Origin of the sequence: Achromobacter anxifer (genome assembly GCF_903652925.1) — a bacterium.
Taxonomy (GTDB): domain Bacteria; phylum Pseudomonadota; class Gammaproteobacteria; order Burkholderiales; family Burkholderiaceae_B; genus Achromobacter; species Achromobacter anxifer.
Genome location: NZ_CAHLAR010000004.1, coordinates 613,260 through 668,438 on the forward strand (window position 1 = coordinate 613,260; position 55,179 = coordinate 668,438).

General features: G+C 68.1%; 54 protein-coding genes (2 of these 54 running past the window's edge). 16 read left to right on the forward strand and 38 right to left on the reverse strand.

Features of this window, described 5'->3' with window-relative positions:
* From HWY37_RS15900 to HWY37_RS15920, 5 genes are all read right to left on the reverse strand, one after another.
* Nucleotides 1–131, reverse strand: the beginning of a protein-coding gene (locus HWY37_RS15900; protein ID WP_176089045.1) for an ABC transporter permease. It extends 577 nt beyond the left edge of the window; only the first 131 of its 708 coding nucleotides appear in the window; its start codon is at nt 129–131; the stop codon falls past the left edge of the window.
* Nucleotides 132–253: 122 nt separating this feature from the next.
* Nucleotides 254–1,444 carry an ABC transporter substrate-binding protein gene (locus HWY37_RS15905; protein WP_176089046.1) on the reverse strand — a complete coding sequence of 397 codons (1,191 nt, stop codon included), beginning with the start codon at nt 1,442–1,444 and terminating at the stop codon, nt 254–256.
* 58 nt (nt 1,445–1,502) lie between these two features.
* Nucleotides 1,503–2,300, reverse strand: coding sequence for an ABC transporter ATP-binding protein (locus HWY37_RS15910; protein ID WP_176089047.1), 798 nt, complete (start codon nt 2,298–2,300; stop codon nt 1,503–1,505).
* Entirely contained in the window at nt 2,297–3,409 is a 1,113-nt protein-coding gene (locus HWY37_RS15915; RefSeq protein WP_176089048.1) for an acyl-CoA dehydrogenase family protein, read from the reverse strand. Before HWY37_RS15915 ends, HWY37_RS15910 begins: the two co-directional genes overlap by 4 nt.
* Nucleotides 3,406–3,963, reverse strand: a complete 558-nt coding sequence (locus tag HWY37_RS15920) for a carboxymuconolactone decarboxylase family protein (protein ID WP_176089049.1) — start codon at nt 3,961–3,963, stop codon at nt 3,406–3,408. Before HWY37_RS15920 ends, HWY37_RS15915 begins: the two co-directional genes overlap by 4 nt.
* Before the next feature lie 138 nt (nt 3,964–4,101).
* On the opposite strand from HWY37_RS15920, the gene HWY37_RS15925 reads away from it, so the two are divergent.
* On the forward strand, nt 4,102–5,058 hold the full coding sequence (locus tag HWY37_RS15925) for an AraC family transcriptional regulator (RefSeq protein WP_246302321.1): 957 nt from the start codon (nt 4,102–4,104) through the stop codon (nt 5,056–5,058).
* A 3-nt stretch (nt 5,059–5,061) separates the two neighbouring features.
* On the opposite strand, the gene HWY37_RS15930 is transcribed toward HWY37_RS15925, so the two are convergent.
* From HWY37_RS15930 to HWY37_RS16015, 18 genes are all read right to left on the reverse strand, one after another.
* On the reverse strand, nt 5,062–5,889 hold the full coding sequence (locus HWY37_RS15930) for an alpha/beta fold hydrolase (protein ID WP_246302322.1): 828 nt from the start codon (nt 5,887–5,889) through the stop codon (nt 5,062–5,064).
* A 5-nt stretch (nt 5,890–5,894) separates the two neighbouring features.
* Nucleotides 5,895–7,187 (reverse strand): O-acetylhomoserine aminocarboxypropyltransferase/cysteine synthase family protein, encoded by a 1,293-nt coding sequence (locus HWY37_RS15935; protein WP_175208114.1) that lies wholly within the window; start codon nt 7,185–7,187, stop codon nt 5,895–5,897.
* Nucleotides 7,188–7,306: 119 nt separating this feature from the next.
* Nucleotides 7,307–8,023: an SDR family oxidoreductase gene (locus HWY37_RS15940; protein WP_175208113.1), complete on the reverse strand. Its 717-nt coding sequence runs from the start codon at nt 8,021–8,023 to the stop codon at nt 7,307–7,309.
* 127 nt (nt 8,024–8,150) lie between these two features.
* Complete coding sequence (ubiT, locus tag HWY37_RS15945) at nt 8,151–8,579, reverse strand: ubiquinone anaerobic biosynthesis accessory factor UbiT (protein WP_176089050.1); 429 nt, start codon at nt 8,577–8,579, stop codon at nt 8,151–8,153.
* On the reverse strand, nt 8,576–9,466 hold the full coding sequence (locus HWY37_RS15950; RefSeq protein ID WP_176089106.1) for a U32 family peptidase: 891 nt from the start codon (nt 9,464–9,466) through the stop codon (nt 8,576–8,578). The genes ubiT and HWY37_RS15950 overlap by 4 nt, the downstream gene beginning before the upstream one ends.
* Nucleotides 9,463–10,479, reverse strand: a complete 1,017-nt coding sequence (gene ubiU / locus HWY37_RS15955; RefSeq protein WP_175208111.1) for a ubiquinone anaerobic biosynthesis protein UbiU — start codon at nt 10,477–10,479, stop codon at nt 9,463–9,465. Before ubiU ends, HWY37_RS15950 begins: the two co-directional genes overlap by 4 nt.
* A 78-nt stretch (nt 10,480–10,557) precedes the next feature.
* Nucleotides 10,558–11,229 carry a response regulator gene (locus HWY37_RS15960; protein WP_175208110.1) on the reverse strand — a complete coding sequence of 224 codons (672 nt, stop codon included), beginning with the start codon at nt 11,227–11,229 and terminating at the stop codon, nt 10,558–10,560.
* A gap of 11 nt (nt 11,230–11,240) precedes the next feature.
* On the reverse strand, nt 11,241–13,178 hold the full coding sequence (locus HWY37_RS15965; protein WP_176089051.1) for a type IV pili methyl-accepting chemotaxis transducer N-terminal domain-containing protein: 1,938 nt from the start codon (nt 13,176–13,178) through the stop codon (nt 11,241–11,243).
* Between the two features lie 79 nt (nt 13,179–13,257).
* Nucleotides 13,258–13,755, reverse strand: a complete 498-nt coding sequence (gene mobB, locus HWY37_RS15970; protein WP_176089052.1) for a molybdopterin-guanine dinucleotide biosynthesis protein B — start codon at nt 13,753–13,755, stop codon at nt 13,258–13,260.
* Nucleotides 13,752–14,411, reverse strand: coding sequence for a carbonic anhydrase (locus tag HWY37_RS15975; RefSeq protein WP_175208107.1), 660 nt, complete (start codon nt 14,409–14,411; stop codon nt 13,752–13,754). Before HWY37_RS15975 ends, mobB begins: the two co-directional genes overlap by 4 nt.
* 1 nt (nt 14,412) lies before the next feature.
* A complete protein-coding gene (gene moaA, locus HWY37_RS15980; RefSeq protein WP_175208106.1) occupies nt 14,413–15,411 on the reverse strand; it encodes a GTP 3',8-cyclase MoaA in 999 nt (332 codons plus the stop codon).
* The gene (locus HWY37_RS15985) at nt 15,408–16,169 is read right to left on the reverse strand and encodes a peptidylprolyl isomerase (protein ID WP_175208105.1); all 762 of its coding nucleotides are present in this window, start codon (nt 16,167–16,169) and stop codon (nt 15,408–15,410) included. Before HWY37_RS15985 ends, moaA begins: the two co-directional genes overlap by 4 nt.
* A gap of 22 nt (nt 16,170–16,191) precedes the next feature.
* Nucleotides 16,192–16,875: a respiratory nitrate reductase subunit gamma gene (narI, locus tag HWY37_RS15990; protein ID WP_175208104.1), complete on the reverse strand. Its 684-nt coding sequence runs from the start codon at nt 16,873–16,875 to the stop codon at nt 16,192–16,194.
* An 18-nt stretch (nt 16,876–16,893) separates the two neighbouring features.
* Nucleotides 16,894–17,541 carry a nitrate reductase molybdenum cofactor assembly chaperone gene (narJ, locus tag HWY37_RS15995; RefSeq protein ID WP_175208103.1) on the reverse strand — a complete coding sequence of 216 codons (648 nt, stop codon included), beginning with the start codon at nt 17,539–17,541 and terminating at the stop codon, nt 16,894–16,896.
* 14 nt (nt 17,542–17,555) lie between these two features.
* Nucleotides 17,556–19,121: a nitrate reductase subunit beta gene (narH, locus tag HWY37_RS16000; RefSeq protein WP_175208102.1), complete on the reverse strand. Its 1,566-nt coding sequence runs from the start codon at nt 19,119–19,121 to the stop codon at nt 17,556–17,558.
* On the reverse strand, nt 19,118–22,867 hold the full coding sequence (locus tag HWY37_RS16005) for a nitrate reductase subunit alpha (RefSeq protein WP_176089053.1): 3,750 nt from the start codon (nt 22,865–22,867) through the stop codon (nt 19,118–19,120). The genes narH and HWY37_RS16005 overlap by 4 nt, the downstream gene beginning before the upstream one ends.
* A 153-nt stretch (nt 22,868–23,020) precedes the next feature.
* Nucleotides 23,021–24,409: a NarK family nitrate/nitrite MFS transporter gene (locus tag HWY37_RS16010; RefSeq protein WP_175208100.1), complete on the reverse strand. Its 1,389-nt coding sequence runs from the start codon at nt 24,407–24,409 to the stop codon at nt 23,021–23,023.
* 10 nt (nt 24,410–24,419) lie between these two features.
* Nucleotides 24,420–25,697, reverse strand: coding sequence for an MFS transporter (locus HWY37_RS16015; RefSeq protein ID WP_246302323.1), 1,278 nt, complete (start codon nt 25,695–25,697; stop codon nt 24,420–24,422).
* Nucleotides 25,698–25,931: 234 nt separating this feature from the next.
* On the opposite strand from HWY37_RS16015, the gene HWY37_RS16020 reads away from it, so the two are divergent.
* Nucleotides 25,932–27,182: an NnrS family protein gene (locus tag HWY37_RS16020; protein WP_176089054.1), complete on the forward strand. Its 1,251-nt coding sequence runs from the start codon at nt 25,932–25,934 to the stop codon at nt 27,180–27,182.
* A gap of 21 nt (nt 27,183–27,203) precedes the next feature.
* Here the strand turns inward: HWY37_RS16020 and HWY37_RS16025 are convergent, their stop codons facing one another.
* The 5 genes from HWY37_RS16025 to HWY37_RS16045 form a co-directional block, all read right to left on the reverse strand.
* Nucleotides 27,204–27,986, reverse strand: a complete 783-nt coding sequence (locus HWY37_RS16025; protein WP_246302324.1) for a hypothetical protein — start codon at nt 27,984–27,986, stop codon at nt 27,204–27,206.
* A 130-nt stretch (nt 27,987–28,116) separates the two neighbouring features.
* On the reverse strand, nt 28,117–28,338 hold the full coding sequence (locus HWY37_RS16030) for a hypothetical protein (RefSeq protein WP_176089056.1): 222 nt from the start codon (nt 28,336–28,338) through the stop codon (nt 28,117–28,119).
* Nucleotides 28,339–28,421: 83 nt separating this feature from the next.
* Nucleotides 28,422–28,688: a hypothetical protein gene (locus tag HWY37_RS16035; protein WP_175208096.1), complete on the reverse strand. Its 267-nt coding sequence runs from the start codon at nt 28,686–28,688 to the stop codon at nt 28,422–28,424.
* Between the two features lie 28 nt (nt 28,689–28,716).
* Entirely contained in the window at nt 28,717–29,190 is a 474-nt protein-coding gene (locus HWY37_RS16040; protein ID WP_246302325.1) for a low affinity iron permease family protein, read from the reverse strand.
* 61 nt (nt 29,191–29,251) lie between these two features.
* A complete protein-coding gene (locus tag HWY37_RS16045) occupies nt 29,252–30,475 on the reverse strand; it encodes an FAD-dependent monooxygenase (RefSeq protein WP_175208095.1) in 1,224 nt (407 codons plus the stop codon).
* A 138-nt stretch (nt 30,476–30,613) separates the two neighbouring features.
* Here HWY37_RS16045 and HWY37_RS16050 point away from each other — a divergent pair, with 138 nt between their 5' ends.
* Nucleotides 30,614–31,534, forward strand: a complete 921-nt coding sequence (locus HWY37_RS16050) for a LysR family transcriptional regulator (protein ID WP_176089057.1) — start codon at nt 30,614–30,616, stop codon at nt 31,532–31,534.
* Between the two features lie 92 nt (nt 31,535–31,626).
* Nucleotides 31,627–32,067, forward strand: a complete 441-nt coding sequence (locus HWY37_RS16055) for a hypothetical protein (protein ID WP_176089058.1) — start codon at nt 31,627–31,629, stop codon at nt 32,065–32,067.
* Here the strand turns inward: HWY37_RS16055 and HWY37_RS16060 are convergent.
* From HWY37_RS16060 to HWY37_RS16070, 3 genes are read right to left on the reverse strand one after another with little or no spacing between them, the layout of a single operon-like run.
* Nucleotides 32,060–32,959 (reverse strand): GNAT family N-acetyltransferase, encoded by a 900-nt coding sequence (locus HWY37_RS16060; protein ID WP_175208092.1) that lies wholly within the window; start codon nt 32,957–32,959, stop codon nt 32,060–32,062. The genes HWY37_RS16055 and HWY37_RS16060 overlap by 8 nt on opposite strands.
* A 21-nt stretch (nt 32,960–32,980) precedes the next feature.
* On the reverse strand, nt 32,981–34,345 hold the full coding sequence (locus HWY37_RS16065) for a GAF domain-containing protein (RefSeq protein ID WP_175208091.1): 1,365 nt from the start codon (nt 34,343–34,345) through the stop codon (nt 32,981–32,983).
* A complete protein-coding gene (locus HWY37_RS16070; protein WP_175208090.1) occupies nt 34,342–34,833 on the reverse strand; it encodes a hypothetical protein in 492 nt (163 codons plus the stop codon). Before HWY37_RS16070 ends, HWY37_RS16065 begins: the two co-directional genes overlap by 4 nt.
* A 229-nt stretch (nt 34,834–35,062) precedes the next feature.
* Between HWY37_RS16070 and HWY37_RS16075 the strand changes: the two genes are divergently transcribed.
* The gene (locus HWY37_RS16075) at nt 35,063–35,794 is read left to right on the forward strand and encodes a hemerythrin domain-containing protein (protein WP_175208089.1); all 732 of its coding nucleotides are present in this window, start codon (nt 35,063–35,065) and stop codon (nt 35,792–35,794) included.
* Between the two features lie 17 nt (nt 35,795–35,811).
* Here the strand turns inward: HWY37_RS16075 and HWY37_RS16080 are convergent, their stop codons facing one another.
* Complete coding sequence (locus tag HWY37_RS16080; protein WP_176089059.1) at nt 35,812–36,663, reverse strand: DUF4189 domain-containing protein; 852 nt, start codon at nt 36,661–36,663, stop codon at nt 35,812–35,814.
* A gap of 393 nt (nt 36,664–37,056) precedes the next feature.
* Between HWY37_RS16080 and HWY37_RS16085 the strand changes: the two genes are divergently transcribed.
* Both HWY37_RS16085 and HWY37_RS16090 read left to right on the forward strand, forming a co-directional pair.
* Complete coding sequence (locus HWY37_RS16085) at nt 37,057–37,620, forward strand: hypothetical protein (protein WP_176089060.1); 564 nt, start codon at nt 37,057–37,059, stop codon at nt 37,618–37,620.
* 12 nt (nt 37,621–37,632) lie between these two features.
* Nucleotides 37,633–38,385: a hypothetical protein gene (locus HWY37_RS16090; protein WP_176089061.1), complete on the forward strand. Its 753-nt coding sequence runs from the start codon at nt 37,633–37,635 to the stop codon at nt 38,383–38,385.
* On the opposite strand, the gene HWY37_RS16095 is transcribed toward HWY37_RS16090, so the two are convergent.
* The 4 genes from HWY37_RS16095 to HWY37_RS34660 all read right to left on the reverse strand — a co-directional run bounded on the left by HWY37_RS16095 (nt 38,382) and on the right by HWY37_RS34660 (nt 42,617).
* Complete coding sequence (locus HWY37_RS16095; protein WP_176089062.1) at nt 38,382–39,362, reverse strand: Bug family tripartite tricarboxylate transporter substrate binding protein; 981 nt, start codon at nt 39,360–39,362, stop codon at nt 38,382–38,384. The genes HWY37_RS16090 and HWY37_RS16095 overlap by 4 nt on opposite strands.
* 34 nt (nt 39,363–39,396) lie before the next feature.
* Nucleotides 39,397–40,383: a Bug family tripartite tricarboxylate transporter substrate binding protein gene (locus tag HWY37_RS16100; protein WP_175208084.1), complete on the reverse strand. Its 987-nt coding sequence runs from the start codon at nt 40,381–40,383 to the stop codon at nt 39,397–39,399.
* A gap of 2 nt (nt 40,384–40,385) precedes the next feature.
* Complete coding sequence (locus HWY37_RS34655) at nt 40,386–41,582, reverse strand: CaiB/BaiF CoA transferase family protein (protein WP_246302326.1); 1,197 nt, start codon at nt 41,580–41,582, stop codon at nt 40,386–40,388.
* Between the two features lie 96 nt (nt 41,583–41,678).
* Nucleotides 41,679–42,617: a hydroxymethylglutaryl-CoA lyase gene (locus tag HWY37_RS34660; RefSeq protein ID WP_175208082.1), complete on the reverse strand. Its 939-nt coding sequence runs from the start codon at nt 42,615–42,617 to the stop codon at nt 41,679–41,681.
* 200 nt (nt 42,618–42,817) lie between these two features.
* Here HWY37_RS34660 and HWY37_RS16110 point away from each other — a divergent pair, with 200 nt between their 5' ends.
* Nucleotides 42,818–43,546: an IclR family transcriptional regulator gene (locus tag HWY37_RS16110; protein ID WP_175208081.1), complete on the forward strand. Its 729-nt coding sequence runs from the start codon at nt 42,818–42,820 to the stop codon at nt 43,544–43,546.
* Nucleotides 43,547–44,275: 729 nt separating this feature from the next.
* Here HWY37_RS16110 and HWY37_RS16115 read toward each other — a convergent pair.
* On the reverse strand, nt 44,276–44,986 hold the full coding sequence (locus tag HWY37_RS16115) for a TetR/AcrR family transcriptional regulator (RefSeq protein WP_175208080.1): 711 nt from the start codon (nt 44,984–44,986) through the stop codon (nt 44,276–44,278).
* A 219-nt stretch (nt 44,987–45,205) separates the two neighbouring features.
* Here HWY37_RS16115 and HWY37_RS16120 point away from each other — a divergent pair, with 219 nt between their 5' ends.
* The 6 genes from HWY37_RS16120 (at nt 45,206) to HWY37_RS16145 (ending at nt 51,792) form a co-directional block, all read left to right on the forward strand.
* A complete protein-coding gene (locus HWY37_RS16120; RefSeq protein ID WP_176089063.1) occupies nt 45,206–46,465 on the forward strand; it encodes an alpha/beta fold hydrolase in 1,260 nt (419 codons plus the stop codon).
* A 23-nt stretch (nt 46,466–46,488) separates the two neighbouring features.
* Nucleotides 46,489–47,385: a VOC family protein gene (locus tag HWY37_RS16125; RefSeq protein ID WP_175208078.1), complete on the forward strand. Its 897-nt coding sequence runs from the start codon at nt 46,489–46,491 to the stop codon at nt 47,383–47,385.
* 24 nt (nt 47,386–47,409) lie between these two features.
* On the forward strand, nt 47,410–49,098 hold the full coding sequence (locus tag HWY37_RS16130; protein ID WP_176089064.1) for an AMP-binding protein: 1,689 nt from the start codon (nt 47,410–47,412) through the stop codon (nt 49,096–49,098).
* Nucleotides 49,085–49,561 carry an acyl-CoA thioesterase gene (locus HWY37_RS16135; RefSeq protein WP_176089065.1) on the forward strand — a complete coding sequence of 159 codons (477 nt, stop codon included), beginning with the start codon at nt 49,085–49,087 and terminating at the stop codon, nt 49,559–49,561. Before HWY37_RS16130 ends, HWY37_RS16135 begins: the two co-directional genes overlap by 14 nt.
* On the forward strand, nt 49,558–50,706 hold the full coding sequence (locus tag HWY37_RS16140) for an FAD-dependent monooxygenase (RefSeq protein WP_176089066.1): 1,149 nt from the start codon (nt 49,558–49,560) through the stop codon (nt 50,704–50,706). The genes HWY37_RS16135 and HWY37_RS16140 overlap by 4 nt, the downstream gene beginning before the upstream one ends.
* Nucleotides 50,707–50,817: 111 nt before the next feature.
* A complete protein-coding gene (locus tag HWY37_RS16145) occupies nt 50,818–51,792 on the forward strand; it encodes a Bug family tripartite tricarboxylate transporter substrate binding protein (protein WP_176089067.1) in 975 nt (324 codons plus the stop codon).
* Between the two features lie 22 nt (nt 51,793–51,814).
* Here the strand turns inward: HWY37_RS16145 and HWY37_RS16150 are convergent, their stop codons facing one another.
* Nucleotides 51,815–52,732, reverse strand: a complete 918-nt coding sequence (locus HWY37_RS16150; RefSeq protein ID WP_175208073.1) for a LysR family transcriptional regulator — start codon at nt 52,730–52,732, stop codon at nt 51,815–51,817.
* A 110-nt stretch (nt 52,733–52,842) separates the two neighbouring features.
* Here HWY37_RS16150 and HWY37_RS16155 point away from each other — a divergent pair, with 110 nt between their 5' ends.
* Both HWY37_RS16155 and HWY37_RS16160 read left to right on the forward strand, forming a co-directional pair.
* Complete coding sequence (locus tag HWY37_RS16155; RefSeq protein WP_176089068.1) at nt 52,843–54,258, forward strand: M20 family metallopeptidase; 1,416 nt, start codon at nt 52,843–52,845, stop codon at nt 54,256–54,258.
* A 14-nt stretch (nt 54,259–54,272) separates the two neighbouring features.
* Nucleotides 54,273–55,179 carry the 5' portion of a Bug family tripartite tricarboxylate transporter substrate binding protein gene (locus HWY37_RS16160; protein ID WP_176089069.1) on the forward strand. Its footprint extends 74 nt past the window's final position, so the window shows 907 of its 981 coding nt (coding positions 1–907); it begins with the start codon at nt 54,273–54,275; its stop codon lies off the right edge, out of view.

Genomic DNA, 55,179 nt, shown 5'->3' on the forward strand with positions numbered 1-55,179 from the left:
AAGGGCAAGTCGGACCCCATCAGCAGCGAGGCCAGGCTGCCGAAGGTGGCGCCAGGCGAAAAGCGCCGCGCCATGCTGCCCGCGGGCGACAGCACGTCCGTGCTCAGCCACCATAGCGCCAGCAGCGCCATGAGGCCCCCCGCACCCAACGCGCAGCGCGCCGCCAGGCGCGGGCTGGTGCGCCGGGGGCCGGCGCCTGGTCTCGGGGCAGCCGCCACAACGGCGGGGGCTTCGGCGACAGACTCGGGAGCCGTCACGCCTGCACCGTCTCGATCCGGTTGTACTGGTCGGGAAAACCGAAGCGGCTCAAGCCGCCCGCCGCCTCGATGGCGCGCTTGACGTAGCGGTCGTCCACCAGTTCGGAAGCGGCCCGCGCCGGGTCCAGGTCCGCCAGAAAACCACGGTCCGCTTCGATCAGCGTATCGCGCAAGCGGCGCACCAGTTCCTCGGTGTAGCTGGGAAACGGATAGGGCTGGAAGTCGATACGGCGCTCGTCCCAATCGGCATGCCGGATGGCTCCGCTGGCCAGGTAGTGCTCGCGGTCGGACGGCGGCGGCGCCAGCACTTTGGATAGCGCCGGCAAAGTGTGCGGCGTGTAGCGGTTGATGCCTTCCTTGGACAGCAAGCGCGCGGTCTCGGCCCGGTTGTCGCGGATCCACAGTTGCGCCTGCACGATGGCGTCCACCACCTTTTGCGACCACTGCGGACGCTGTTCCAGGTCGCGCTCATGCATGAAGACCACGCAGCACGCGTGATTGCGCCAGACGTCTCCCGTGAACCGCAGCACCTTGCCCACGCCCAGCGTCTCCGCCACCGCATTGAAGGGCTCGGCCACGATATAGCCCGCGATGCGGTCCTGCGCCAGCGCCGGAGGCATGTCGGCCGGCGCCATCACCACCAGATTCACTTCATTGGGAGCGACCGCCCCATCCCTGCGCGCCACCGGCGCCAAGCCGTTTTCGCGCAGCAGATGCTGCAGCACGACGTTGTGAATGGAATACCAGAATGGAATGGCGACAGTCTTGCCGCCCAGTTGCTTGACATTGTCTATGGAAGGCGCCACCGTCAGTCCCGAACCGCCCACGTGGTTCCAGGCCACCACCTTGGCCGGCACCTTGCTGCCAAAGCGCGCCCAGACGGTCATGGGCGACAGCAGGTGCACCACATTGACCTGGCCGGAAATGAAGGCCTCGATCACCTGGGCCCAACTGCGCAGCAGCGTGGGCTTTTCCGCCTTCACGCCAGCCTGCTCGAACAGGCCGTTGTTATGCGCCACCAGCAACGGCGCCGCGTCCGTGATGGGCAGATAGCCGATGCGCACCGGCGCGTCGGGATCGCTTTGCGCGCGGGCGTTGAACGCCGACAACAAGGATGCCGCGCCGCCCGCAGTCAGCAGGGCCGAGAGTTTCAACCAGTCGCGACGCGACATGTGTTCAAGGCACATCAAAGCACTCCTAGCAGGGTCAGTTCATACATGGAGAGCCACAGGCTGGCTCTCCTGTTCAGGCAGGCGCGGCCATGCCGCGGACAGCCCGCAGCGCGCTGCGCAAGCGGGTAAGAATCTCCAGGCGCAGCGCGCCCATTTCCGGCAACAGATCGGCGCGCGGCTGCGGCAGGTCCACCCGCCACACCCCCAGAATGCGCCCCGGCGCACCGCCCAGCAGCACGATGCGGTCGGCCAGCACCAGCGCCTCGTCGATATCGTGCGTGATCAGCAAGGCGGCCGTATCGAAATCCGCCACCACCTTGCGCAGCAGCGCCTGCATCTCGCTTCGGGTGACCTCGTCCAGCGCGCCGAAGGGCTCGTCGAGCAACAGCACCGCAGGCCGGCGCGCCAGGCAGCGAGCCAGGGCCGCGCGCTGCGCCATGCCGCCCGACAGCTGCGCCGGACGCAAGTGGCGGGCATGCGCCAGGCCCACTTCATCGATGGCCTGGTCCACCCTGGCTCGGCGTTGCGCGTCGCTCAGCGCCGGCTGGTGCTTGAAGTCCAGGCCGAAGGCCACGTTGCGCTCCAGCGACAGCCAAGGCAACAGGCTCGGATCCTGAAACGCCACCGCGACGCGGGGGTGCACGCCCGAGAGCGGCGCGCCCTCCATCAGCAACGACCCCGCGCTGGCGGGCTGCAGGCCGGCCAACACCCGCAGCAGGCTGGATTTGCCCGCGCCGCTGGCTCCCAGCACGGCAACCACCTCGCCCCGCTCCAGCGCCAGGTCCACGTCTTGAAACACCGCGCCGCTGCTCCCTGGATAGCTGAGCGCCAGGCCCCGGGCCTGCAGCACGGCTTGCGGACCCGCCGTCATGCGGCGGCACCTGCGGCCAGTCGCGACTGGCGCTTGGCCAGTTCGGTCTTCAGCTGCACCAGGCTGGGCGTCACGATGGGCAGGAACGCCGCTTCCCGCCAGCGCCGGGCAAAACCCGCGCCCGCAGGCTTGAGGTAGGCCGCGCCGCCGCTAGCCTGCAGCTCCAGCTGCACCGCCTCCTGGGCAGCCTCGGCCAATGCGATGCGGATCTCGAACAGGCGCCAGGGCTCGGCCACGAAGCGTTCGCTGCGCACCCCTGAAATCAGGTGCTCGGCCAATGTTTCCACCTGCGCCCGCAAAGCCTCCAGCGGCTGGCCCAGGATGCCGCGCGACGCCTGTCCCTGGCCCGCTTGTTCCGCCGCCCGCAACGCGCGCCGCGCCAGGCCGATGGACAGGCCGCATTGCAAGCCGGCGAACGCCGGCCTGGCCTGCGGCAAATACTGGCGCGCGTCCGCATGAATAAGCCATTCGGGGCCGATGCGCACACCGCGCACGTCCAGCGCAGCGGTATTGCTCGATTGCAGGGCCAGCAATGACAGGTCCGGGCTGCGAGTCAGTCCGGCGATATCGTGCGGCAGCGCCACCACGGCCGGCGTGCCGTCGGGCGCGGTCACCGCGGCGGCCACCAGGAACCCCTGGACCCGCAGATTCGTCACCCAAGGCATGCGGCCATCCAGCACCCACAGGCCGTCCCCGGCCCGCGCGGAGATCTGCAGCGATTCGATCCCGCTCAGGAACTTCATGGCGTTCGACAACGCGGTCGCGCCCGCCTGCCTGCCTTCGAGCAAGGGCCCCAGCCATGCGTCAGCCAGAGCCGTGTTCGGGCTGCGCAACAGGTATTCGATGAAGACGCGCTGCCCCCACGCCACGAAGGCGCTGGCGACCGACAGTTCGGCCACTTGAGAGACCGCCTCGATGGCATCGCCGATGTCCGTGCCGGCCAGCCCGCCCTGCGCGGCAGGCACGCCATGGCGGAACACGCCGGCCGCGGCCAACCGCGGCAGCACCGTGGCGCCATCCAGGCTGCCGTCGTCCAGCGCGTCCGCATGCTGCTCCAGCCACGCCCTCAGATCGGCGGGCAGCGCCGATGCCGCGGATGCCGCCGTCATTGCGCGCCGCTCCATGCGTAGTCGCGCAGCTGTTCGTTCAGCGGCGTCTGCGCCAGGTTGTTGCCGAAGTTGCAGATGGTGGCCAGCCCCACGCCGACGATGACTTCCAGCGCATTGCCGTCCGTGTAGCCCGCGGCGCGCAAGCCCTGCAAGGCCTCGTCGCTGACGCGGCCCCGCGTCTGGATCACGGCTTCGGTGAAGGCCGCCAGCGCTTGCAGGCGTTCATCGGGCAGGACTCCCTGTGCGCGCAGCGCTTCCACCACTTCAGGCGAGAGCTTGGCCTTGTTGCGCGCCAGCGCGGTATGCCCGGCCACGCAGAACGTGCAGCCGTGGCGCGTGCCCGCTACCAGTTGCACCACCTCGCGCTCTTGCAAGGTCAGGCCGGCGCGCGCATTGATCTGGGAGAGCGTCTGATATGCCTCGAGCGCCACGGGCGCATTCGCCAGCACGCCCAGCAGATTGGAGAGGTAACCTGCGCCCTGCTCGGCGGCCGCCAGCGCGGCGCGCGTCGGTTCGGGAGCGCTTTGCGCGGTGTGGACGGGCAGACGGGACATGAAGATCTCCTTCGGGCTATCGTTGAAGACATGATTGTGCTTGCTCCGGACGGCAAGCGACAATGCGCGAAGATCGCAACTTGATGCTCGATCTTATCGACTTTCAGCTATGCACTTATAACCAGACGTGTACTCCCGATGATGCCCGCAAACTGCACCGGTCCGGCGACCATATCAGCCGTCGACCAAGCCGCTGTCGACGCCCTGCTGTTGTCCAGCCTGGAAGTCCAATCCAGCCTCTACCACCTGGGGCAGTATTGCGGCAATTGGTCTGCCAGCACCAGCGGGCGCGCGCGCGCAAGCTTTCACCTGATTCTGCACGGCCGCTGCCAGGTCGGCGTGCACGGCGGCCACGAAACGTTCACGCTGGACGCGGGCGACGGCATTTTCTTCCTGCGCGACATTGCGCATGCGCTGACGCCGCTGGAACCCGCTGCGCCAGACGCCCGGCAAGCGGCGATGGAGCCCCTGTTGCCCCGGCGCGCCGACAGCACGGGCCTGGCCTGCGGCTTTTTCCAATTCCGGCCTGGACTGGCCGATCTGCTAGCCGACGCCCTGCCCGACTTCCTGGTCCTGCGCGCCGGCGACGAACGCTTTGGCACCGCGCGCGGCGTGTTCCAGCTGATCCTTGGAGAAACGGCCCGCGAGCCGGGCGCATCTTCGGTGGTGCTGGAACGGCTGACCGATCTGCTGATCTTCTTCATGCTGCGCCACCTGGCCATACACGACCGCCAGGCTTGCGGCCTGTTCGTGCTGGCCCGCGACCCCGCCATGGCCGGACTACTGCAAGCCATCCTGGCCGAGCCCGCCAGGAACTGGAGCATGCAGGACATGGCCGAGCACATGCATATGTCCAAGGCCACCTTTCACCGCCGCTTCACGCTGCAAAGCGGCACCACGCCCGCGCAGCTGCTGCAATTGCTGCGCATGCGGGTGGCCAGGCGGCACCTGGAGCGCGGCATGGGCATCCAGGATGCCGCCGAACGGGTCGGCTACCAGTCGCAGGCAGCCTTCAGCCGCGCGTTCCAGCGCACCGAAGGCGTCGCGCCGTCCACCTTGCGCCGCCGCCTGGGCGCCCATGGCGGCGGCGCATAGCGCTCAGCCCAGACGCAGCAACAGGTCGGCCAGCAAGGCCGGATGCGTGATGTGCGCTTCGTGCGGCGCGGCGATGTCCATCCAGTTCCAGCCGGATTGCGACTGCACCAGCCTGCGCGAATCCTCCAGCACCGCCAGCTCGGGCTCGGTGCAGTGGATGTATGTGCGCTCAACGCCATTGCCGATGGGATGTTTCAGCGTGAGCGGCGTGGTGTAGCTGGCCAATGGATGCGCGGTCAGGCGCCGCCTGACCCACTCGTAATCCGCGCTGCCCGGCGTAAACCCCCAGGGCGCGGGCAAGGGATCGGGAACCGGCACGGCCAATCCGCCGGTGGCCTTGGAGGCCGCGGCAATGCGCGCATCGGCGTCCGCCTTCGGATAGACCGAAAACGCGTTCTGGCCGCTTTGCAGCACGATGGCGTCAAAGTAGACCAGGTGCGCCAGCCGTTGCGGAATGCGGTCAGCCACTCCCGTGATCGGAATGCCGCCAAAGCTGTGGCCCACCAGGATCACATCCTTGAGTTCCTCGGCCTCGATGACCTGAATCAGGTCCTCGACGAAGGTATCGATGCCAATGCTCTTGCTCAGCAGGTGGGCCCGGTCGCCCATGCCGGTATAGCTGGGCGCGTACACCCGGTGGCCGGCGGCTTGCAGCCGGTCCGCCACCGGGCGCCAGCACCAGCCGCCATGCCAGGAACCGTGGGCCAGGACGTAATTGCGGGCCTTGGCGGCCGGGGCAGCCGGAGCTGCCGCCCCGGCCGCTCCCGCGGCTGCCAGCGCGGGCAAGCCCGCGGCAAGCTTCAACAAGGTTCTGCGGGGAAGCATCGTCATGCCGCTTACACCTGCGCCAATGCCTGGTCCAGATCGGCCAGCAGGTCGTCGATGTGCTCGATGCCGATGGACAGGCGCACGGTTTCCTCGCGCACGCCGGCCTTTTGCAGCTCTTCGGGATTGAGCTGGCGGTGCGTGGTGGATGCGGGATGCGTGGCCAGCGACTTGGAATCGCCGATATTGACCAGGCGCGTAAACAGCTGCAGCGCGTCCTGGAAGCGCGCGCCGGCTTCGCGGCCGCCCTTCACGCCGAACGTGAACAGACCGGGGGCCTTGCCGCCCAGGTACTTCTGCGCCAGCGCGTGGTCGGGATGATCCGGCAGGCCGGCATAGTTGACCCATTCGACCTTCGGGTGCTCGCGCAGGTAGTTGGCGATCTTCACGGTGTTCTCGACGATGCGGTCCACGCGCAGCGCCAGGGTCTCGATGCCCTGCAGGATCTGGAACGAGTTGAAGGGCGAGATCGCCGCGCCGGTATTGCGCAGCGGCACCACGCGGGCGCGGCCGATGTAGGCGGCCGGGCCGAAGGCTTCGGTGTAGACCACGCCGTGGTAGCTCACGTCCGGCGTATTCAGGCGCTTGAAGCGTTCTTTGTGTTCCGCCCACGGGAACTTGCCCGAATCGATGATGGCGCCGCCCAGACTGGTGCCATGGCCGCCCAGGTACTTGGTCAGCGACTGCACCACGATGTCGGCGCCGTGCTCGATGGGGCGCAGCAGGTACGGCGAAGGCACGGTGTTGTCGACGATCAGCGGCAGGCCGTGGCGATGCGCCAGTTCGGCCAGCGCGGCGATGTCGGTGATGTTGCCCAGCGGGTTGCCGACCGACTCCGCGAAGATGGCCTTGGTGCGGTCGTCGATCTGCGCCTCGAACGCGGCCAGGTCGGAAGGATTGGCGAAGCGCGTGCTGATGCCGTACTGCGGCAGCGTATGCGCGAACAGGTTGTAGGTGCCGCCATACAGCGTGCTGGACGAAACGATGTTGTCGCCCGCTTCGGCGATGGTCAGGATGGCGTAGGTCACCGCGGCCTGGCCCGAGGCCAGCGCCAACGCGGCGATGCCGCCTTCCAGGGCCGCCACGCGCTGCTCCAGCACGTCCGTGGTCGGGTTCATGATGCGGGTATAGATGTTGCCCGGCACCTTGAGGTCGAACAGGTCGGCGCCATGCTGCGTGTCGTCGAACGCGTAGGCCACGGTCTGGTAGATGGGCACGGCCACGGCGCGCGTGGTGGGATCGGGGCGATAGCCGCCATGCACGGCGATGGTCTCAAGCCGCCAAGGCTTGTTCGATTGGCTCATGGGTGTCTCCTTGTTGATTGCCGGTAGCTTTGTATGCGGTCCAGGCCGGATTGTAGTTATGCGAACGGGATATGGATACCGCTACGCTCACATAACCATATGCCATATGGCGCCGCCGCTCAGAAGCGCTGGTCCATCAGCGCCGGCATCACGAGTTCCCGCACGAACGACGCATCGGACAGGTGCAGCAGCGCGCGCGTCATCGCCACCACGTCATGCACGGGGATCAGGCCGCCCTCTCCGCGCTGGCTGGCCGTGTCCCGCGGCACGTCCATTCCGTCTTCCGTATTCAGGTAGCCCAGTTGCAGGCAGGTCACCGCCAGCCGGCGGTCCCTGAAGCTCTCGCGCAGGGCGTCGGCGATGCCGCGCAGCGCGAACTTGGAGGCCGCGAACGTCACTTCGGGGCGACCGCTGCCGGGCAGCGCCGAAGTCGAACCGGTCAGGATTACCTGCGGCTTGCGCGAACCCAGCACGCGCGGAATCAGGCATTGCAGCAACAGGATGGTCGCGGTGACGTTGATGTCGACCATGCGCGCGAGTTCCTGCGGGGAATCGGTCAGGAAGTCATAGCCTTCGCTGAATGCGCGCTCCTCCCACACGCCCAGGTTGTAGAGGATGACGTCGAGGTCATTCGGCGCCTGCGCGGCGATCTGATCGACGGCGGCCTGCGGCTGCGACAGATCCGCCTCGATCCAGCGCAGCTCGCAGCCAGGCGCCGAGCGGACGTCCGCGGGCGCGCGGCGCGCCACGCCGGCGATCAAGCTTGCGTCCTGGCTCAAGCCCTCCACGAATGCCCTGCCCAGCCCCTTGCTCGCGCCCACCACCATGACCCGCATATCCGTCTCCGTTCAACTACGCCGGGATGCGCGGCCAGGCGCGCCCTTGCGGCAACGACGCCGGTATAGCATGGTCCGCTCCGGATTCCCGCAAAGCCCGCAGGCCGCGGCGGGCCTTGAGCGGGCCTCAGCGCACCGGCCCCGCGCCTTGCAGCCACGCCGGCCTGGGCGCGGCATCCAGCCAGTTCTTGACGATCAGTCCCAGCTCGGTATCGCCCGAAATGCGCAGCCTGCGCTGGAAGAACAAGGTATCGGCGTCCGTCTCCGAACGCATCAGCGCCAGCAGGTCGGCCAGCTTCGCGCCCAGCTCCAGTTCGGCGGCCGCGCCGTTCCATAGCGGCCGGAAGGCGCCCTGCCGCAGCGCGAAGCTGCTGCGCAAGCCCAGGTCCTCGACCGTGATGGCGAAGCTGCGGCCTTCCAGCTCCGAGGGCGGTGACAGCCACTTCAGCCGTCGCGCCAGCTCCAGCCCGGCCGTGAAATGCAGGGAGACGAACGGCCCGGGCAGACGCCGGCCCAGCCTGGCGAACAGGCCAGGCACCTGGATAGCCGCGCTCATGCCACCTCCAACAGGTCGATGCCGGGTTTGCCGTGGAAATAGCCGTTGCAGCGGGCCATGCCCGCCGGCGGCTGCGCGTCCACCGGCGCGAGGCCGCGCCGCGTGGCATCCAGCGCGGCGATCGCCTCCAGCGTGCCGGCCGATTGCGGACTCACCCGCAGGACCTCCACCCCCATGGCCGCCAGTTCCGACGCTTGCAACAGCAGGTCCAGACAGGCCCCGGACTGCACCTGGATGCCGTTGATCGCCAGGAAATCGCTCGATTCCCGAGTGCGCATGTCCAGCCCGTCCGGATGCTCGATGCAGCGAAAGCCGCAGTCGTCCTTCTTCAGGCGGAAGTGCCGCGCGGTGAAGCAGCGCGCGGAGAACGCCAGCGCCATGCGGCCCCACACCATGACTTCCGCCTCCAGGCCGGCGGGCCTCTCGGCCATCAAGAGGGCCAAGGTCTGGCCATCCATTTCCAGCGGCGCGACGAAACGCGCGGCCCCGCGTCGGGCCAGCCATTCCAGGGTGCCGCCGTGATAGGCGTTGACGTGGGGCCCCGCCACGAAGGCGCGGCCGTTCAGGTGCCGCACCGCGCCCAGCTCGCCCGCCTCGACCATGAAGTCGTCCTGGCCGCAGAGCTTTTTCAGCGCGCTGGCCTCGGCCCCGGTTTCGATCAGCGTGCGGCCCGACAGCACCACCTGCTTGCCCGCGGCGCGCAGGTCGCGCGCCAACTCCATCCAGTCCTCGGCGCGCAGCTCGTGGCGGCGGCTACAGACGGTTTCGCCCACATAGATGATGTCGGCGGGACTGTCGGCCAGCGCCGCATAGAAGTCCAGCGTGTGCTGGCGCGGCCAGTAGTATTGCAGCGGCCCGACTGATATCTGGTATGCGCTCGGATTCATTTCCATGGACGTTCGAATGCGCCTTGGGTGACTTGGGAACCTTCGGAATGGCGCGCCAGCATGGCGTTCCATTCAGGACGAGGAGAAAAGCGGGAAGCGTCGGCATGCGCGCCGTCCAGGGCCGCGCGCAGGGTCGACACCACCTGGGTGACATAGGCCGGGCTGCGCTGCCGGCCTTCGATCTTGATGGCGGACACGCCCATTTCCGCCAGGCGCGGCAACAGGCCGATGGCATTCAGGCTGGTGGGCTCTTCAAGCGCATGGTCCGACTGTCCGTCGACCTCGAAGCGGCCCTTGCACAAGGTGGGATAGGCGGCGGGCTCGCCGGGTTCGTAGCGGTCGATCAGGATGCCGTTCAGGCGCGCGTCCATGCGGCCGTTCTCTTCCGACCAGCGCACCGCGTGCGCCGGCGAACAGACGCCCTTGTTGTTCGGGGAATCACCGGTGGCATAGGACGACAGCAGGCAGCGCCCTTCGGCCATGACGCACAGGCTGCCAAAGCCGAACACTTCGACTTCGACGCTGACGTTGGCACAGATGCGTCCGATCTCGGCCACGGTCAGCACGCGCGGCAGCACCACGCGGCGGATGCCGAACTGTTCCTTCATCAGTTCGATGGCGTCGGTGTGGGTGGCGGAACCCTGCACCGACAGGTGCAGGCGCAGATCGGGATAGCGGTCGCTGGCGTAGGCCAGCAGGCCCGCGTCGGCCATGATGACGGCGTCCGCGCCCAGCCCGTGCGCGGCGTCGACCGCGGCGCGCCACTCGGGCGCCCTGCCCGCCTGCACGAAGGTGTTGATGGCGAACAACACCTGCCGCCCGCGGCTGTGCGCCAGTTCCACGCCTGCGCGGATGTCGCTTTCGGTGAAGTTGAGCCCGGCGAAATTGCGGGCATTGGTGGCGTTCTTGAGCCCGAGGTAGACAGTGTCGGCGCCGGCATCGATGGCGGCCTTCAGCGCGGCCAGGCTGCCGGCGGGGGCCACGAGCTCCATGGGAGAGGTTCGAGTTTCCATGCCGGCCAGTCTATGGGGCCGCCGCTCCCCGGGCCTTGTCGCAGATCAAGACGGCGCATGCCGAACGCCGCGCACAGCCTATTCTTCCGTGTACAGCCCGTGTTCCACGGCGTAGACGGCGACCTGCACGCGGCTGGTCAGGTTGAGTTTTTTCAACACGTTCTGCACGTGGATCTTGACCGTGCTTTCGCTCACGTCCAGCTCGCGCGCAATGACCTTGTTGCTGGCGCCGCGCGCCAGCCATTGCACGATCTGAGTTTCGCGTGCGGTAAGGCGATGGCGCTCGGCGCCGCCGGCCGTCTGCGGCGCCTGCGCCGCAAGGCTGGCCTGGCCGCGGAACTGCTCGACCAGCTTGGCCGTCATGCTGTCGGCGATGACCGGCTCGCCGCCCGCCGCCCGGCGGATGGCCGCGGTCAGCGCGTCGGCGTCGATGTTCTTGACCAGGTAGCCGCGGGCGCCGTCGCGCAGCGCCTGCCCCAGCTCGTCGGCCTCTTCGGAAACCGTCAGGATGATGACCGCGCAGGAAGGCAGCTCCTGCGTCAGCAGCTGCAGCGTTTCCAGCCCGGACAGGCCCGGCAGGTTCAGGTCCAGCAGGACCACGTCGGGCTTGAGCTCCTTGGCGCGCTTCAGGCCCTCGACGCCGTCACCGGCCTCGGCCACGACCTCGAAATCGGGCTGGCGTTGCAGCAGCAGGCGCACGCCCGAACGGAACAGGGTGTGGTCGTCGACGAGGAGGATGCGGATGGGCATGGTCGTAATATTCAAGCGGCCTGGCGTTCGCTGCCAGGCAGGGTCAGCGCGACGCGGGTGCCGGCGCCGGGCTGCGATTCGAGTTTTATCATGGCGCGCATGCGGGCGGCGCGCTCGCGCATGATATGTAGGCCCACATGGGATTCGCCGCGCTCGGCGACCTCGGCCGGATCGTAGCCCTGGCCGTCGTCCGCGATGAGCAAGCTGAAGTCGCGGTCATTGGCGACCTCGACGCGCACGTGGCTGGCCTCGGAATGCTTGCGCACGTTGGACAACGCCTCTTGCAGGACGAACAGCACCTGCAATTGCTCGTCGGGCGGCAGCGGCGCGCCCTGGCCCGGCGCAAAGCGCAATTCGGTCTCGATGCCGGTCTGGCGCCGGAAGCGCGCCACGGTGTCTTCGATGGCGGCTTGCAAGTCGCCCTGCGACAGCTTGGTGCGGAAGTTGGTCAGCAGCTCGCGCACGTCCTGGTAGCTTTCGTCCACGCCGGTTCGCAGCAGCGGCAGGATCTCTTCGATCTCCGCCTCGTCGCCGCGCTTGACCGCGGCGTCCAGCATCTGCAATTGCAGGTTCAGGAAATTCAGGCCCTGCGCCAGGCTGTCGTGCAGTCCCTGCGCCACCAGCCCGCGTTCCCGCTCCACCGCCAGCTGACGCGTCTGGGCGCTCAGGCGCCGGTTGTCCAGGGCCACGCCCAGATGCTGGCCCAGCGTTTCCAGCAGCTGCGACTCCGCCGGCGCCAGCTTGCGCTGCTGGCGGAAATGCAGCGAATACGAGCCCAGCACCTCGTCGCGCGTGACGATGCGGAACACCGCCACGCTGGCGAAACCCTCGCGCTGGCAGTTCAGCTCCGGCGCCGGCGGCGACTGGCGGAAATCCTGGATGACGATGACGCCGGCCTGGCGCGTGGCGACGCCGCAATAGCAGTCGTCCACCCGCATGCAATGCTCGGCCTCCACCAGCTCGTCGGACAAACCCACCGACACCATCAGGTTGAGCTTTTCGTTGTTGGGATCGAGCGCGCGGATGCTGCCGCCTTCCGCGTCGAACTGCAGCATCACCCGGCGCAGGAAGCCGTCGCACAGGGCCTCGATCTCGTTGGGCTGGTTGAGGAAGGCAGCCATGTCGTAGAGCGCGCCGATATCGCGGTTCTGCGCGGCCAGCTGCGCGGTCTTCTCTTCCACCCGGCGTTCCAGGCCGGTGTACAGGTCCTGCAATTCGTCGGCCATGCGGTTGTAGCCGCGCGCCAGCACGCCGAACTCGTCCTTGCTTTCCACCGGCAGGCGGGTGCTGAATTCGCGGGACGCCATGCGTTGCAGGCCGTCGCGCAGGCGCAGCACCGGCGAAATGATCCACAGATACAGCAGGTAGATCATTGCCAGCGTGCCGGCGCTGGCAATCGCCGCCAGCACTCCCTGCGACAGGCGCAGCGAGGTGGTCTTGCCGGCATTGTCCTGTTCGATCATGCGCACCAGCGAGTCGGCCCGGGACACGAATTCCGGCAAGGTCTCCAGGTAGGCGGCGGAATCCGGCTGCGCCAGGGCGCGCCGGGCGGCGGGCTTCATGATGTCGTACCAGTACGCGGCCACGTCCTGCCACTGCTTGCGGATGGCTGCGTCGTTCGGGATGAACAGCGGCCGCGCCGGATTGCCGCGCGCCAGCCGCGCGATGGTGTCGTCCATGAGCTGGATCTGCTCGTTGGTGCGGAACTCCCGTCCCGCCTGCGGCCGCATCAGTTCCACCGCCACCCGGTTCGCCCGCATGCGCAGGCTGCCGGTGTCGTTGATGGCGGCGCCCGCGCCTTCCAGCTGCCACGACAGCCACAGCGTCCAGCTGACCATGGACAGGACCACCACCAGCGCCACCAGCGAGCTGATGATGATGCGCGTGGACAGGCGATGCCGGGGCGAAGGCAGGCCGTCGGACTCGGCGGCGGTATCGGTGGGCTTCATGGCTTTCAACGCGGTCTTGCTCGGGTAATGCGGCGGCTTCCAGTGTAGCCGCTGCGCCTCTCGTTACAGCGGCGGCCCCTCACCCCAGTCCGAGGGTGCGGCAGATGAAGTCCGCGACCCGGGCCGGCTCGTTCAGAGGCAGGCAGGGCAAGCCCGCCGCCAGCGGCGCGTCGGTGACCACCGCCAGGAAGCTGCCGTCGTCCGCGTGCAGGGGCGGCTTGCCCAGGGCTGGCCGGTATACCTCGATGCGCGGGATCGCGGCCTGCTTGAAGCCCTCGACCAGCACCAGGTCGGCCGGCGCCAGGCGCTCCAGCTGTTCTTCCAGCGTCGGCTCGGGCGCGTCCCGCAGTTCATGGACGATGGCGTAGCGGTACGGCGAGGCCACCATCACCTCCAGCGCGCCCGCCTGCCGGAAGCGGGCGCTGTCCTTGCCGGGCGGCTCCATCTCGAAATCGTGGTGGCTGTGCTTGATGACGCTGACCTTCAGGCCGCGCGCGCCCAGCAGCGGCAGCATGGCCTCGATCAGGGTGGTCTTGCCGCTGCCGGAACGGCCGGCGATGCCGAAAACTGGGGTCATGCAAGCTCCGTGAACAATGGGCAGACGATGGGCAGGAATGCGTCCGCCCGCGCCGAGTATGCCAGCAAAGCGCCCGCCACCAGGTCGAAATACCAGCCGTGCAGGGTTAGGCCGCCCGCGTCGACCGCGCGGCGGACGAACGGCAGTTCCTCCAGGTTGCGCAGCGAAATCAGGATGGACGCCTGCTCGCAGGCGCGCCGGCGCTCGGCGGCCGAGGCCTGCGGCATCTGCTGCAGCACCTGCCTGCGCGCCGGTTCGGCAATGTCCATCCAGCGTTCCAGGTAGTCGGTCTCGCCGTCGCCGCGGGTGCGCCGGTCCATCAGCGCGCGGATGCCGCCGCAATGGGCGTGGCCCAGCACGATGATGCGGCTGACCTGCAGCTGCTCCACCGCGAACTGTATCGCGGCCAGCACGCCCTGCAAGCCCCGGTCCGTGCTCGCCGGCGGCACCAGGTTGGCCACGTTGCGCACGGTGAAGATGTCGCCCGGATCGCAGCCCAGCAGCATGGCCGGATCGACCCGCGAATCGCAGCAGCCCACCAGCAGCGTGCTGGGGTGTTGGCCTTCGCACAGATTGCGGTACAGCGTTGGCGCGTCCTCGTAATACTGTTGCTGGAAGCGCTGGAAGCCGTCGACCAGCCTTTCGATGTCGCGCATGTCAGCCTCCCGTCTGCGCCATGAAGCGCACGATGCGTTCCGGACGCGCCAGGAAGTCGTGGCGCTCCGGCTTGACGGCGATGCCGGCCTGGATCGCGCGAACCAGTTCGGCATCGCTTGCGCCCTGCCGTAGCAGACGCCCCAACGGCACCTGGTCTTCCTGGCCCAGGCACAGGTACAGGGTGCCGTCCACGCCCAGGCGGACGCGGTTGCAGCTGGCGCAGAAATGGCGCGACATGGGGGTGATCACGCCCAGCACGGGCGCGCCATGGCCCGTGGTCCAGTAGCGCGCCGGACCCGCGCCCGTCCCGCCCAGGGCCGGCACCAGGCCGGCCTCCACGGCCAGCCGCGAGCCCATGGCGTTCAGGTCGGTATGCGCAAAGCCCTGGCCGCAGCTGCCCATGGGCATGGGCTCGATCAGGCGCAGCACGAAACCCTGCGCCACGGCGTAATCCAGCAGCCTGCGCACCTCGGCCTCGGGCGTGGCCGCGTGCACCACGCTGTTGAGCTTGATGGGCGCAAAGCCCGCGTCCCTGGCCGCGGCCAGCCCCGCCAGCACCGCATCCAGGCAATCCCGGCCGGTGATCTGGCTGAAGGCGGCGGCATCCAGCGTGTCCAGGCTGATGTTCAGGCGGTCGACCCCGGCCGCGCGCAAATCCTGCGCATGGCGGGCCAATTGGGTGCCGTTGGTCGATACGGAAAGATCCTTCAGCCCGGGCATGGCGGCGATGGCGCCCGCTAGTCCCGCCAGGCCGCGGCGCAACAGGGGCTCGCCGCCGGTCAACCGGACCTTGCTCACGCCCAGCCCGACGAACAACTCCACCAGCCGCGCCATCTCCTCGTGGCGCAGCCAATTGGCGGGGGTTTCAAAGCCCTTGAAGTCCTTGGGCAGGCAGTAGCTGCAACGCAGGTCGCAGCGGTCCGTGACGGATACGCGCAGATAATCGATGCGGCGGCCGTGGCCGTCCACCAGGGGTCCCGCAGCCGGCTCTTCCATCATGCAGCGCTCCCGCCGTAGACGCGCTCCGGCTCTTCGCCCTGCAGGTCTATGCCCTGGATATCGGCGCGCTCGACCAGCAGCCGGGTGTACTGGCGCCAGGCGGTGTCGCGGCTCGTGGCCGACAGCGCGGCGGCGATCTGCCCCGCCACGTGCTCGTAGGGCTGCATGCGGCCCTCGATGCGCCGCGTCACCCGCACGATGTGCAGGCCGTGGCGGGTTTCCAGCAGTTGCGGCAGCAGGCCGCCCGCGGGCAGCGCGAAGACCGCGCGCTCGAATTCCGGCACCGTGTCGCCCCGCCCCAATTGCCCCAGGCTGCCGCCCAGGGCGGCGGACGGGCAATTGGATTGCTCCCGCGCCACCTCGGCGAAGCGCGAGGGATCCTCCAGCAGCTCGGCCAGCACCACGTTGGCGTGCGCCCGCAGCATGTCCAGGTTCACGCCCGGCGTGACCTGGAACAGGATGTGGTCGGCCTCGACCAGTTCGCCCACCATGAAGCGTTGCGGATGCATCTGGTAGTAGCGGCGGCAGGCAGCCTCGTCGGCTTCGGGCGCGGCCGCCTCGCGGGCCAGCAAGGCGTCGATGATGCCCTCCTCGTCGGCAGCGTCCACCCCCAGCCGGCCGGCCTCGTCCAGCAGCACGCGGCGCAGCACCAGGGTGGTGATCGCGTCACGCATGGGGTTGCCGGCTTCGGCATGCAGCGGCAGTTCGCGTTCCAGGTCCGCGTCGTTCAGTTCGACGCCATTGACGATGACAGGCATGGTCTGCTCCCAGGAATGGCGATCAACGCGGACGGACCAGCTGCCAGGCGCGGCCCAGATAGGTCACCGAGGCAAAGCCGCTCCAGACGTGGACCAGGCGGGTGAACGGGAAGATCACGAACAGCGTGAGGCCCATGAACAGGTGCGCCTTGAACAGCAGCGGCACGTCGGCGATATGGCTGGCGGCGTCACCCTGGAAGGTGACGATGTGCTGCGCCCAGGTCATCAGGCGCACCATCATCTCGCCGTCCATGTGACCGGCCGACAGCGCGATGGTCGACAGGCCCAGCAGCAAGGTGACCAGGATCCACAGCAGCAACAGCTTGTCGCCGGGCCGCGTGGTGGCGCGGATGCGCGGGTCGCTCAGGCGGCGGTGGATCAGGATCAGCAGGCCGATCAGGCACAGCCCGCCCATGACGCCGCCGGCCACCATGGCCACGGTCTGTTTGAGCGTGTGCGACACGCCCAGCGTGTCCCACACCACCACGGGCGTCAACAGGCCCGCCAGGTGCCCGAAGAACAGGCCCAGGATGCCGACGTGGAACAGGATATTGCCCAGGCGCAATTGGCCGCGGTGCAGCAGCTGCGAGCTGTCCGACTTCCAGGTGTACTGCTCGCGCTCGAAGCGCGCCAGGCTGCCCAGCAGAAAGATCGTCAGCGCGATGTAGGGGTAGATGCCGAAGAAGAACTGATTCAGGGAGTTCATGATGCGTCGTCCTGAAGATTAATGAGCCGCGGGCGCGCGGGGATAGAAGCGCACGGTCTGCGCGCCCTCGCCCGAGAACGGCCGCAGCAGCGGTTCCACGCCGTCCGGCCCGATGCCGAACGTTTCCATCGCATCATCCATGTCGCGCACGGGCGCTTCGGTCTGCTCGCGCGGAATCACGCGGGACTGGGCGCGCAGCACGGCGAAGATGCCGGCGTAGGGGCTGTCGCCCTTGGCCAGGCGCGCGCCGATAGCGGCCAGCACGTGGATGGCGTCGTCCAGCAGGTCCTGGGCCTGGGCGGGATCGATCACGCCCAGGAACTCCAGGAACAGCGGCACGTGGTCCGGCAGCTCGGACACCACCGGTTCGAAGCCATGCTCGCGGTAGGTGTCCAGCAGGTCCACCATGGCCTGGCCGCGGTCGCGGCTTTCGCCGTGCACGTGCTCGAACAGGTGCAGCGAATGCGAGCGGTTGCGGTCAAAGGTGGCGACGTAGTTCTCTTGCAGCGCGATCAGGTCGTTGGTGGCCAGGTAGCCGATCAAGGGTTGCAGGGCTTCCTCGGCGTCGGGATGGTCGGACAAGGCGGTTTCGACCTCGCCCAACGCGTCCAGCAGCTCGGGCTCGGGATAGCACAGCAAGGCGGAAAGCAGGCGGTACAGACTCATGGTTTTCTCCTTTCCTAGGCCGCGGCGGCCTTCTTGCGGGATTTCGGCATCTCGATGAAGATCTCGCTGCCCTGGGGCTTGCGTCCGAACAAGGTGCCTTCCGACACCCCGCCCGAGCAGCCGTTGCCGAAGGTGAAGCCGCAGCTGCCCTTCTCGTTGAAGCTGTCCTCGACCACTTCCTTGTGGCTGCTGGGCACCACGAAGCGGTCTTCGTAGTCGGCGATGGCCATGATCTTGTACATGTCCTGCACGGTCGCCTCGCTCAGGCCGACCTGCTCCAGCAGCGCCGTGTCGCGTTCGCCGTGCACGGTCTCGGAGCGCTTGTAGGCGCGCATGGCCAGCATGCGTTCCAGCGCCTGCAACACCGGCGCTTCCTTGCCCGCCGTCAGCAGGTTGGCCAGGTAGCGCACGGGAATGCGCAGGCTGGACACGTCAGGAATCATGGCGTTCTTGCCCACCGTGCGGCTCGGCATCTGGCCGGACTCGGCCGCCGTCTGGATCGGCGACAGCGGCGGGATGTACCAGACCATGGGCAAGGTGCGGTATTCCGGATGCAGCGGGAAGGCGACGCGCCATTGCACCGCCATCTTGTAGACCGGCGACTTGCGCGCGGCTTCCAGCCAGGATTCCGGAATGCCCTGCTCGCGCGCCGCGGCGATCACCTCGGGCGAATGCGGGTCCAGGAACAGGTCGAGCTGCGACTGGTACAGGTCCTGCTCGCTGGCGGTGGACGCGGCCTGCTCGATCTGGTCGGCGTCATACAGCATCACGCCCAGGTAGCGGATGCGGCCCACGCAGGTTTCCGAGCACACCGTGGGCTGGCCGGCCTCGATGCGCGGATAGCAGAAGGTGCACTTCTCGGCCTTGCCGCTGCTCCAGTTGTAGTAGATCTTCTTGTATGGGCAGCCGGAGATGCACATGCGCCAGCCGCGGCACTTGTCCTGGTCCACCAGCACGATGCCGTCATCTTCACGCTTGTAGATCGAGCCGGACGGGCAGCTGGCGACACAGGCCGGGTTCAGGCAGTGTTCGCACAGGCGCGGCAGGTACATCATGAAGGTGTTCTCGAAGGTCGAGTACATCTCCTTCTGCACGCCCTCGAACAGCGCGTCGCGGCTGCGCGCGCTGAATTCTCCGCCCAGGTCGTCCTCCCAGTTCGGGCCCCAATGGATCTTGTCCATCTTCTTGCCGGTCAGCACCGACACCGGACGCGCGGTGGGCGGGGTCTGCGACAGCGGCGCCTTCTGCAGGTGCTCGTAATCGAAGGTGAACGGCTCGTAGTAGTCGTCGATCTGCGGCAGGTTCGGGTTGGCGAAGAGATTGGCCAGGATGCGCAGCTTGCCCCCCTGGCGCGGCTCCAGCTTGCCGGCGGCGGTGCGCTTCCAGCCGCCCTTCCATTTGTCCTGATTCTCCCATTCCTTGGGATAGCCGATGCCGGGCTTGGTTTCCACGTTGTTGAACCAGGCGTACTCGACGCCGTCGCGGCTGGTCCAGACGTTCTTGCAGGTGACCGAGCAAGTGTGGCAGCCGATGCACTTGTCCAGGTTCAGCACCATGCCGATTTGGGCGCGTATCCTCATGATTGCTTCTCTTCTTGTTGCGTGTTGGCGTCTTCGACCAGCGGGCCTTCCAGCCAGTCCACCTTCTTCATCTTGCGCAGCACCACGAACTCGTCGCGGTTGGCGCCGACCGTGCCGTAGTAGTTGAAACCGTAGGCCTGCTGGGCGTAGCCGCCGATCATGTGCGTGGGCTTGAGCACCGTGCGCGTGACCGAGTTGTGGATGCCGCCGCGCTTGCCGCTGGTTTCCGCGCCAGGCACGTTCACAATCTTTTCCTGCGCGTGGTACATCAGGCACATGCCCGCCGGCACGCGCTGGCTGACGACGACGCGCGCGGTCAAGGTGCCGTTGACGTTGAAGACCTCGACCCAGTCGTTGTCGACGAGGCCGGCCTGCTTGGCCTCGGTTTCCGAAATCCACACATGGGGGCCGCCGCGGCTCAGGGTGAGCATGCGCAGGTTGTCCGAATACGTGCTGTGGATGCCCCACTTCTGGTGCGGAGTCAGCCAGTTCAGGACCAGTTCCTTCTCGCCGTTCGGATAGCGGCCCAGCATGGGCGCGACCGTCTTGGTGTCGATGGCCGGCTTGTACACGCAGGAGCCTTCGCCGAAGTCGAGCATCCAGCGGTGGTCCTGGTAGAACTGCTGGCGGCCGGTCAGCGTGCGCCATGGAATCAGCTCGTGCACGTTGGTGTAGCCGGCGTTGTAGCTGACTTCTTCGCTTTCCAGGCCCGACCAGGTGGGCGCGGAAATGATCTTGCGCGGCTGGGCCTGGATGTCGCGGAAGCGGATCTTGTCGTGCTCGCGCCCGACCGCCAGGTGCGTGTGGTCGCGTCCGGTGATCTTGCCCAGCGCCTCCCAGGCCTTGACCGACACGTGGCCGTTGGTCTCGGGCGCGAAGGTAAGGATCATCTCGGCCGCGTCGATGGCGGTGTCCAGCCGCGGCCGGCCCTGGCTCACGCCCGGTTCGGCCACGCTTTCGTTGATGCCGGCCAGCTCGTGCACCTCGTGCTCGGTGTTCCAGTTGATGCCCTTGCCGCCGTTGCCCAGCTTGTCCAGCAGCGGCCCCACCGAGGTGAACTTGCGGTAGATGTCGTTGTAGTCGCGTTCGACCACGGTCATGTTGGGCGCGGTCTTGCCGGGGATCAGCTCGCATTCGCCCAGCTTCCAGTCCTTGGGCTCGAACGCCTGGCCCAGCTCTCCCGGGGTGTCGTGCATCAGCGGGGTCAGCACCACGTCGCGGCGCTTGCCCAGGTAGGGGCCGCCGATCTCGCTGAACTTCTTGGCCAGCAGCTTGTAGATCTCCCAGTCGGTCTTGCTTTCCCACAGGGGCTGCACGGCTTCGCTCAGCGGGTGGATGAACGGGTGCATGTCCGAGGTGTTGAGGTCGTCCTTTTCGTACCAGGTGGCCGTGGGCAGCACGATGTCGCCGTACAGGCAGGTGGTGCTCATGCGGAAGTCCAGCACCGTCAGCAGGTCCAGCTTGCCTTCGGCCGCGTCTTCCTGATAGGTCACTTCAGTAGGCTTGATGGCTTCGGCCTCGTCGCCGAACACCGCGTTCTGCGTGCCCAGCAGGTACTTCAGGAAGTATTCGTGGCCCTTGCCGCTGGAGCCCAGGATGTTGGAGCGCCACACGAACATATTGCGCGGGAAGTTGGCCGGATCGTCCGGGTTCTCGCAGGACATGCGCAATTCGCCCGACTTCAGCTGTTCGGCCACGTAAGCCACCGGGTCCTTGCCCTGGCTTTCCGCCTGCGCCACCACGTCCAGCGGATTGGTGCGCAGCTGCGGCGCCGACGGCAGCCAGCCCATGCGTTCGGCGCGGGCGTTCAGGTCGATCATGCTGAGATCGCCGTAGCGGCCGCGGTCGGCGGTGGGGCCCAGGACTTCCTGGACGTTGAGCTTTTCATGGCGCCACTGGCTGGTGTGTGCGTAGAAGAAGGACGTGCCGTTCATCTGGCGCGGAGGACGGACCCAGTCCGCGGCGAACGCCAGCGGGGCCCAGCCGAACTGCGGGCGCAGCTTTTCCTGGCCCACGTAGTGCGCCCAGCCGCCGCCGCTCTTGCCCACGCAGCCGCACATCATCAGCATGTTGATGATGCCGCGGTAGATCATGTCCATGTGGTACCAGTGGTTCAGGCCGGCGCCGACGATGACCATGGACTTGCCTTCGGTGTCGTGGGCGTTCTGCGCGAACTCGCGCGCCACCTGGATCACCTGCGCGCGCGGCACGCCGGTGTGCTTTTCCTGCCAGGCGGGCGTGTAAGGCACGTCGTCGTCATAGGAGCTGGCGACATTGCCGCCGCCCAGGCCGCGGTCCAGGCCGTAGTTGGCCATCTGCAGGTCGTACACCGTGGCCACCAGGGCCTCGCTGCCGTCGGCCAGGCGGATGCGGCGCGCAGGCACGTTGCGCACCTGCAGCTCGCCATGCTCGCTGCCGAAGTACGGGAAGCCCACGCCGACCACGGCGTCGGACTGGTCCAGCAGGCTCAGCGCGGGCTCGATCTCGCGGCCACTGCCGCCGTCCCTGGATTCCAGGTTCCAGCGGCCGACCTTCTCGCCGCCGTTGACCGCGCCCTCGCCCCAGCGGAAACCAATGCTGCCATTGGGCGCGACCAGGTCGCCGGTCTTGGCGTCCAGAACCAGCGTCTTCCAGTCGGGGTTGTTCTGCTCGCCCAGCGCGCCATCCAGGTGCGAGGCACGCAGGAAGTGATCCGGCGCGTAGAAGCCGTCGCGCTCCTTCAGCAGCACCAGCATGGGCATGTCGGTGTAGCGCCGCACGTAGTCGCGGAAGTAGTCCGAAGCGCCGGACAGGTGGAATTCCTTCAGGATCACATGGCCCATGGCCATGGCCAGGGCGGCATCGGTGCCTTGCTTGGGCGCCAGCCAGATGTCGCCGAACTTGACCATTTCGCCGAAGTCGCTGGACACGGCCACGGTCTTGGTGCCCTTGTAGCGGACCTCGGTGTAGAAGTGCGCATCGGGCGTACGGGTCTGGGGCACGTTGGAGCCCCACACCATCAGATAGGTCGAGTTGTACCAGTCGGCCGATTCCGGCACGTCGGTCTGTTCGCCCCAGATCTGCGGGCTGGCGGGCGGCAGGTCGCAGTACCAGTCATAGAAGCTCAGGCAGGCGCCGCCCAGCAGGCTCAGGTAGCGCGCGCCTGCGGCGTAGCTGACCATGGACATGGCCGGAATCGGCGAGAAGCCGATCAGGCGGTCAGGGCCGAACTTCTTGATGGTGAAGGCGTTGGCGGCGGCGACGATCTCCATCGCCGTGTCCCAGTCGGCGCGCACGAAGCCGCCCAGGCCGCGCACGGCCTTGTAGCGCTTGGCGCGCGCCGGGTCCTGGCTGATCCATTCCCAGGCCGCTATCGGGTCCATGGTCTTGCGGGCCTCGCGCCACATTTCCATGAGGCGGCCGCGGATCATCGGATACTTCACGCGCTGCGCCGAATAGACGTACCAGCTGTAGGAAGCGCCTCGCGGACAGCCGCGGGGCTCATGGTTGGGCAGGTCGGGCCGCGTGCGCGGATAGTCCGTCTGCTGCGTCTCCCAGGTGATCAGGCCGTTCTTGACGTAGACCTTCCACGAGCAGGAGCCCGTGCAGTTCACGCCGTGGGTCGAGCGCACGACCTTGTCGTGCTGCCAGCGGGCGCGGTAGGCGTTTTCCCACTTGCGGTCCTCGTTGACCGTCTCGCCGTGGCCGTCCGCGAAGGTGGACTTCACCCGCGACATGAACTTCAAGCGGTCCAGGAAATGGCTCATTCTCTATTCTCCAAAGGCGCCGGTCCGGCCGGCGCGTACTGCAATCGATGCTGTTGAAACCATTGTGGGCGCGGCCCGCCTTGCCGACCATTCGCCGGTGGCACAGGCCGGGCGCGGCAGAATGACTAGTCACTCCGGCCGCCGCCCGACGCCTCAGCAAGGCACGGGCGCATTGCGGCGGGCGTAGTACCACCAAGTGATCAGCATGCAGGTGGCGTAGAAGCCGATGAAGCAATACAGGGCGGCCTGCACGCTGCCCGTCATCTCCAGCGAAGTGCCGAAGCTGCGCGGGATGAAGAAGCCGCCGTAGGCGCCGATCGCGCCCGAGAAGCCCAGCACCGCGGCCGACTCCTTGGCCGCGTCCGCCTGGGCCTGCTTCTGCGCTGCGGCGCCCTTCCCTTCAGCCGCCTGCGTGCGTTCACGCAGGAAGATCACGGGAATCATGCGGAAGGTCGAACCGTTGCCCACGCCCGTCAGCGCGAACAGCACGATGAACATGGCCAGGAACCCGTTGAAGTTGCCCGCCTGCCCGGCGACCGGCAGGAACGTCACCACGCCCAGCACCGCCGCGATCATGCCGGCGAAGGTGAACAGCGTGACCCGCGCGCCGCCGAGCTTGTCCGACACCCAGCCGCCGAAAGGCCGAGTCAGCGAGCCCACCAGCGGCCCCAGGAAGGCATAGGCCATGGGATCGACCTGCGGGAACAGCGTCTTGGTCAGCATGGCGAAGCCGGCCGAAAACCCGATGAAGGAGCCGAACGTGCCTACGTACAGCCAGCACATCAGCCAGTTGTGCTTGCGCTTGAAGATCACGGCCTGGTCCGCGAACGAGGCGCGGGCATCAGCGATGTCGTTCATGCCGAACCAGGCGGCGATCGACGCCAGCGCAATCGGAATCACCCAGATGAAGCCGGCGTTCTGCAGCCACAGGTTCTGCTGCGCGCCATTGGCGTTGATGACCTGGGGCTCGCCGCCTGCCACGCCGAACACGCCGATGGAAATGACCACGGGCACCACGAACTGCACCAGGGACACGCCCAGGTTGCCGATGCCGGCGTTCAGCCCGGTGGCCAGGCCCTTCTTCTCCTTGGGGAAGAAGAAGCTGATGTTGGCCATGCTGGAGCTGAAGTTGCCGCCGCCCAGACCGCACAGCAGCGCCAGGATCAGCAGGGTCGGAAACGAGGTGGTCGGATCGCGCAGGGCGAAACCCATGCCCAGCGCCGGGATCAGCAACGAGGCCGTGGAGATGGCCGTCCACTTGCGCCCGCCAAATACGGGCACCAGGAAGGAATAGAAGATGCGCAGGGTCGCGCCCGACAGCGCGGGCAGCGCCGTCAGCCAGAACATCTGGTTCTTGGACAGCATGAAGCCGGCGCGGTCCAGGTTGACCACCACCACGCTCCACAGCATCCAGATGCTGAACGCCAGCATCAGCGCCGGAATGGAGATCCAGAGGTTGCGGTTGGCGACGCGGGCGCCGGTCTGCTTCCAGAAGCCGGGATTATCCGGCTCCCAGCGCGCAAGGACTTGAGTGGAAGACATAGGGATACTCTCAGGAGGTGGTGGAAGGAGCCGCAGCGTGTTGCCGGGCGATGGCCGCGCTTTCCGGCCGGAAACTGAAGTGCATGAAGATGAGCGAGACGCAGACGGTGCCGTACAGCAGCATGAAGGCGCTGGAGCGGATGCCCGTGAGGTCCAGCAGGATCCCGAACATGATCGGCAGCACGAAGCCGCCCAGGCCGCCGGCCAGGCCGACGATGCCGGACACGGCGCCGATGTTTTCGCCGAACTCGTCCGAGATGAACTTGAAGACCGAGGCCTTGCCGATGGCCATGGCGATGCCGACCACGAACAGCAGGACCGTGAAGGTGACCGGACCGAGCGCGATGCCGAAGGTGCGCGGGCCGTTGGCCGTCGTGATGGTGAATTCCGTCTGCGGGTAGCTCAGCAGGAAGAACGCCACCCAGCACACCCACATCACCCACCAGGTGGTCTTGTAGGCGCCGTAGCGGTCCGAGATCCAGCCGCCCACCGCGCGCAGCACGCCGCCCGGCAGGGAAAAGCACGCCGCCAGCAGCGCGGCCAGCTTCATGTCGAAGCCGTATTCGCCGATGTAGTACTTGGTCATCCACAGCGCCAGCGCCACGTAGCCGCCGAACACCACCGAGTAGTACTGGCAATAGCGCCAGACGCGCGGGTCCTTCAGCATGGCCATCTGCGCCGACAGGCTGGCGCCGCTCTTCACGCGATGAGCGGGGTTTGAAGAGGAGAACAGCCAGAACAGGATGGCGGTGACCAGCAGCGCCACGGCGTAGACCTGGGGCACGATGACCCAGGCGCCGCCCGCCGCCGCGATCAGGGCGGGAGCGACGAACTTGGTGATGGCCGAACCCGAGTTGCCGGCGCCGAACACCCCCATCGCCAGACCCTGCTTGTTGCGCGGGAACCAGCGCGCCACATAGGGCGTGCCCACCGAGAACGAGCCGCCCGTCAGGCCAACGAACAGCGCAAGCACCAGGAACTGCCAGTACTCGGTGGCATAGGACAGCAGCCAGATCGGCACCACCGCCAACAGCATCAGGATGAAGAACACCGGCCGGCCGCCGTAGCGGTCGGTCCAGATGCCCAGGGGCACGCGCACCAGGGAACCGGTCAGCACCGGCATGGCGGCCAAGAGGCCGAATTCGGTTTCGGACAGGCCCAGCTGCTGCTTGATGGGGATGCCCAGCACCGCGAAGATCATCCACACCGCGAAACAGATGGTGAAGGCGAATGTGCTTGAAATCAGGACCCGCATCGGCGCGCCGGCGGAAGGTTGACTTGCTGCCATGGTTACTCTCGCTTTACTCACGAAGACATGTGGCTAGCCTAGGGATCGCGGGCATTCCGGACCATTCGCCAGCCGACCAGAAGCCCCTTGCCGATGTGACTAGTCACCCCCTTCTTGGCGGCCCGGCTTGCGCTGGATCAAATTGCCGCGCTGGCGGGCAGGCCGCCAACGCATTAATATGCATTTCAAATACACCTTTAAACGCGAGGCCGAAACGGCGCCGCGCAGACCCTCATGAGCACGCTGCTTAGCATCGAAGAACCGGCCGCAGCCCCGCGCCGCGCAAGGCCCCAATGGAGCGCCTTCACCGAAATGGGCTTCCGGCCGCTGTACCTGGCCGGCTGCTTCTGGGCGCTGGCGTCCGTGCTGCTGTGGGTGCATGCGCCGGCGCGCCTGACCGGCGTGCTCAACGGCATGCCCTGGCATGCGCACGAGATGCTGTGGGGCTTCGTCGCCACCATCGCCGTGGGCTTCCTGCTGACGGCAGGCGCCAACTGGACCGGCAAGAATCCCTTGCGCGGCACGCCGCTGGCCATCTTGTGCGCGGTGTGGATCGTGGCGCGCGCGGGCTATCTGCTGCCGGGACGGCCGGCCTTCGTGATTGCCGCCGCGGCGGACCTGCTGTTTTTCGTCTGGGCCGCCGGCGCGCTGGGCCGCGCCGTCGCCGTCACGCGCAATCAGCGCAACTACGGCGTTCCCTTCCTGCTGCTGGGCCTGGCCGCCACCAATGCGCTCTACCTCTGGGCCTCGGTCCAGGGCGACTATTTCGCGTTGATGCGCTACTTCAACGCCGGCCTGCTGTGCATGGCGGTGCTGACGCTGCTGATCGCGCGCCGCGTCATCCCCTTCTTCGCCAAGCGCGCCGTGGCCGGGCTGGACATACCCCCTCACACCCGCAGCGGCCACTGGCAGCTGGGCACGGGCATCGCCGCCATCGCCTGCCTGCTGGCGGGCCAGCCGCAGGCCGCCGCGCTGGCCTTGGCCGCGACCGGGCTGATCGCCCTGGCGCAATGGATCTCCTGGAAGCCCTGGGCCGTGCGCAAGGTGCCGCTGCTATGGATTCTGTACGCGGGCTACGGCGGCCTGGGCATAGGCCTGCTGGTCGGCGCGGCGCAGCTGGCCGGCTACGTGCTGCGGCTGGCCTGGCCCGCGCACGTGATCGGCGTGGCCGGCTTTTCGGTGCTGATCCTGGGCATGGTCACGCGCACCGCGCTCGGCCACCTGGGCCGGCCGCTGCAGACCGACCGCAGCATGGTACTGAGCTATGCGCTGATGATCCTGGCGGCCCTGCTGCGCCTGGCCGCCCTGCTCCCGACCGCCGCCACCTTGGGTTTCCTGCATGCCTCGGCCACCGCCTGGGCCCTGGCCTTCGGCCTGTACCTGTGGCGCTTCTTCCCGCTGATGATCCGGCCGCGGGCGGATGCGGGCAAGAGCGCCGCGCCGGTGATGAAGGTCGTGCAGGCGGCGCGGCGTCCGGCCTCCTGAGCGCCGGACTGCCTGGCGCGTTCAGCCGCGCCGCTTCGGCGCAGCCAGCTGCTTTTTCATGGCCTTGAGCCAGGCCTTGACCTGCTGCATGTCCACGAACTGCGACAGCTCGAACTCCAGCTCGCCGATGTATTCCTGGGCGTCCTCGATCTCGGCGTCCAGGTCCTCCATCAGGTCGGACGGGTCTATGGATTGCGCGGGATCGAAGTGGTAGCGGGCCTTGAAGGCATCCTCCACCGCCACGAGCTGCGCCGCCACGGCCGCGATCAGACTCTCCAGCGCCTGGTTATATTGCGTGTAGCGGTCCTCGCCGACCTTGGCCTGCTGGTCCGCGCCCGCGGCCGCCAGCGCCTCGATTTCCGCTGCCAGCTCCGGCGCTACTGCGACCGCGTCCGCAGCCACGGTGGGCGCCGCGGCCTCGCCGGCCTCGTCCTCTTCGTCCTCCAGCTCGGCGTCGTAATCCGAACCGCCGTGCTTCAGGTACAGCGCCTTCAACCGGTCCGCATCGCATTCCGCCGGCGTGCCGTCCAGCACGATGGCATCCAGCGTCTCCTGCGCCAGCTGCGCCGCGATCTCCGAGGCCAGCGCGCGCTCGGCCTTGGTCAGCTCCTTCTGCTTGCAAGCGTGGTCGAAGCAGAACACCAGCTTGGCCTTCAGCTCGACCTCGACCGTTTCCAACGGAGCCAGCACGTCCTCGTACTTCTTCTGGTATTGCGGCTCCACCGTCTGCCACAGGCGCAGCCGGGCACGCTCCTGCTCCAGCGTGCGCGCGAGCGATTCGAATTTCTGGCGTTGCGTGGGCATTCCGGATGCCGGCTGCGCGGCGGGCGTGTTTTCTTGCATGGGGGCCTGGGAGAGCGGCGCGATGCGCGCCGCGAAATGATCGGAGCGCCATTTTAGACGCGCTTGATCGCGCCGCCCGCAGCCCAGGCGCTCAGCCGCGCTTTCCCGGCGAGTGCGCCCCGCCCCCGTCCTCATCTTCCTCCGCGGTCGTATCCGCGGGTTCGATGTCCTCGTCGGGCACTTCGTCGCCCAGCGCGCTGTCGCCGGCGTCGTCCGGGTTGACCGGCGGCGGGCGGTGGTCCGCGGGTCCCGGCTGCGGTGGGGACGTCATCGAGGCCGGGCGCGGAATCGAATCGGAATGGATCTCGGGCATGGCTGCACCTGTACGGAAGCACGGCGAAGGCCGCCGCGGCGTGTTTCCAGCAAATGCCATGCCCGGGCCGGGCGCAAGGCCCGTCAGAACCGCGGGTTTTTGCCGAACGGGACCTCCTCGTCCGTCGGCTTTTCAAACGACGCCGTATCGCCGTTCAGGTCCGCGACCTGGATCTGGGCAAGCCGCGTCGCTTCGTCGATGGCGACCTGGGCCGAAGCGAACCGCTCCTCGACGGCTACCCGTTCATCAGGCACTCCCGCCACCAGCGAAACCAGCACGTATCCTATGCTCCAGCTGCCCTGGTCCTCGACCGGGCGCTCAAGCTGGAAATCCCATTTGGCGTTTTCCATAAGGCCTCCTGTAGATCGAACTTACATGCTACTGCGACCCGGCCGCGCGCGAGCGCCGGCGGCGGCGTTCCCGCCTGACGCGAGCCGTGCAGGCCGCGGCCAGCGCAAGCAGCTTGTCCTCGTCCAGGCGCTCGGCGTCGACCAGCCCTTCGTCCGCCCCCTTGAGCGCGATAAGCAGCTCATCCAGCTTCAAATGCAGCGCCTCGCTGTCCTTGTTCTGGCTCTGCTGGATCAGGAACACCATCAGGAAGGTCACGATCGTGGTCCCGGTATTGATCACCAGCTGCCAAATCTCGGAATACCCGAAAGCCGGGCCGGACGCCGCCCACACGATCACCGCAATCAGCGCCAGCCCGAATGCGATCGGCGAGCCTACCCACCGTGTCACATGCGCGGCGAAGTGGTCGAAGAATCTCGATATCGGATTGGCGTGACCGGCGTTTGCGGCGCGGTGAGACCGCTTGCGGGGTGGCTGCCGCCTTGGAACGCTAATGCTCGGCATGGTGATGCTTCCAGTCCAACCGGGAGATCAGCCTCAGCAAGTCGCGTGCCCGCTGCCAGGCTCAGGCGCGGAACAAGCTGCCAAAGCCTGCCTGGCCGGCGCTGTCCGCGTCCGCCTGGCCGGGCATGGGCAGTCCCTGCGACCAGCCAGCCGCCAGGGCCTGCACATCACGCAGGGGATCGGCGTCCTTGGCGCGCTGATTGCGGATGCGGCAGGCTTCGGGATCGGTGGCGAAGAGGCCGCGCGCGAAGAACCGGGCTTGCTCTATCAGCTGCGAGGTCTTGGGCACGCGCAGTTCCGTGAAGCGCGGCAAGGCGGCGTCCAGGCATCCGTCCGCGTCCTCCAGGCAGCGGGCCAGATGCCAGGCGTCTTCCAGCGCTTGGCAGGCGCCCTGTCCCGACGTGGGCAAGGGCGCGTGCGCGGCATCCCCGACCAGCAGCACATTGGCCCGGCTCCACGTGCGCAGCGGTTCCAGATCGTGCACCTCGATCAGCCGCAGCGCGTGCACCGGGGTGGCCTGGATGATGCGGGCCACCGGATCGGGCCATCCACCGAACAACCGTTCCACTTCCCTGCGCGGATCCGCCGCCGGCCCGGCGCCGGCCAAGGGCCGCGCCTGCGCCGCCGCCCAATACACCAGGCCGGGCTGCACCGGCACCAGGCCAAAGCGCTCGCCCGCGCCCCAAAAGTCCTGGATGGCGATGTCGCCGACCAGCGCATCATCGGCCTGCGCCACTCCGATCCAGTTCACGAAGCCTTGATAGACCGGCGCGTTGTCGCCCGCGACGAAGCGGCGCGCCACGGAATCCATGCGGCCGTCGGCGCCGATCAGCAGGTCGGGACGGATGCAGAGGCCGTTCTCGAAGCGCGCCACGGCCCGGCCGTCCGCATCCAGTTCGAGCGCCACCGCGCGGTGGCCGTACACGACTTCGATCCCGGCGCGCACCGCGTGGTCCAGCAATACCGCCAGCAGATCGCGCCGCAGAATCGTATGGGTCGGGTAGCCCATCGTCCGGTCCAGCAAACCGATATCAAGCCCTCCCAGCGGATTGCCCGCCGCGTCCTGGCGCCGCATGGCCGCCGGCCGCCCGCCCACGGCCGCCACATCCAGCAGCAGTCCCATTTCCTTCAGCACGAAGCCGGCATTGGGCCAGAGCGTCACGCCCGCGCCCATGGTCGTCGCGGCGGCGCCGCGCTCATACACCCGGGGCCGGTGCCCCAGCTTGCGCAAGGCCAGCGCCACGCTCAGGCCCGCAATGCCGCCGCCCAATATTCCAATTTCCATGCTGAAGCTCTCCCGTGCAGATCGTCCCCGGACGCCGCCGTACGCAGCACCCTGGACGCTGCGGGCATCTTATATTCCGCCATTCAGGAGAACTAGTATGTAAAAATGGTTAGGTTTCATACCTTAATCGGGATAATCATGCGCGATGCGCTCGACCTGAACACCGTCCGCGTCTACGCGGCGGTCGTCGATGAACAGAGCTTCGCAGGGGCGGCCCGGCTGCTGGCCCTGCCCTCATCCAATGTCAGCCGCCACGTCGCCACGCTGGAGCGCAGGCTGGGCGTGCGCCTGCTGGAACGCAGCACCCGCCACCTGCACATGACGGAAGCGGGCCGGCTGCTGTACGAACGCGCCAAGCCGCTGCTCGACGCCCTGCTCGCCACCGAGGAAGAGCTGGGCGCGGTACGGCGCGAGCTGCGCGGCCCCTTGAGAATGTGCATGCCCGGCGAAGCGCCGCGCCTGCTTGCCCCCATACTCGCCGAGTTCTGCAGCCTGCATCCCGGCGTCGAACTGGAATGCGATACGCGCATGACCGGCCTGGAATCGCTGCGGGAGGAAGACATGGACCTCGCCATCGTGTTCCATCGCGGCCGGCAGGACGACAGCGCCTTCATCACCCGCGAACTGGCCACGCTGCCCAGCATCGTGGTCGCGGCGCCCTCCCTGCTGGCCAAAACCGGCACGCCGCGCCACGCGCGCGAACTCAAGTCCCTGCCCTGCATCACCACGCTGAGCGCGCTGAAAGGCCAACCCTGGCAATTCCTGGACGCGGCCGGCGAGATCGTCAAGGTGCCGGTCCGCAGCCGCTACCGCGTCAACAGCGGCGAACTGGCGGGGGCTGGCGCGCTGCAAGGCATAGGTTTCGCGATATTGGCGGCCTTTGCCTGCCAGGAGGATCTGGCCGCGGGACGCCTGGTGGAAGTGCCGCTGGACCTGCGGCCGGCGCCGCTGCAATTGCTGGGCGCCTACAGCCACCGGCATTCGGTGACGGCGCGGGTGCGGGCCTTGCTGGAGTTGATGCAAGTGCGGTTGGCTGTGGCGGGGAATGCTGGTAGCTAAACGTATACTCGCGCCTTGCCACCCGCCTCGCGAGCAGCCCTTGAAAGCGCGGCCTCCTCCACCTGCTGCAGGGCTGCGCCGCCCTGCCCCTGTTGACCGGATGCGACACGCTGGCCCTGGCCCTGTCGGACAGCGGCCCGAAGACCGAACGGCTTGAGCGCTATGACTTCAGCGGATACGCGCTGCAGGTGGCCCCCGAGACGAGCTACACCAGCAACGGCGCGAGAAGCGGCTACGAACTCACGCTGAGGCATGGCCGTAGCAAGGACCCCGACCGCGACCTGCTGCAAGGCGCGTACCTGCAAAGGCAGGCAAGCTTCCTCTACCTGGAGCAGGCCGGCACGCTTGTGCTTTTCTATCGCGGCCTCAGCAATTACAGCGGATATCTGGTCGCGGCCATCGATACCCGCCAGGCGCGCTTCAATTTGACTCCCGTCAGAGGCACGGCGCTCTTGTCGCGCGACGCCCTGCCTACGGATCGAGTCGTCGCAACGGCAGCCCTGATTTGCGCCGCCGGCCGCGGTCCTACATGAAGCCAGGATTGCGCGGGAGATACCGCCGCCAGTCGCCGAAATCATGTTCGGACATCAGCACCATGGGCAGCGCGAAGCGCAAGCCCAGCCGGGCCGCGGCCGCCAAGGCCTCGCTGGTTCCCGGCACGAACACGGAAACCTGTTCGCCCTCTCCCGCCGCGGCCAGGGTCAGCGCCGCGTGGAATGCGGCGGGCATGGCCTGCGCATGCACGACGGCCAGCGGACCGATATGGCCCGTGGGCGCGACGTACGCATAGCCCACGCGCTCGTCCGAGTCATCCAGGAACACGCCTTGCATGCCCGGGACCGCCAGCAGATAGCGGTGATGTTTCTCCCTGGGCACGCCCAGGCTTGCCAGGTCGATCCGGCGCAGCGCATCCAGGTCGTCGACCGAATCCTGGATCGGCGTGGCGCGCAGCGCGGAATGCGGCGTCCGGCCCGCCAGCGACTCGGGCGCGGCGCTGCATAGATGGATGGGCACCCGCGGCAGCAGGCCGTGGCGCGCGTATAGCGACTGGGACACGAGATTGAAGGCGAAGGTGATCAGGCAGCGTTCGGCCGCACCGGCCTGGACCGCGTGTTCCAGCGTGCGGGCCAGCAGTTGCCCGCCTATGCCTTGCCCCTGGCGGCCCGGCGCGACGAACAGCTCCGCCAGGAACCAGAGTTGCCCGCAGACCCAGCTCAGGGCGTAGCCGGCCAACTGGCCCCCGTCCTCGGCCACCCACAGTCCGCGCGGATCGTCGCGCAGGCAGAATGCCTGGAAATCCGGCGAACGCGCCGTGGCGATCGCGCCGAAGCCATGGCGCAGGGTCAGTTCGTTGATGCTGCGGGCCACCAGTTCCTGGGCCGGCGCCAGATCGTCGGCACGCGCGGGTCGGATGATGAGCGACATGGGCATCTCCCGGAGTTCGGATCAGGCCGATGCGCAGTCGGCGGACTCCAGCTGCAAGGTCCGTCCCGACACCAGTTCATAGCAGCCCCGGCGCAGCTTGCGGATCTGCAGCGGCCCGCCCCAATCGGCCAGGCGGCGCTGCAACAGCAGCAGGCGCACGCCCAGGTTGTCCTGCACGTCGGGCAGGCCCAGGGCATTGCCGGCCAGCCTCAGTTCCCGCGTCGAGAAACCCCAGCGCCCGTGGCGCTGCGCGTCGCTCGCGATGCGCCAGAGTATGGCGCCCGCCACGCCTTTGATCAGGTACTGCCCGTCGATGAACACCGTGCCGTCGCGCGGGAAGTAGCGCAGGTGCAAGGGCGCGCCCGGCTCGGCTGGCGGCGTGGCGGCGGCATCCTCCTGCGGCGCCTGGCTGGCTTCCAGTTCGGCGCTTTGCAACGCCAGCAGTGCCTGCGCCAGCTGCGCGCCCAGCACGGCCAGGGCATCCTCGTCGTCGTAGCCGAAGAACTGGTCGCTTTCGCTTTCCACCAGCAGCGCGCCCACGGTGCGGCCGCGCGCGCGCAGCGGCACGGCCAGCTGGCTGCACGGCGTGGCCAGGCCCGGCAGCGCAATGGGCTCGCCGCCGGCCAGGCCCTGGTCACAGGCCAGCTGGTGCAGCGTGCGCCCGTACCGGTACATGCGCGCCATATGGCCTATGCGCAGCGCCACGCCCTGGCGCACGGCCACGCCCACCAGGCCGGCCGCGGCCAGCGGCAGTTCGGCGCCTATGCCCTGCTGCGTGTAGCCCATGCTGGCCAGCGCATAGAGGCTTTGCCGCTGCTCGTCCAGCAGCCACAGAATCGCATGGTGCACCGCCAGGTCGTGCCGCAAGCCGTCCATGGCGACCTGCGGCAATTGCGCCAGATCGCCGCATTCGGCCAGCCGCGCCGACACCGCGCGCGCCCCGCCCGCCAGATCGCAGCGGGGCTGCAGCGTGGCCATGGGCGCGCCTTCCTGCATGGCCGCGATGTCCCGCACCTCGTAGATGTCGGCGCCGCGCAGGCGGAACACGTGTTCCATGCCGGAGTGCGCGGCGATGCCCGCCAGCTTGGCGCGCAGGCGCTCGAATATCGGCCCTTCGGTCTCGGTGCGCAGGTAGCGCAGCTGCAAGCACAGGCTGCCGCCGGTGCAAGGGTCCTCCACCATCAGACTGGCCCGTTTGGTGGAGAGGATGTTCTCGCGGCTGTGATTGAAGAACTGGAAGGTCAGCGCCACGTGGCTGGTATCCACGTACTCCACGTGCGACAACAGGTTGACGTGCGGCACGCCATCGGCCGACACACTGCACAGCGTCGGCGGAATGCCGCCGTCCAGGACCCGGCGGATCGCGAGCAAGCTCAGCGCGCTCATGGCCCGGGTTCCAGTTCCAACGCCTGCCCGGCACTCGGACCGGGCGTCTGGTTCCAGGCGCCAGTCACGCTGTAGCGGACGGCCACCAGCTCCGACACCTCGACGCCATACCAGTGTTCCAGGAAAGGCGCGCCGGCAAAGCCATCGACGTCGGCCAGCTCCAGCGTCAGCGTATGACGCCGCAGCGCCAGCAGGCCGGCATGGGACGGCAAGGCGGGCTCGACGCGGGCGTCGCTGCCCTTGACGTGCAGAGTGCGGTTGCTGCGCGGAGAGGTGGCCAGCATGGCGACCTGGGCCGTCTCGCGCAGGGCCGCGACCACGCGGGGCGCGGCGCGCTCGGCCAGCAACACCAGCATGCGGCCATCCGGCAGCACATCGGCGGCCAGGGCCCGGCAGACATGGGGATTGCCGTCGCGGTCACAGCCGCCCAGGCGCAGCGATGGCAGCGCGGGCAGGCTGAGGCTCCATTCGGCAGGAAGCAAGGGCACGGCGAATACCCCACAAAGCAGCTGAAGCGCAACGGTGTCAGAAATGATAGCCCAAGGTCCCGCGCGGAATCGCATGCGGCTTAGCGTTTTTTTAGCAGCGGCTTAACAAACTCTTAGCAACGCCGTCGCGGCGGCGTTCCTACACTTTCCTTGCCTGGTTTCCGGTCCGAATCCGGCCGTTATCGGGTCCCTGCAAGCGCATCGCCATTTCACTTTCAAGGTCCACCCCATGAACTGCAATACCGAAGCCCTGTCTTTCCCCCAATCCGCCGCCGCCCCGCGCATGGACATCTACGTAGGCATCCACAAGGCGCTGCGCGCCATGATGCTGGACACGCTGCAGGCGGTGGGCCGCCTCGACGTGCACGACCCCGCCGAAACGCAATCAACCTGCGACCGCGTGCAGGAACTGGCCGACCTCTGCGCCAGCCATCTCGGACATGAAAACGATTTCGTCCATGCCGCCATGGAGGCGCGCCGCCCGGGATCCAGCGGCCGCATCGCCGCGGAACACGTCGAGCACCAGGCCGCGATTGCGCAGCTGCGCGGGGCGGTGGACGCGCTGGGCGCCGCCGGCTGTGCCGCCAGCCAGGCCGGCGCCGCGCTGCGGCTGTACCGGCAGCTGGCGCTGTTCGTGGGCGAGAACTTCACCCACATGCACATCGAGGAAACGCAGCACAACCAGGTGTTGTGGTCCTGCTATGGCGACGAGGAACTGCGCGCGCTGGAAGGCGCCATCGTGGCCTCGTTGCCGCCCGCCGAGAATCTGCTCATCATGCGCTGGATGATCCCGGCCATGACGCCCGCCGAGCGCGCCGAACTGCTGGGCGGCATCCAGGCCGCCGCGCCGGCGCCGGTGTTTTCCGCGGTGCTGGAGGCGGTGCGGCCCCATCTGGGCCGGCAGGACTGGGCCAAGCTCAGCCGGGCGCTGGCTCCGGCCCCGGCGCGGATCGTGGCCTGAAGGCCGCGAGGCCGCGCTCAGTTCGCCTTCTCGTCCTCGCCCTTGTAGCCGCTGATGTAGGCGCGCCCCGAGCAACGCACGAACGCCACGCAGCTCGCGCTGCCGGTCTTGGCGGTGCAGGCGGCGCGCGCTTCGTTGCGCGCGGCCACGGAGTCCGGATTCTTGGCGGTGAAGCTGGTGCCGCGGCCCTTCTCGCCGCCCTTGATCCAGGCCATGCCCACGCAGGTATCGGTATAGGTCAGCACCGTGCGGCAGCCCACGCAGTCTTCCCACTTGAGCAAGGCGTCGACCGCTTCCTTCTCGCTCGGATAGCCGTCGGCGTAGGTCAGGTCGCCCGATTCCTTTTCGGCCACCGAACCCCAGTAGCCGCGCGAGTCCAGCTTGGCCGACAAGGCTTCCAGCTGGGCCGGCGTGGCGGTATCGGGCGCCTTGAGATCCGCTTCGCTGTAGCCGGGGCCTACACACAGCGGCATGACGGCGAGCTTGCACTTGCCGTCGGCGCTGTCGTTGGTGCAGGTGCGGATCGCTTTTTTCGCCGCGACCTCGGACGAGACGCTGGCGCCCCAGAACAGGTCGTTGCGGGAGTTGCGCGAGAACGCCACGCAGCTGTCGGAGAACGAGGTGACGCTCTTGCAGCCCTTGCCCCCGGCCTTGTTGCACTTGGCCAGCGCGGCGTCCTGCGCTTCCTTGGCGGAAGTCTCGGGCATGACCCAATACAGCTTGGCGTGCGCCTCGTCGGTGGCCACGGCGCCGTACAGCGTGTCGGCGTGAGCCGCCGGCGCGGCCGCAAGGCCCAGGGCCAGCGCGCCTGCGGCGGCCAGCGCGGCAGCGGTTGAACGGAACTGAACGAGCAATCGCGCGAGCTTCATTGTTATGCAATATCCAGTAGATGTGGCGCGGCGCAGCCCTCGATACGCCATGATCCGAAGGCGGGCCGGGACGTGCCGGGGCGTGGAACGCGCGGATCGTAGCACGTTACAGTTTGTCTTCAGCAACGCGTTTTTCCACGTTTCCGGGTATTACGTAACGAATTCCTTACCGCAATCGGCGTGCGCCGCGCATGATGCGCCACTATTTTTTCGGTAACATCGGACGCTCTCGTCACGGCGCAACTCGGGCCGATGCGCGGCACGCCGGCCCTGGCGCCAGCCTTGCCGCCGGGAAACAGCTTGTCACGAAACGAAACTAAAACAAGACAAAATCTTGCGTTCGCTGAATTATGTTGCGGCACGCCGGATCTTTGAGGGAGCACCTAGCGCACCATGAATACATCGCGACTCCGTTCGACCTGGTGGCTGGGCCGCGCCCTGCCGGTGTCGCTGGCCCTGGCCGCGCTGGCGGGCTGCGCGCCGATGCCCACGGGCGGCAGCTCCACGCTACCGTCGCTCACCAATATCTTCTCGTCCGGCCTGTCGCTGTCTCCCAGCGTCAACGTCGCCAAGAACATGAAGGGCCGTCCCGTCGCCGACGCGATCACGGCGCTGGGCGAGCCGTCGAAGAAGCGCGGCGTCGGCAACACCATGGAGATGATCTGGTCCGACTACCAGACCGCGCCCTATACCGAATGGGTATCCACCGGCTCGTCGCAACAGGTGGTGGGCATGATCCCGGCCACGGCCACCACCGCCGCCACGCCGGTGTTCCAGCAGAACAATAGCGGCTATTACAACAACCGCATGAAGGTCTATGAATGCAGCGTGGTCATGCGCATGCAGAACAGCATCATCATCGACACCCAGGTCGACGGCAACGTCTGCCCCGAGTTCATCGCCGCGCTGCGCAAGTGGGCGGGCGAACGCGAAGCCAACAACTACCGCAGCAAATAAGCAGAGGCCGCCTTGTCGCACAAACTCGGAGCGCGCCGTTTCTTCGCGGCGACAGCCAGCGCCATCCGCGGGCAGGGTCGCGCCATGCTGGCGTCGGCGCCGTGGTCGCTGGCTGCGTTCATGCTGACGCTGCCCGTCGCCTTGATGAGCGCCAACCTGTTCCCCTACGCGGGCTGGCCGCTGCTTGCGCTGGCGCTCGTCAACCTGATCGCCCTTGCGCGCATGACGTTTGCCTGGCATCGCGTCATCGGGCTGCAAGGTCCGGCAGGCGCCGCTGACGCCCGCGGCGGCACCGCCGAGGCCCGCCACCTGGCGCTGCTCGGCCTCCTGGTCCTGGCGGTCGCCGCCCTGGCGCGCGCCACCGGCGACCTGCCCTTCCTGGTCTATGTGCTGACGAACGGATCGGGCGACCATCTGTTCTGGATCGCATTGGCCGCGGCGCTGATGCTGGTCTGGCTGCCGGTGCTGTACGCGCTTGCCCTGTACGGCCAGGCCCTGCCGCGCGTCGCGGCGACGGGCGAATACGGCTTGCGCGGCCTGCGCGCCGCGGCGCCCTATCCATGCTGGCCGCTGATGCTGGCGCTGTTGCTGCTGACGGCGCTGGCGGGCTACGCCGGCTATGCCCTGCGCACGCAGATCTATGAGTACCCCGAGGTCGGCATGGCGCAAGGCGTGCTGGCTGCCGTGCTTTGCATGCCGGTCCTGTTTGTCGTCATGGCGATGTATGCGGTGGCGTATCGCGACTCCGCCCCGAGCCGCGCCTAGTCCGGCGCGATGCCGGCGGCCTTGATCACCTGCCCCCACTTGCGTTGTTCGGCCAGCTGGAATGCCGCCAGTTCGGCGGGCGTGCCGCCGGCCGGAATCGCACCCAGTTCGGCCAGGCGCCGCTTCACGTCCGCATCGCTCAGGGCCTGGTTGATGGCCAGCGACAACTTTTTCTGCACCGGTTCCGGCGTGTCCGCCGGCGCGTACATGGCAAACCAGGACGACGCCTCGAAGTCCGGCGCGCCCAGCGCTTCGGCCATGGTCGGCACCTGCGGATAGTCGGGCAGGCGCTGCGCCGTGGTGACGGCCAGCATGCGCAATTTGCCGGCCTTCACGAAGGGGGTGCTGGTCAGCAGCGTGTCGAACATGATCTGGATCTGCCCCGCCACCAGATCGGTGACGGCGGGACTCGAACCCTTGTAGGGAATGTGGGTCATGGACGCGCCGGTCTTGAACTTGAAGTACTCCGGCACCAGGTGCGACGAGCCGCCATTGCCCGCTGAGCCGTAGTTCACGCGGTCGGGATGGGCCTTCAGGTACTGCACCAGCTCGGGCACGGTCTGCACCGGCATCTGCTGCGGATTGATCACGACCGCGATGGGCACCGTGAGGACCAGCGCCAGCGGCGTGAAATCCTTGTTCGCGTCATAGGGTATGTCGGGATAGAGCCCGGGGTTGATCGCCATGGTGCCGATGCTGGCCATCATCAGCGTGTACCCGTCGGGCTTGCTGCGCGCGACGTCGCCCGCGCCGATGAAGCCGTGCGCGCCGGCCTTGTTCTCGATGACGAAGGGCGTGCCCAGGCGGTCGGCCAGCGCCTTACCCATCACCCTCGCGGCGATGTCCGTCGGGCCGCCCGCGGGGAACGGGACGACCAGCCGGATGGGGCGTTCGGGCCATTGCGCCGCCGTCTGGGCCTGGGCGGCGGGCCCCGCCAGGGCGCAGGCGAGCGCGGCCGCGGATGCGAGCGATTTCATGCTTCTGTCTCCTCTGTGGACGGTGGACGCGCGCTCAGGCAGCGGTCTGGATGCCGGCTTCGCGTATCAGGCGCGCCCACTTCTTCTGTTCTTCCAGGATGTAGCGCTGCGCGGCCTCGGGAGAGCCGCCCATGGCGGTGCTGCCTTCGGCGGTGAACATGGCGATGGTGGCCGGATCGGCCAGCACCTTCTCCACCACCGCGTTGACGGCCTGGACCACTTCCGGCGGAGTGCCGGCCGGCGCGACCAGCGCCTTCCAGTCCAGCGCCTCGAAACCCTCGTAGCCGGATTCGGCCACGGTGGGCACATCCGGCAGGATCGCCAGCCGCGCTCGCGCGGTGACGGCCAGCGCCCGCAGCACATTGCCCTTGAGCATTTCCTGCGCCGCCTGCGGAGTGGCGAACATGTAGTCGGTGCTGCCGCCCAGCAGGTCATTGAGCGCCGGCGCCGCGCCGCGGTACGGCACGTTCAGGACCTGGAACTTGCCCTGGTAGGCGAGCAGCTCGCCCGCCAGATGACCCACCGTGCCCGAACCCGCCAGGGCCTGCTTGAGGGCGCCCGGTTCCGCCTTCGCGTCCTTCACCAGATCGGCCAGCGTCTGCCAGCGCGCATTGGCCTTGACCACCAGCACGACGGGCAGCGACGCGATCATCGAGACCGCCGCGAAATCCTTGGCCGCGTCAAAGGGAATCTGCGGCATCAGCGCGGGGTTGATGGCCAGGTTGGCGGTCTGGCCCAGGCCCAGCATGAAGCCGTCCGGCTTGGCCTTGGCCACGAAGTCCATCCCGATGTTGCCGCCCGCCCCCGGGCGGTTTTCAACCACGACCGACCAGCCTGTCGCCGCCGTGACCTTGGCCGCGATGGCGCGGGCCACGGAGTCCGTGCCGCCGCCCGGCGTATACGGGACGATGAGGCGCACCGGCCGGCCGTTGGGATAGGCGCCCGCGGTCTGGGCGCGCAGCGGCAAGGCCGCGGCGCATAGCGCCGCGCCCATGAAGGCGCGGCGGGATAGCGTGAACATAGTTAGTCTCCTTGTGTGATTTGCCTTGCCTTCAAGGCCGCGATTTCATCGTCGCTATATCCGACGCCGCGCAGCAGCGCGTCGGTGTGTTCGCCCACCGCCGGCGGCTGCAGGCGTATGCCGGGCTGGGCGCCGCCCAGCGTGAAAGGCGCCAGCGGCACCTTGGACTCGCGCCCGTCTTCCAGCGTGATGGACGCAAGGCCGCCGGTGGCCGCCAGATGGGGATCGTCGAACAGCTGCTCCGGCCGCGTGATGGGCGCGAAAGGCAGCCCCTCGCGCTCGAACACCGCCGCGAGTTCGGCCGCGCTGCGGTCCGCCAGATGCGAGCGCAGCTGCGGCATCAGCCAGTCGCGCGCCTGCACGCGGTCGTTGTTGGTGGCCAGGCGCGGGTCGGCCAGCAGTTCGGCCAGGCTGAAGGCGCGGCAGAAGATGCCCCACTGCTTGTCGCTCACCACCGCCAGGAAGATCTGTTCGCCGCCCTTGACGGTGAACACGTCGTAGATGGCCCAGGCCGAGATGCGGCTGGGCATGGGCGCGGCGGCGCGGCCGGTGGCGGCGTACTGCATCATGTGCTGCCCCACCAGGAAGACGTTGTTCTCGAACAGCGAGGCCTGCACCTCCGTGCCCTCGCCCGTCCGTTCGCGCTGCGCCAGCGCGGCCATGGCGCCCATGGCGCCGAACATGCCGCCCATGATGTCGTTGACGCTGGCGCCGGCGCGCAGCGGATCGCCGGGCCGCCCCGTCATGTAGGCCAGCCCGCCCATCATCTGCACCACCTCGTCCAGCGCCGTGCGGTGCTCGTAGGGCCCGGGCAGAAAGCCCTTGTGGCTCACGTAGATGAGGCGCGGATTGCGCTGCTTCAACGTGGCGTAATCCAGGCCCAGCTTCTGCATCACGCCGGCCTTGAAGTTCTCGCTCACGATGTCGGCCGAGTCGATCAGGCGCAACGCCGCCTCTATCCCCTCGGGCTGCTTCAGGTCCAGGGCGATGCTCTTCTTGTTGCGGTTGAACATGGGGAAGAAGCCCGCGCCCGATCCCAGCAGGCGGCGCGTGCTGTCGCCGCCCATGGGTTCGACCTTGATGACTTCGGCGCCCAGGTCCGCCAGCAGCATGCCGCAGGTGGGGCCCATGACCATGTGGGTGAATTCGACGACGCGGATGTGTTCGTAGGGCAGGCGCGGAGTGGCGTGGCTGGACATGGGTGTGGCTCTTCTATGGGTCTTCTTTCTATGGGTCTCGTGCGACTTGCGGCGTGGCCGCGTGGATCGGGCCGGCCGGTCCGCGGCGCGACGCCTTCAACGCAGCTGGGTATATCCCTTGGGCAGGCCGGCGTCCGGCGTCATGCCATAGAGCGGCTCGCCCGGCAGGCCGGCTGCCAGCGGCGCGCGCGCGGCGACGATGCGCTCCAGGTCGATCCCGGTGCGCACGCCCATGGCCTCGAACATGAACACCAGGTCCTCTGTCACGACGTTGCCGGACGCGCCCGGCGCATACGGGCATCCGCCCAACCCGCCCAGCGAACTGTCGAACGTGCGCACGCCCTCTTCCCAGGCGGCCAGGCAATTGGCCAGGCCCAGGCCGCGCGTGTTGTGCATGTGCGCCGCGCCGGCGCTGTCGCCCAGCTCGGCGCGCAGGCGGCGGAACAGCCGGCGCACCTGCGCCGGATTGGCATAGCCCACGGTGTCCGACAGCCCCGATTCATCGGCGCCGGCCGCCACGCACAGCGCGGCCAGGCGGATGACCTCGTCTTCCGGCACCAGGCCCTGCAGCGTGCAGCCGAAGGCCGTCGAAATGCCGGCCTCCAGCTTCACCCCGGGCGCCAGCTCGTCGCGCAGCCGCGCGATCGCGCGCACCTCCTCCACCATTTCCTCGGGCGTCTTGCGCACATTGGCCAGCGAATGCGCGCGGCTTGCGGAGACCGGCATGGTCAGCTTGTGGACGCCCGCCCGCAGCGCCGCCTCGGCGCCGCGCAGATTGGGGACCAGGGCCATGACCGTGACGCCCGCCAGGCCCGCCGCGTGGCGCACCACCTCGGCGGCGTCGGCCATCTGCGGCAGCAGCCGCGCCGGGACGAAGGACGCCACCTCGATCTCGCGCACGCCGGCCGCGGCCAGCGCATCGATCCAGTGCAGCTTGTCGGCGGTGGCCATGGTGGCCTTGACGGACTGCAGGCCATCGCGCGGACCGACTTCGCTGATGAGCACGTCGGGCGTCTGGGCATGGGATAGCGGCATGGCGGGATTCCTTGAAAATTCTATCTTATAGAACTATATTCTCTACAATAGAATTATTAAACCTGCGGATTCCTGCTGTCAAGGCCGGGGTTCCCAGGGAAAACGACGAGAGCCGCCCGAAACAGCGCCTACAATGCCGACGATTCGTTCTAAAGGATGGAATATGGCCGCAAACATGCATCGATGCCGCGGAGGCGACCATGCCGCGTAAAGCCGCCACGGAATCGCTGGCCGACACCGATGCCGCCGAGGGCGGCGTTGCCGCGGTGGACCGCGCGCTGAGCCTGATGTCCGTATTCGGGCCCGGCGACAAGGCCCTGTCGCTGGGCGAGCTGGCCGAGCGCACCCGCCTGTACAAGAGCACGGTGTTGCGCCTGCTAGCCTCGCTGGAGCATGCCCGCTGGATCCAGCGCCTGGATGACGGCCGCTACGCGCTGGGCGGAGAAATCGCGCGCCTGCACGGCCTCTACGCCGCCTCGTTCTCGCTGGAACAGGTGGTGATGCCGGTATTGCGCGACCTGGTCGCCGCGACCGGCGAAAGCGCGGCCTATCACGTGCGCCAGGGCGATGCGCGCCTGTGCCTGTACCGCGTGGATTCGCCGCATCCCGTGCGCGACCACATCCGCGCCGGCGATCTGCTGCCGCTGGACCGCGGCAGCGGCGGCCGCGTGCTCACGGCCTACGATCCGGTGCTGGGCCACGCGCCCGGGCCGGACCAGGAGCTATATGCCCGCATCCGCGCCGACGGCTATTTCGCCGCCATGGGCGACCGCCTGTCGGAAGTGGCCGGCATTTCCGCGCCGGTGTTCCTGCTCAACGGCGAGATCGCGGCCGCAGTGACGCTCACGGCGCCCGTCCACCGCTACGTCGCCAATCACCTGGCGGCGGTGCAGGAGGCGGCGCGGCGCCTGACTGGGAAAGTCGGTTAGCGGACCCGGGCACGGCCAGCGCTGCTGCGGCCAGGCAGTACGCTGGGTTCTTGAGCCGCCGGCGTCCAGACTGCGGGATTCCGATGCTCGCCCCGGTGGGGCTGCGCTTCGGATCCCTCCGTCCGGCCACCGGCTCACGGCATCTGCCCATGAACGGGGTCCGAAACCGACGCATTAGGCGACTGCCAGCCGAGGACCCCGGAGTCATCCGAAGCGCAGCCCCACCGGGGCGAGCATCGGAATGACGCAGGGCAGCCTCGGCGCCTAAAGAACCCCGACATCCGCAAGCTCGTAGCCCGGCGGAACTGATGAGGTAGAGTTCTTGAGCCGCCGGCGTCCAGACTGCGGGATTCCGATGCTCGCCCCAGTGGGGCTGCGCTTCGGATCCCTCCGTCCGGCCACCGGCTCACGGCATCTGCCCATGAACGGGATCCGAAACCAACGCATCAGGCGACTGCCAGCCGAGGCGGCCCGGAGCCATCCGAAGCACAGCCCCACCGGGGCGAGCATCGGAATGGCGCAGGGCTGCCTTGGCGGTTAAAGAACCCTGACATCTGCGAGCTCGAAGCCTACCGCTTCGGTTTTATGAGGCTAGGTTCTTGAGCCGCCGCCGTCCGGACTGCGGGATTCCGATGCTCGCCCCGGTGGGGCTGCGCTTCGGATCCCTCCGTCCGGCCACCGGCTCACGGCATCTGCCCATGGACGGGGCTGAAACCAACGCATTGGAAATCAGGGCTGCTGTCCGCCAGGCAGCACCAGCTTCTCCAGATAATCCAGGTCCTCGCGCACCAGCCGCAAGGACTCGCTCACGTCCGGCGACCTGGGGCGCCGCGAAGCGTCGCGCAGCAGCGATTGCACCGCCATGTCCGCCATGATGGCCGCCACTTCCGCACGGCTCAGCCGGCCGTCCGGCTTGTACCACCAGGCGGACCAGTTGCACATGCCGATGAGGCTGAACGCGGCGACGTGCGGATCCACCATGCGGAACTGGCCGTCGCGGATGCCGTTTTCGATGACGCGGCTGAAGTTCTCCAGCACATTGCGGCGCGAGGCCTGCATGGCCGCGCGCTGCTTGGGCGCCATGTCGGCCTCGGTCCGGTCGGCCACGCGGAATTCGGCGCTGCGCGACAGGATCAGGTCGGCGTGCTGCGTGACCAGGGCGCGCAGCGCCTCGACCGGATCCAGGTCCTCGCGCGTGGCGGTTTCGCCCGCCATTTTCTTGGCTGCGCTCAGCACTTCCTCGGTCAAGGACTTCAGGATCGCGTCCTTGCTCTTGAAGTAGTAATAGACGGCGGTGCGGCTCAGGCCCAGCGATTCCGCGATGTCCTGGATGCTGGTGCCGCCGGTGCCGCGCTTGATGAATAGCGTGGCCGCGGCGTCGAGTATGGCGGTGCGCAGCGCTTCGCCCTTCAGCGCTCCCTTGGTGCTTGCGTCGTTCACGTTGCGATGTTCCTCGAATAGGCCGTCCGGGACGGCCCCGTCCCGAAATTATGGCATGCGCGATTCCGCCGTCTGGCCGCGCCCGCCATCGCTTTCACCCTGGTAAGCCCCTCATATTTGACGCTACTGTCAATTTTTTAAATTTAATTGACACCAAAGTCAAATATTCGTCTAATACGTCAAATCGATGGCCACGGACCATCGCAACAGGAGACGAATGTGACTACCGCCGCCCCTTCCAGCCAGGTCACCGCCGGCTTTCTCAACACCGATTGGAATCCGCGCGACCTGCCCGCCGGCGCGTCGACCCGCAACGTGGTGCTGCGCACCGCGGACGGCGCCGCCACCTCCGGATCGCTCTACCAGCCCGAAGGTGCGCGCCCGGACACCGTGGTCTGCGTCATGCACCCGCGCGAATTCATGGCCTGCCATTACCTGATCCCCGACATCGTCGGCGCCGGCCTTGCCGCCTGGTCGCAAGGCGCCCGCTCGGTGGGCAACGACCTCAGGCTGGAACATGAACTGGCGCTGCAGGACGTCGCGGCCGGACTGCGTTTCCTGCGCGACCAGGGCTTCAAGAAGATCGTGCTGCTGGGCAATTCCGGCGGCGCCGGGCTGTACGCCTTTTACGCGCAGCAGGCTGGCCTGCCGGCCGCCGCGCGCGCCACGCGCACGCCCGGCGGCAAGTCCAGCGGACTGGACGAGCTGGACATGCCGCAAGTGCACGGGCTGGTGCTGGTGGGCCCGCACCCCGGCCAGGGCTCGCTGCTGCTGAACTGCATCGACCCGTCCGTGGCCGACGAGAACGACGCCCTGTCGGTCGCGTCGGAACTCGATCCGCTGGCGCCTGAAAACGGCTACCGCCCCAAGGGCCAGGCGCGTTACACGCCGGAATTCGTCGCCCGCTACCGCCAGGCGCAGCGCGACCGCATCGACCGCCTGGACGCGCAGGCGCGGCAGATGATCGCCGACCGCCTGGCGGCCCGCGCCGACGTCAAGAGCGGCGCCGACGCCTCGGCCGAACGCCGGCGCCAGGCGGCGCACACGCCGGTGCTGGTGGTCTGGCGCACCGACGCCGACCTGCGCTGCCTGGACCTCAGCCTGGACCCGTCCGACCGCCACCCGGGCTCGCTGTGGGGCAAGGATCCCTATGCGTCGAACTACGGCGCCGTCGGCTTCGCCCGCTTCTGCACGCCCGAGAGCTGGCTGTCGACCTGGTCCGGCCTGTCGTCCAACGCCAGCATGGCGCGCACCGCGGGCGGCATCGTCCAGCCCACCCTGATCATCGAATACACCGGCGACCAGGCCTGTTTCCCTTCCGACGTGCGCGCCATCCATGACGCCATTCCCGCGCCGGACAAGACCCATCTGCGCATCCGCGGCGACCACCATGGCCGCGCCCTGGCCGAAGGCGACGAGCCCGGCCGCTACCTGGCCGGCCGCGAACTGGCCGCCTGGCTGCGCAGCCGTTTCCAGTAATCCGCAAGCCGACGGAGCAAGCCATGACTGCAACCCCCAACACTCCCGCCCCCCTGCGCCTGCACGGCGTGGACCACACGGCGCGGCCCACCTGGCGCCTGCGCGAGACCGTCGCCTTCTATCGCGACATACTCGGCCTGCCGCTGATCCACGTGATCTCGGCGCGCGGCTGGGGCCCGGCGACGCACCCCGATTTCCTGCACTTCTTCTTCGATAGCGGCAACGGCAGCACGATCGCCTTCTTCTACTACCTGGGCTCGGACGAGCCCGAGGCGCTGCAAGGCCGCAGCGGCATGCGTCCGCTGCCCGAGGACCACGTGTTCGACGCCACCCACACCGCCTGGCTGGTAGACAGCGAAGACGAGCTCAAGGCCTGGAAGCAGAAGCTGCAGGACGCCGGACTGGACGTTTCCGTCGAGACCCGCCACGAGGTGATCGAATCCATCTATGTGCGCGACCCGAACGGCTACTTCATCGAATTCACGCGCAAGCTGCGCCCGCTGGGCCAGGTCGACGCAGTCGACGCCGACCTGACGCTGCAGGCGGCAATGCAGGCCGAAGCCGACGCCGAGGCCGCCGGCGGCCGCATCCAGCAAATCGACGACATCTGGGCGCGCAAGGCCGCGCTGCTGGAACAGCGCCTGGACATGGCCGATGGCGCTCAGCCGCAAGTGCGGATCTTCGTGCCGCGTGTCGAGGAGTTCTCTTCATTGGTGCAGGACGCCTCGGGACGCGAGAACTGCACCGTCGTGCCCGGCGAGCATTTCGACTGCATCGTCGCCGACGGCCCGGTGGAATTCCAGCGCAAGGCCCTGGGGCTCAAGCCCGCCGTCTGGTATGGCCTCTTCACCGGAGGCGTCAGCGGCACCATCGACCTGCTGGACCGGGACCGCGTGCGGATCTCGTCCGCGCGCCACTGACACGCGGGCCAGGAGGAGACAACCATGCGAGATATACGCCACCCCATAGAGGGCGTGATCTACCACCACCCCGAACGGGCCCGCCAGTACTTCGCCAGCGGCGCCTGGGAACGCTCGACCGTGGGCGACGCGCTGCGCGCCACGGCCCGGCGCTGCCCCGAACGCACGGCGCTGATCATCGACGAAGGCAGCATCAGTTTCCGGGAACTGGACGAGCAGACCGACAGGCTGGCCGCCGCCTTGCTGACGCTGGGCCTGGCGCCCGCCGACCGCGCCATCTTCCAGATGGGCACGACGCTGGAGACCGCGCTGGCCCTGCTGGCCTGCTACAAGGCGGGGATCGTGCCCGTCTGTTCGCTGCCGCAGCACCGCGAACTGGAGATCGGCCAGCTCGCGCGCCAGACCCGGGCGCGCGGCTACTTCGTGCAGGCGGATTTCGGCAAGTTCGACCTGCCCGCCTTCGCCGTCGGCATGCTGGCCGCAAGCGACACGCTGGAGCACCTGATCGTGGCGCGCGGCGACAGTCCGCATGGCGCGTCCCTGCGCGCGCTGATAGACGCCATGCCGCTGGCCGAGGCGCGCCGCCTGCTGGCGGACCAGGGTCCGGGCTGCGAGGACGTGCTGAGCTTCCAGCTCTCGGGCGGCACCACCGGCATGCCCAAGATCATCCCGCGCTTCCATGCCGAATACCTGGGCCATTCCCTGGCCTGCGCGCGGCGCTACCAGATGCAGGACGACGACCGCATCATCTGGGCCCTGCCCCTGCTGCACAACGCCGCCCAGGTCTATGTGCTGATCCCCGTGATCGCCATGGGCCTGTCCGCGGTGCTGATGCCACGCGTGGACGTGCCGCGCATGCTGGAACTGATCGAACGCCACCGCGTCACGCGCGCCATGTCCATCGGACCCATAGCGCCGCAGATCATGGCCTTTGCCGACCTGGCGCGCTACGACCTGTCCACGCTGCGCCTGTTCATCACCATGAGCGCGGCGGACCGGCTCGAAGCCCATCTGAACGTGCCCTGCTCCAACCTCTTCGGCATCACCGAAGGCCTGCTGCTGGGCTCGCCCGCCAGCGCCTCCGAATACGAACGGCACCACACGCAAGGCCGCTCGGGCTGTCCCGAGGACGATATCCGCCTGCTGGCCCCCGGCACCGAGGAGCCCGTGGCGCCGGGGCAGATGGGCGAGCTCTGCTTCCGCGGCCCAGCCACGCTGCCCGGCTTCTTCGACGCGCCCGCGGCCAACGCCAGCGCCTACACCTCCGACGGCTACTACCGCACCGGCGACATGATGACCGCGCGCGTGGTGGACGGCCACACCTGCTACGCCTTCGAAGGCCGCCTGCGCGACAACATCAACCGCGGCGGCGAGAAGATCGGCTGCGAGGAAGTCGAGGCCCTGGTGGGAGCGCATCCGGCGGTTTCCGAGGCGCGCCTGGTGGCAATGCCCGACCCGTTCTATGGCGAGAAGGGCTGCATCTTCATCATCGTCAGGCCGGGCCACACGGCTCCGGGGGTGGCGGAACTGGCGGACTTCCTCACCGCGCAGGGCCTCGCCAAATACAAATGCCCGGAACGCATCGAACAGATCGAGGTATTCCCCGTCACCAAGGTCGGCAAGCTGGACAAGGCCGCCCTACGCCAGACGGTGGCGGAGATGCTCAACCAGGAGGCCGCCCAGGCCAGGGAGAACGCCGATGACCAGCACTGAATACGTGGTGAGCGAGACCCCGTTCATCGTGCGCCGGCGCGTCAAATGGGGCGATTGCGACCCCGCGGGCGTGGTCTACACCGTCACCTTCGGCGAGTACGTGCTGTCGGCTGCCGAGCTCTTCTACGGCCATCTGTTCAACGGCACGCCGCAGCGGATCAAGGACGAACACGGTTTCGGCACGCCGACCCGCGCCCTCTCATTCGATTTCCAGGCGTCGCTGTGGCCGGACGAGGAATTCGACATGCGCGTCTCGGTCGAGGAAATCCGCACCCGCACCTACACCCTGCGCGTCGCGGGCAGCGTGCGCGGAAAGCCCGCGTTCGACGCCATGCTGACCCCGATCTGCGTGGCCCGCGGCGAACGGCGCGCCATCGAACTGCCCGCCGCGCTGCGCGGCGCGCTGCAGACCTATCAGGAAGCCTGCGCGCAGGCCGAAGCAAACTGGAGTCAAGCAAAATGAAGATCGCCGTCATCGGAGCCGGCCCCGCCGGCCTGTACTTTTCCCTCCTGGCCAAGAAGCACGCGCCGGAGCACGAAATCACCGTCTACGAACAGAACCCGCGCGGCGCCACCTATGGCTGGGGCGTGGTGTTCTCGGACATCGGCCTGTCCTTCCTGCGCGAGGCCGACCCGGAATTCTTCAAGGCCTTCGTGGCGCACCACGAACGCTGCGACTATATGGAAATCATCCACCAGGGCGCGCGGGTCCAGGTCCACGGCAACCATTTCTCGCGCACTGCCCGCATCGACATGCTGGAAGTGCTGGAAAAGGCCTGCCTGGAGGCAGGCGTGAAGATCCTGCACGAGCAGCGCATCGATGACGTCGAGCGGCTGGCCGGCGAGGTCGACATGGTGGTTGCCGCCGACGGCAGCAACAGCGCCGTGCGCAAGCAGTTCAGCGAACACTTCCAACCCAGCTTCGAGCGCCGCCGCAACAAGTTCGCCTGGTACGGCACGCGCCAGCGCTTCCATCCGGTATCGCTGATCTTCCGCGAAACCGGCCATGGCATTTTCATCGCGCACAGCTACCAGTACAGCAAGGACCTCAGCACCTTCCTGGTCGAAGTGGATCCCGACACCTGGCTGCGCGCCGGCCTGGACACGGCCAGCGAAGACGAAAGCCGGCGCTATTGCGCCGAAGTGTTCCGCGCGGACCTGGGCTGCAACGAACTGCTGAGCAACCGCTCGCTCTGGTTCGAGGCCAACATCGTGCGCAACGAGCGCTGGTCGCACCGCAACATCGTCCTGCTGGGCGACGCGCTGCGCACGGTGCATTTCTCGCTGGGCTCCGGCACGCGGATGGCGATGCAGGACGCGATCGCGCTGCACCAGGGCTTGACCCAACACCCGGACGATGCGCAGGCCGCCTTCGCCTACTTCGAGACGCAGCGCCGGCCCGCCTCCGCCAGCTTCCAGGCCGCCGCCGCGCGCAGCCTGGACTGGTACGAGAACGTGGCCGACAAGATGCAGCTCGATCCGGTGTCCTTCGTCTACGACTACATGCGCCGCACCGGCCAGGTCAGCCACGACGATCTGCGCCAGCGCGATCCGGGCTTCGCCGCGGCTTACGAGGCGCTGCATCCCGAGGCTGCCACCGCGGCCTGAGCGGTCAAACCGATCACCTGACGTTTCTGAAGTACCCGGCCGCGCGATGCGCGGCCGCAACGATAAGCGGAACCGCAAGGACCGCAACCATCCATGGAAAGTGGAGGAGACATGAGAAAAACCCTCTGGTGCCTGGCGCTGGCAAGCGCCCTGGCCTGCGCCTCGGCGCAAGCCCAATCCGACAAGTTTCCCGAACGGCCGGTGCGCGTGGTGCTGCCGTACTCGGTGGGCAGCGGCCCCGACGCCGTCGCCCGCATGCTGGGTGAACAGATCACCGCGGCATGGAAGCAACCCTTCATCGTGGAGAACAAGCCCGGCGCCAACGGCTGGCTGGCCATCGGCGAAATCAAGCGCGCCACGCCCGACGGCTACTCGCTGGCCATCGTCGACAACACCCACATGACGTTGCAGCCGCACCTGTACCGCAGCCTGCCCTTCGATCCGGTCAAGGATTTCGTGCCGGTGGCGCCGATCTACACCACGCATTTCTTCATGGTGGTGTCGGCCTCGTCTCCGTGGAACAGCGTCTCCGACCTGATCGCCGCGGCCCGCGCCCAGCCCGACAAGCTGACCTACGGCACCTGGGGCATGGGCAGCGTGGCGCACGTGGGCACGTCCATGTTCCAGACCGCCACGCAGACCAGCATGACGCACGTGCCCTTCAAGGACCTGGCGCAGCTCTACACGGCGGTGGCCAACGGCGAAGTGGACTGGGCCTTCGGCACCGCCGCCACGGTGCAGAACCTTTACCAGGCCAAGCGCGTCAAGCTGCTGGCGCTGGCAGCGCCTTCGCGCCTGGGTTCCTACGCCGACGTGCCCACTGTCAGCGAGGCCGGCGGACCCAAGGACTTCGAGCTCAAGACCTGGGTCGCCGCCTTCGCGCCCAAGGGCACGCCCGATGCCATCGTCAAGCGCCTGAACGCCGCCATCGCCGAGGCCGTGGTCACGCCCGCCGTGCGCAAGCGCTTCGAGACCTATGGCTTTGACGCCTGGCCGGCGGATGGCGCCGCGCTGGCGCAGGCCCGCGACGCCGACTCGGAGCGCTTCGCGGCCGTGGTCAAGCAGGCCAGGATCTCGCTGGACTAGGCGCGGCGGGGGCTTGCCGCCGCTAGCGTTCAGCCTCCGGCGCCTTGGGCGCGGCCGTCAAGCGCTGCGCCATGAATTCCAGGAACTCCCTGGCCAGGGCCGGCAACGTCCGGCCCTGCAGGGTCAGCACCTGGATGCTCCGCTGCCGCATCTCCGGATTGCTGAACGGCACCGCCACGAGGCCCTCGCCGTCGCGCTGCCCCAGCAGGGTCAGATAGCCCGACAAGGCCACGATGTCGCTGCCCGGCAGCATGGGCAGGAAAGCGGCGGAATGGTTGGACACGTAGGCGGGTTCGATGTGCAGCCCGGCATTGGCGCAGGCCGCGTCGAACAGCTGCCGCACCGTGGTGCCCTGGTCGCCCAGCGACAGCGGCACTTTCGTCAGGTCGCGCACGCCCAGGCTGCGCCGTCCGGCCAGCGGATGATGCCGGCACATGACCGCGTAGACCGGCGCGCGCACCAGCAATTCGGTCTTGAGCCGCTCGTCCTGCGCCGTGCTGTAGCGCAACGCCAGCTGCGACAGGCCCTCCAGGATCTGGCGGCTGACCTCCTCCGGCCGCTCGACGTGCAGATGGAAACGGGCTTCGGGCCGCACGCGCTTGAACTCCGCCATGCACATGGGCAGGAAGCGATGGGCGAAACCCTCGGTGCAGGCCAGGCGTATGGTCACGTCGCCCAGGTGGCTGCGCTGGCGGATCTCGGTGGTGACGCGCTCGGCCTCCAGCGCCGCGGCGTTGGCGTAGGCGGCCAGCTGGCGGCCGGCTTCGCTCAGTTCCATGCCGCGCGCCTGGCGCTCGAACAGCGCAATGCCCAGGCCGTCCTCCAGCTTGGCGATCTGGCGGCTGACAGCGGACGCCGCGACATGCTGCGCGGCCGCGGCGCCCGCAATCGAGCCGCAGCGCGCAACCTCCAGGAAGTATCTCAGGCCCAATGAAATCATGGCGTCCCCAATCCATGCCTTTATGGCAAAGGAAGAATGCTAATTATCTAATTGTGGCATGTGGCGAAGCGTAATAACTTTGTGCCTCCCTCACCCTCCCAGGCACCGAAGTGACACGCGAACAAGCCCTGCTCCAAGCCATTCAAGCCTATGACAATGGCGACCTGCAGGCCGCCCTGGCCCGCCGCGTCGCCTACGCGACGGAAAGCGAGGTGCCGGAACAGGCCCCGGCCCAGCACGCCTACCTGAACCAGGAACTGGCGCCGCAACTGACGGAACTGGGCTTTGCCTGTGAGGTGCACCCCAATCCCTGCGGCGCCGACCTGCCCATCCTGGTGGCGCGCCGCATCGAGCAAGCCGGGCTGCCGACCGTGCTGATGTACGGCCACGGCGATGTGGTGCGCGGCAACGCCGCGCGCTGGGAAGCCGGCCGCGATCCCTGGAAGCTGCAAGTCGAGGGCGACCGCTGGTATGGCCGCGGCACCGCCGACAACAAGGGCCAGCACAGCATCAACCTGGAAGCCCTGCGCCAGGTCATCGCCGCGCGCGGCGGCGCGCTGGGCTTCAACACGGTCTGGCTGATCGAGACCGGCGAGGAAGCGGGCTCGCCCGGGCTGGCCGCCTTCTGCGAGGCGCAGCGCGAGGCGCTGGCCGCGGACGTATTCATTGCCAGCGACGGGCCGCGCCTCAATGCGCAGCGCCCCACGCTCTTCATGGGCTCGCGCGGCGCGGTGAATTTCGAACTGAAGCTGCGAGCGCGCGAACGCGGCTACCACTCGGGCAATTGGGGCGGCCTGCTGGCCAATCCCGCCATCGTGCTGGCGCATGCCATCGCCACGCTGGTGGACGCGCGCGGCCGCATCACCGTGCCCGGCCTGCGTCCGCCCCCCATTCCCCAGGCGGTGGCCCAGGCCCTGGCTGAGCTGGAGGTCGGCGGCGGCGAGGACGATCCCGACATCAACGCCTGGTGGGGCGAGCCCGGCCTGAGCGCGCCGGAGAAAGTGTTCGGCTGGAACAGCCTGGACGTCCTCACCTTCGGCGCGGGCGATCCGGCCAAGCCGGTCAACGCCATTCCGCCCGAAGCCGTGGCCTGGTGCCAGCTGCGCTTCGTGGTGGGCACGGACTGGCGCGCGCTGGAGACTCACGTGCGGGAACACCTGCGCGCCGGCGGCTTCGAGGACGTGCAGGTGCGCATCGGCATGCAGGCCGGCGCCACCCGCCTGTCGCCCGACAACCCCTGGGTGCGCTGGGCCGCGGCCTCGCTGGAACGCAGCACCGGCAAGCGGCCGGCGCTGCTGCCCAACCTGGGCGGCTCGTTGCCCAACGACATCTTCGCCGACCTGCTGGGCCTGCCCACCTTGTGGGTGCCGCATTCCTATCCCGCCTGCGCCCAGCACGCGCCCAACGAACATCTGCTGGGTAGCGTCGCCCGCGAAGGCCTGGCCATCATGGCCGGCCTGTTCTGGGACCTGGGCGACCAGGGCGAGGCCCTGCGGCAGGCGGCCGCGTCTTCCAACTCCAACTGATCGGGATCTCCGTCATGACCCTCACACTCCGCGCCGCCGTGGCGGCCTTCAGCCTTGCCGCCTGCGCGCATGCCGGCGGCGTCCATGCCGCCTATCCCGAACAGCCGATCAAGATCGTCGTGCCGTTCACGCCGGGCGGCGCCACCGACTCCGTGGCGCGGCTGCTGGCCAACAAGCTGTCCGCCAGGTTCGGCCAGGCCGTGATCGTGGAGAACCGGCCGGGCGCATCCACCGTGATCGGCGCGGAAGCGGCGGCGCGCGCCCAGCCCGACGGCTACACGCTGATGCTGTCCGGCAGCACCACCTATACCGTGCTGCCCGCGCTCAAACCCGGCCTGCCCTACGATCCGCAGAAGAGCTACGAGCACATCGCCATCGTCGCCATGGCGCCCGTGGTGCTGCTGGCCAAGAACGGCCTGCCGGCCGCCACCGCCCAGGAAGCGGCGGCGCTGGCCAAGCAGCACAGCGCCAAGGGCGGCCTGATGTACGGCACCTTCGGCCCCGGTTCCGCCCCGCATCTGGCCGGCGAGATGTTTGCCGAGGCCGCCGGCGCGAAGATGATGCCGGTGCCCTACAAGGGCAGCGCGCAGCTGGTCACGGCCATGATAGGCGGCGAAGTCGACCTGGGCGTGGACACCGTGTCGTCCGCCGCGCCGCACGTGCGCGCCGGCAAGATCCGCGCGCTGGCCGTCACCGGCGAGCGCCGCATGCCGCAACTGCCGGACGTCCCCACCTTCGCCGAAGCCGGCATGCCGGACGTGTCCTTTGTCGGCTGGTACGCGCTGGTCGCGCCCGCGCGCACCCCGGCGCCGGTCGTCGACACGCTGAGCCGCGCGATCGAGGAAATCATGCAGGATCCGCAGGTGCGCAAATCCGTCGCCGACCTGGCGCTGGACCCGGTCTACCTGCCCGCCCCGGCCT

What these genes read in the sequence shown, in the direction of transcription:
- moaA (WP_175208106.1), bottom strand. Translation starts at nt 15,411, where the DNA reads ATGATGGAAGAGCCGGCTGCGGGACCCCTGGTGGACGGCCACGGCCGC.
- HWY37_RS16025 (WP_246302324.1), bottom strand. Translation starts at nt 27,986, where the DNA reads ATGCCCACGCAACGCCAGAAATTCGAATCGCTCGCGCGCACGCTGGAG.
- HWY37_RS15975 (WP_175208107.1), bottom strand. Translation starts at nt 14,411, where the DNA reads ATGCGCGACATCGAAAGGCTGGTCGACGGCTTCCAGCGCTTCCAGCAA.
- HWY37_RS16125 (WP_175208078.1), top strand. Translation starts at nt 46,489, where the DNA reads ATGACTGCAACCCCCAACACTCCCGCCCCCCTGCGCCTGCACGGCGTG.
- HWY37_RS16010 (WP_175208100.1), bottom strand. Translation starts at nt 24,409, where the DNA reads ATGTCTTCCACTCAAGTCCTTGCGCGCTGGGAGCCGGATAATCCCGGC.
- HWY37_RS16145 (WP_176089067.1), top strand. Translation starts at nt 50,818, where the DNA reads ATGAGAAAAACCCTCTGGTGCCTGGCGCTGGCAAGCGCCCTGGCCTGC.
- HWY37_RS34660 (WP_175208082.1), bottom strand. Translation starts at nt 42,617, where the DNA reads ATGCCGCTATCCCATGCCCAGACGCCCGACGTGCTCATCAGCGAAGTC.
- HWY37_RS34655 (WP_246302326.1), bottom strand. Translation starts at nt 41,582, where the DNA reads ATGTCCAGCCACGCCACTCCGCGCCTGCCCTACGAACACATCCGCGTC.
- HWY37_RS16080 (WP_176089059.1), bottom strand. Translation starts at nt 36,663, where the DNA reads ATGAAGCTCGCGCGATTGCTCGTTCAGTTCCGTTCAACCGCTGCCGCG.
- narH (WP_175208102.1), bottom strand. Translation starts at nt 19,121, where the DNA reads ATGAGGATACGCGCCCAAATCGGCATGGTGCTGAACCTGGACAAGTGC.
- HWY37_RS16050 (WP_176089057.1), top strand. Translation starts at nt 30,614, where the DNA reads ATGCGCGATGCGCTCGACCTGAACACCGTCCGCGTCTACGCGGCGGTC.
- HWY37_RS16085 (WP_176089060.1), top strand. Translation starts at nt 37,057, where the DNA reads ATGAATACATCGCGACTCCGTTCGACCTGGTGGCTGGGCCGCGCCCTG.
- HWY37_RS16065 (WP_175208091.1), bottom strand. Translation starts at nt 34,345, where the DNA reads ATGAGCGCGCTGAGCTTGCTCGCGATCCGCCGGGTCCTGGACGGCGGC.
- HWY37_RS15985 (WP_175208105.1), bottom strand. Translation starts at nt 16,169, where the DNA reads ATGCCTGTCATCGTCAATGGCGTCGAACTGAACGACGCGGACCTGGAA.
- HWY37_RS16035 (WP_175208096.1), bottom strand. Translation starts at nt 28,688, where the DNA reads ATGGAAAACGCCAAATGGGATTTCCAGCTTGAGCGCCCGGTCGAGGAC.
- HWY37_RS15905 (WP_176089046.1), bottom strand. Translation starts at nt 1,444, where the DNA reads ATGTGCCTTGAACACATGTCGCGTCGCGACTGGTTGAAACTCTCGGCC.
- HWY37_RS16040 (WP_246302325.1), bottom strand. Translation starts at nt 29,190, where the DNA reads ATGCCGAGCATTAGCGTTCCAAGGCGGCAGCCACCCCGCAAGCGGTCT.
- HWY37_RS16020 (WP_176089054.1), top strand. Translation starts at nt 25,932, where the DNA reads ATGAGCACGCTGCTTAGCATCGAAGAACCGGCCGCAGCCCCGCGCCGC.
- ubiU (WP_175208111.1), bottom strand. Translation starts at nt 10,479, where the DNA reads ATGGAAACTCGAACCTCTCCCATGGAGCTCGTGGCCCCCGCCGGCAGC.
- HWY37_RS15940 (WP_175208113.1), bottom strand. Translation starts at nt 8,023, where the DNA reads ATGCGGGTCATGGTGGTGGGCGCGAGCAAGGGGCTGGGCAGGGCATTC.
- HWY37_RS16140 (WP_176089066.1), top strand. Translation starts at nt 49,558, where the DNA reads ATGAAGATCGCCGTCATCGGAGCCGGCCCCGCCGGCCTGTACTTTTCC.
- HWY37_RS15915 (WP_176089048.1), bottom strand. Translation starts at nt 3,409, where the DNA reads ATGACGGCGGCATCCGCGGCATCGGCGCTGCCCGCCGATCTGAGGGCG.
- HWY37_RS15920 (WP_176089049.1), bottom strand. Translation starts at nt 3,963, where the DNA reads ATGTCCCGTCTGCCCGTCCACACCGCGCAAAGCGCTCCCGAACCGACG.
- HWY37_RS16095 (WP_176089062.1), bottom strand. Translation starts at nt 39,362, where the DNA reads ATGAAATCGCTCGCATCCGCGGCCGCGCTCGCCTGCGCCCTGGCGGGG.
- narI (WP_175208104.1), bottom strand. Translation starts at nt 16,875, where the DNA reads ATGAACTCCCTGAATCAGTTCTTCTTCGGCATCTACCCCTACATCGCG.
- HWY37_RS15910 (WP_176089047.1), bottom strand. Translation starts at nt 2,300, where the DNA reads ATGACGGCGGGTCCGCAAGCCGTGCTGCAGGCCCGGGGCCTGGCGCTC.
- HWY37_RS16100 (WP_175208084.1), bottom strand. Translation starts at nt 40,383, where the DNA reads ATGTTCACGCTATCCCGCCGCGCCTTCATGGGCGCGGCGCTATGCGCC.
- HWY37_RS15950 (WP_176089106.1), bottom strand. Translation starts at nt 9,466, where the DNA reads ATGAATCCGAGCGCATACCAGATATCAGTCGGGCCGCTGCAATACTAC.
- HWY37_RS16150 (WP_175208073.1), bottom strand. Translation starts at nt 52,732, where the DNA reads ATGATTTCATTGGGCCTGAGATACTTCCTGGAGGTTGCGCGCTGCGGC.
- HWY37_RS15935 (WP_175208114.1), bottom strand. Translation starts at nt 7,187, where the DNA reads ATGAGCCAATCGAACAAGCCTTGGCGGCTTGAGACCATCGCCGTGCAT.
- HWY37_RS16005 (WP_176089053.1), bottom strand. Translation starts at nt 22,867, where the DNA reads ATGAGCCATTTCCTGGACCGCTTGAAGTTCATGTCGCGGGTGAAGTCC.
- HWY37_RS16030 (WP_176089056.1), bottom strand. Translation starts at nt 28,338, where the DNA reads ATGCCCGAGATCCATTCCGATTCGATTCCGCGCCCGGCCTCGATGACG.
- mobB (WP_176089052.1), bottom strand. Translation starts at nt 13,755, where the DNA reads ATGACCCCAGTTTTCGGCATCGCCGGCCGTTCCGGCAGCGGCAAGACC.
- HWY37_RS16015 (WP_246302323.1), bottom strand. Translation starts at nt 25,697, where the DNA reads ATGGCAGCAAGTCAACCTTCCGCCGGCGCGCCGATGCGGGTCCTGATT.
- HWY37_RS15965 (WP_176089051.1), bottom strand. Translation starts at nt 13,178, where the DNA reads ATGAAGCCCACCGATACCGCCGCCGAGTCCGACGGCCTGCCTTCGCCC.
- HWY37_RS16045 (WP_175208095.1), bottom strand. Translation starts at nt 30,475, where the DNA reads ATGGAAATTGGAATATTGGGCGGCGGCATTGCGGGCCTGAGCGTGGCG.
- HWY37_RS16135 (WP_176089065.1), top strand. Translation starts at nt 49,085, where the DNA reads ATGACCAGCACTGAATACGTGGTGAGCGAGACCCCGTTCATCGTGCGC.
- ubiT (WP_176089050.1), bottom strand. Translation starts at nt 8,579, where the DNA reads ATGAGCGCGGCTATCCAGGTGCCTGGCCTGTTCGCCAGGCTGGGCCGG.
- narJ (WP_175208103.1), bottom strand. Translation starts at nt 17,541, where the DNA reads ATGAGTCTGTACCGCCTGCTTTCCGCCTTGCTGTGCTATCCCGAGCCC.
- HWY37_RS16130 (WP_176089064.1), top strand. Translation starts at nt 47,410, where the DNA reads ATGCGAGATATACGCCACCCCATAGAGGGCGTGATCTACCACCACCCC.
- HWY37_RS15930 (WP_246302322.1), bottom strand. Translation starts at nt 5,889, where the DNA reads ATGACGATGCTTCCCCGCAGAACCTTGTTGAAGCTTGCCGCGGGCTTG.
- HWY37_RS16075 (WP_175208089.1), top strand. Translation starts at nt 35,063, where the DNA reads ATGAACTGCAATACCGAAGCCCTGTCTTTCCCCCAATCCGCCGCCGCC.
- HWY37_RS16060 (WP_175208092.1), bottom strand. Translation starts at nt 32,959, where the DNA reads ATGTCGCTCATCATCCGACCCGCGCGTGCCGACGATCTGGCGCCGGCC.
- HWY37_RS15925 (WP_246302321.1), top strand. Translation starts at nt 4,102, where the DNA reads ATGATGCCCGCAAACTGCACCGGTCCGGCGACCATATCAGCCGTCGAC.
- HWY37_RS16110 (WP_175208081.1), top strand. Translation starts at nt 42,818, where the DNA reads ATGCCGCGTAAAGCCGCCACGGAATCGCTGGCCGACACCGATGCCGCC.
- HWY37_RS15960 (WP_175208110.1), bottom strand. Translation starts at nt 11,229, where the DNA reads ATGCCCATCCGCATCCTCCTCGTCGACGACCACACCCTGTTCCGTTCG.